Raw genomic sequence first — 55,976 nt, forward strand, 5'->3', positions numbered from 1 at the left:
AACATGATGGCCGCGTGCGCGTCTATCGCTTCCTACCTCGCGATTGCCGAGGACGAGGTGATCCTCAATGTCCTACCCCTCGCCTTCGACTACGGACTGTACCAGATGATCATGGCTTTTCGTACCGGCGCCCGGCTGGTGCTCGAACGCTCGTTCGCTTTCCCGGCACAGATCCTCGGGTTGATCAGGCAGGAGGGGGTTACGGGCTTTCCCGGCGTGCCCACAATCTTTGCCGCACTCTCCGAACTCAGGTCCCTCAAAGACCAGGATTTCTCGAGCATCCGCTACGTCACAAACACTGCGGCAGCCCTACCCCTCAAGCATATTTTCATGCTTCGCGAGCTGTTTTCGGGTGCACGCATCTATTCGATGTACGGTCTCACCGAATGCAAACGTTGCACCTATTTGCCGCCAGAGGACCTCGAGCGAAAGCCATTGAGCGTAGGGATCGCAATCCCGAATACGGAGATGTGGATCGTTGACGAGCATGACAGGCGGATAGGCCCCGGCGTTGTCGGCCAACTCGTCATTCGCGGCGCAACGGTGATGAAGGGATATTGGGGCAAGCCCGAGGCAACGGCCAGGAAACTCAAACCCGGCCCGCTGCCCGGCGAGCAGGTCCTATACACCGGCGACTACTGCCGGATGGATACGGAGGGTTACCTCTACTTCGTCGGCCGTGGGGATGAGATCATAAAGTCGCGAGGCGAGAAGGTGGCGCCAAGGGAAGTGGAAAACGTACTCATGGACATTCCAGGAGTCCGAGAAGCGGCTGTCATCGGTGTTCCCGACGAGCTCCTCGGGCAAGCGGTGAAAGCTTTTGTGGTGATGGAGCATGGAAGAGCCATTGGCGAAAGGGAATTGCAGAAGGAGTGCCAGAAGCGTCTGGAAAACTTCATGGTCCCGAAATCCATCGTCGTTGTGGCGAACCTGCCGATGACGGACACGGGAAAACTCAAGAAAACGGCGCTGTCATGATGCGGGGCCAGAACCAAGTCGCTGATTTAATAGTGACGCCACGGAGGACGAATTCATGTTGACCATCAAGGAACGCACCGGAATCTACAGCGAGCAGATTCGTAGTTTCTTGGTTTCAAATTTCTACGTCAGCGACGTCAAGGCATTGCTGGATGACGCATCCTTGCTCGATCAAGGCATTGTCGACTCGACGGGTGTGCTTGAGATTATCGGCTTCATCGAGGAGACCTTTGGCATTACCGTCGAGGATAGCGAGCTTCTGCCTGAAAACCTCGATTCCATCCAGGGGATCGAGCAATACATCATCCGCAAAATGAACTGATGGGTAAGCGTAACGCCCAGAGCAGCCCCGTATTTGGTCTGATTGTCGCAGGATTCATGCCTGCGTCTTGACTTGCCCCAGAACCACCCGGCCCTCGCCCGCTTCGTTCGAGACCGAACGGATGTTCTCGAATGCCTTGCTGCGTTCCAGCAGACCCGCTACCTGTCGGTCTTGGCCAAGCCCGACCTCGAAGAGCAGGATGCCGCCACGCCGCAGGTATCGCGGTGCGTCTTTCAGTACGCGCATATGAATGCTCAGGCCGTAAGGGCCGGCTGCGAACGCCTCGCGCGGCTCAAGCTCGATCAGATGGGCGCGGTCGCCCTCGAGCCGCTTTTCAGAAATGTAAGGCGGATTGCAGACGATTACGTCGATAGTTCCGTCTAACCCAAGGCCGATGAGAGAGTCGAACAAGTCGCCCTGAAGCACCGAAAGACGCTCAGCCATGCCGTGATGTGAGGTGTTGCGGCGTGCCGTTTCGACGCATTCATCGGTGAGATCGCTTGCCCAGACAAGGGCGCTGGGCACATGGTAGGCGATCGCGCACGCCAGATTCCCAGTGCCGCAGCACATATCAACTATGCGCGGAGCCGGCAGGTTCATCTGATGCAACACACCAAGCGCGGTCTTGCCGAGCAACTCGGTCTCAGGCCTGGGGACGAGCGCACCGGGCGAAACCAGCAGTTCAAGTCCCATGAAGATGGCGCGGCCGGCGCCATAGGCATCAGCTACACTGAACTCTTTGCTCATGGCCGACCCCATCGCTTGATCTCCCCAGTATAGATCTGCGGCGCTCATGCGCCAGCCAAACCTGCTCCGAAATCATGAATTCTCAAGCCTTTCCTTCGAAAAACTGCAGGCACAAACTCGGTGCATCGCACTTCTGACGCTCATTGACCGACCGCAATCTCAGGTCGCCCAAGATGGAGAGAGAGAGAGAGAGAGAGAGAGAGAGAGAGAGAGAGAGGTGCTGCTGATGCTTTGAAGAGCCAATGGCGTGGTACGGAGGCTTTTAGATTTTGCGGATCGTGGAGAGGGTAAACGCCTATCCACCTCTGATGGAGCGGAGGCGCGGACCGCAGCTCCATTGACGCGCTAATCTTCGGCTCCAGTAATTCAGCAAGTGGTCGGTGGAAGCGCCTGCGCTCCAGAATCAGCCTCACCTTGCTGCATGGAGAGGTTACCTATAGGTTTGCGGACATGTCGAAACAACTGTCCGAAGGTCTCGGATCGACATCTCATTTCCGGTCAATCGCAGAGAGGGGCCGTGAGCGAAAGCGTGAGTGTTCTGATTGTTGAGGATCAATGGCTAGTCGCGCAGGACACTGCCGCGCGGCTGCGTCGCGCCGGTTATCAGGTGGTCGGACCTGTGCCGTCGGTATCCGCCGCTCTGCGTCTTGTCGAATCGGACAAGATTGACGTGGCGTTGCTAGACATCCAGCTGAACGGTGAAACGGGTCTGCCGGTGGCGAGGATATTGCAGGCGCGAGGCATCCCCTTTGCCTTCTTGTCGGGATTTGGCCCCGCCGACGTTCCCGCGGCTTTCCGCGACTGCAGATTCCTGCCGAAGCCGGCAACCGATGCTGTCATCCTTGCTGCTGTCAGCGAGTTGGCGTCCCTGCGCACAGCTTCGCGCTGACATTCGCTCCGACCGTATTATTGCCGGAGTTGCGCCCTGGCGACCTGGTAGGCCGGGCGAGGTCAGTTTCACAAAAGGCAACATTGGCGCTTTGGCCACGAGGACGGCGGACTACGACCGGCGAGGACGGGGTTCCACTTCTCGGCCTGTTGGCGGCGATTTGGACTTAGGTCCGATCCCGGTCGCCAGAGGTCGGATTGCGGAACATCTGCCAAGGACCCACGTTCGGGGTTTGAGCACGGAGGTGCCGGCCGATCTCGAAGCGCAAGTTTCACGGGCAACTGTTGGGGAGTGTCGTGTAGTGCCGATTTCAAACGATATGGGGGACGAGTACCTGGAACTGGAATGTCCAAACTGTTCTCATGTCATCATAAAAAAGGGATCGTGGTTGAAGGTGATATCCAACTTCAACTGCACCCAATGCCATGCAAAAATCAGAATTGGTTATATGACCAAGCTCGCGCTTTTCGAGAAAAAAAGGCAAAGCATGAACCCGGCTGCCCGGTGAGAGTCCTGGCGGCCCGACAGTCGTTTGGGGTGGTGCGTTGAACCGTCGGGCCTGACCGGCCCGATGGCGGGGGAGCCAGGCCGGCTGGGTGAATCGTATACATTAGATCGTGCTTATCAAGCCCAAATACGCGGCGCGACATCGCCTGGTGGGCAACGGTGAAACCCGCGCCCGTATACGCGCTAGCAGGAACGTCGGCGGTCAACATGCCGCTCATTCGTAGAGAGTGCGAACAGCTTCATCAAACAGCTCCACCTCGGCTTCAACCTTTTCAGCCGCTTTATCGACCTTGTCGAAACGCTTCAGCATTCGGTTGTGGAGCATGGACAAGCGTGCGGCATGGTAGACCACACTGCGCTTGTAACCTTCAGAGTCGAGTGGTTCGAACAACATTGTCATGGCAGCAATCCTCAATGTTTTCCGTCCTGCAATCCTTCCCTAGTAAATCGTCAATTAACTCTTTCGTTCCGCTGGTGATGCGAAGGCGCCCGAATGAATAACTCGTTGCGCTGTCTCCAGACTGCACGAGCGTGATTCGTCTGTCCGAGGTTGGGCCTCAAGGCTTGCGCTTGCCTCGCCTGTTCGGCTCGTGCTGCGTCAGTCACGATGGACGGCCAGCTTCAGTTTTCAATCGCGTTGGGCGTGAGTTGAATACCGGCGCTGCCAAGAAATTGCCGATGATCAACCTGCTCTGTGGGACCGATCAACCCGTCAGGAGCGACGAACCGAGCCGGCTTGGATGATCGGCCCGCCGCTGGGACGCGAGCGGATCGAAGATCACGTCGGCAGGTGCTCTGCCCTCTCTAGGACGCCGGCGCCGCGCGCACTTACTGAAAAAACCCAAACAGAATAAGAGCGAGAAAGGCAAACAGCAGCGCTGCAGCCGCTAGCAACACACCTTTGTTGGAGCCCCGCCGAGGTTGAGGGTCAGGCACGAGTTTTTTCCGGTTTGGGAGTTCATTCATTGGACATTAATTTGCGGCTGCAAATTAGGTTCCGCTCATGCTTGGATGCCTACAATGCCGCCCCACAGCGCCCTACAGGCGCACGACCTTCGCTAGCCCTAGGCGTATCCGCTGGCCTTCTGCAAAGGATAACGCGAACGATTCCTGATTGAATGACCGGGCAATTTCCTGATCTTTCTCAACCACGCGGACGAACCATTCGCCCCAGGTTTCTGTCACTTCGACGCAAGGGACGGCCTTGCGGAATGGAGCCGCGTTATCCATCACAGCAGACCTACGAGCAATGGCAACGTCAGTTTTATAAGGCCACCGAATTCGGGATTTCAATGCAAAAGTCGATACGTGATCATGTAATTTACGGGATCAAGTAATTAGTGAGCAGCGGATCGCATTTGAAGTGCGCTAACGATCACCTATGTGCTCACCGAAGCATTGGGGTTCGGCCGACACGGTGATTTTGAACGCCTACGGCAATTCCTTCTCTGAGAAAGTCGCTGACCGGCATGATGGCGCACTGAACCAAGATGGCGGGCATGGGGCCCGGCTGCAAGCTGCATGGACTTCGGAAGACGCTGGGGAAGTACCTGGCCAAGGAGGGCGCGACCTCGAAACAATCGGCAGGCATTCTCGGCCACGACGTCCTGGACCACGTAGAGCTTTACAGCAAGGACGGAGCAGGAGCGGCTCGCCGTGGATGGCATGGCGAAGCTTCTGAAGCGGTTTGTCTAACCCACTGTCTAACCAGGTTGTCTACCCTCGACGCAAAGCCTTGTGCATGAAGGCGACTGGTGGCCCGGAGGGTGTCTAAAAATCCTTGATTTTGTTAGTTTTTTCTTGGGCCAAAATCAGAAATCTTCCCGTATCGTTCCGTATGTTTCCCGTGACGCTATGAAGTCCACTCCAGCTAACCTCGTTTGAGAACGTTCTGAGGCATGCTCTAGAACGGCCGCAGTGGTGCGGGAAGCATTACGAGGTTTTGGACGTACCTGCTGATGCCGTTGCTGCGTTCAAAGTTGCCTTTGCCAAGGGCGTCTATTTTAACAGCCACATCCGCAATGGCGGATCGGGTGATGACATCCTCAATGGCGGTAGCGGTTTCGATACTGTTCTCGGCGGATCAGGGACGGACACGCTGATCTATAAGGCCTATGAAAATCAGTACCGCCTTGGCAGCACATTCACAAGTTCCACCCAGACGGTGACAGGCGGGACGCTGTATTCTGGAACAGACCAGACCACCAATGGCATCGTGCCTACTCAAACGTTGCTGGGCGGGACCACTTTTTCGGGTTATGATTCGTATGACGGCGGAAACGGCGCGGCGCAGCTCGGTAAGACTGGATCCACACCCGACGTCGACACTATGCAGATTTGGCTGAGCGCAGCTCAGTTCAGCGACTCGGCCATTGCGGCAGAGATCGCTTACGTCAAAAACGTTTGGCTTCCCGCACACATCAGCGCGCAAACTGGCCAGGCTGATAGCTCTGTCTACACATTCAAGACGCTCGATCTTAAAATCACCGGTATTGAGCAGATTGTAGTTCTCAACGAGCAAGGAACAACAAATCACGCACCCTCGACGCCGACTGACAGCGACGGTGCCGTCGGCGGCAGTGTTTCGGAAGGCGCTGCCAATGGCACCACGGTCGGGATCACGGCGATTGCAACCGATGCTGACGGCGACACGGTCACCTACAGCCTAACCGACAATGCCGGCGGCCGGTTTGGGATCAATGCCACCACCGGCGTGGTGACGGTGGCCAACGCCTCGCTACTCAACTACGAGACGGCGACCAGCCATACGATTACGGTACAGGCGAACGATGGCCACGGCGGGATAACTACCCAGAGCTTCACCATTGCGGTGACCGACGTGGCACCCTCGACGCCGACGGACGGCAACGCCGGGGCCAACACCGTTGCAGAGGGTGCGACCGCAGGCACGCTGGTCGGGGTGACGGCCTCGTCAAGCGACGTCCATGGCGGCACGGTGACGTACTCGCTGAGCGACGATGCCGGCGGGCGGTTCCAAATCAACTCGACCACCGGCGTGGTGAGCGTGAGCGCCGCGGGCGCCGGCACGATCGATTTCGAGAGCAGTGGCGGCAGTTACACAATCAAGGCGGTTGCCAGTGACGGGACCCTGACCAGCTCGCAGACCTTCACCATCAATGTGACCGACGTTGCGCCGACGCAGCCGACCGACGGCAATGGCGCGGCCAACACGGTTTCGGAAGGCGTCGCCAACGGGGCGACGGTCGGCATCACGGCGACCTCGACCGACGTCAACGGCGGCACGGTCACGTACTCGCTGACCGGCGACACGTCGGGTGGCGGCTTCACGATCGACAGCGGCACCGGCATCGTGACGGTGGCGGACGCCACCAAGATCGACTTCGAGAGCGCCGCTGGACACGCCTATGACGTCACGGTTCAGGCTTCTGACGGGACCCTGACCAGCTCGCAGACCTTCACCATCAATGTGACCGACGTTGCGCCGACGCAGCCGACCGACGGCAATGGCGCGGCCAACACGGTTTCGGAAGGCGTCGCCAACGGGGCGACGGTCGGCATCACGGCGACCTCGACCGACGTCAACGGCGGCACGGTCACGTACTCGCTGACCGGCGACACGTCGGGTGGCGGCTTCACGATCGACAGCGGCACCGGCATCGTGACGGTGGCGGACGCCACCAAGATCGACTTCGAGAGCGCCGCTGGACACGCCTATGACGTCACGGTTCAGGCTTCTGACGGGACCCTGACCAGCTCGCAGACCTTCACCATCAATGTGACCGACGTTGCGCCGACGCAGCCGACCGACGGCAATGGCGCGGCCAACACGGTTTCGGAAGGCGTCGCCAACGGGGCGACGGTCGGCATCACGGCGACCTCGACCGACGTCAACGGCGGCACGGTCACGTACTCGCTGACCGGCGACACGTCGGGTGGCGGCTTCACGATCGACAGCGGCACCGGCATCGTGACGGTGGCGGACGCCACCAAGATCGACTTCGAGAGCGCCGCTGGACACGCCTATGACGTCACGGTTCAGGCTTCTGACGGGACCCTGACCAGCTCGCAGACCTTCACCATCAATGTGACCGACGTTGCGCCGACGCAGCCGACCGACGGCAATGGCGCGGCCAACACGGTTTCGGAAGGCGTCGCCAACGGGGCGACGGTCGGCATCACGGCGACCTCGACCGACGTCAACGGCGGCACGGTCACGTACTCGCTGACCGGCGACACGTCGGGTGGCGGCTTCACGATCGACAGCGGCACCGGCATCGTGACGGTGGCGGACGCCACCAAGATCGACTTCGAGAGCGCCGCTGGACACGCCTATGACGTCACGGTTCAGGCTTCTGACGGGACCCTGACCAGCTCGCAGACCTTCACCATCAATGTGACCGACGTTGCGCCGACGCAGCCGACCGACGGCAATGGCGCGGCCAACACGGTTTCGGAAGGCGTCGCCAACGGGGCGACGGTCGGCATCACGGCGACCTCGACCGACGTCAACGGCGGCACGGTCACGTACTCGCTGACCGGCGACACGTCGGGTGGCGGCTTCACGATCGACAGCGGCACCGGCATCGTGACGGTGGCGGACGCCACCAAGATCGACTTCGAGAGCGCCGCTGGACACGCCTATGACGTCACGGTTCAGGCTTCTGACGGGACCCTGACCAGCTCGCAGACCTTCACCATCAATGTGACCGACGTTGCGCCGACGCAGCCGACCGACGGCAATGGCGCGGCCAACACGGTTTCGGAAGGCGTCGCCAACGGGGCGACGGTCGGCATCACGGCGACCTCGACCGACGTCAACGGCGGCACGGTCACGTACTCGCTGACCGGCGACACGTCGGGTGGCGGCTTCACGATCGACAGCGGCACCGGCATCGTGACGGTGGCGGACGCCACCAAGATCGACTTCGAGAGCGCCGCTGGACACGCCTATGACGTCACGGTTCAGGCTTCTGACGGGACCCTGACCAGCTCGCAGACCTTCACCATCAATGTGACCGACGTTGCGCCGACGCAGCCGACCGACGGCAATGGCGCGGCCAACACGGTTTCGGAAGGCGTCGCCAACGGGGCGACGGTCGGCATCACGGCGACCTCGACCGACGTCAACGGCGGCACGGTCACGTACTCGCTGACCGGCGACACGTCGGGTGGCGGCTTCACGATCGACAGCGGCACCGGCATCGTGACGGTGGCGGACGCCACCAAGATCGACTTCGAGAGCGCCGCTGGACACGCCTATGACGTCACGGTTCAGGCTTCTGACGGGACCCTGACCAGCTCGCAGACCTTCACCATCAATGTGACCGACGTTGACGAGGCGCCGACGGTGACCTCGGGTGCGACGGCGAGCGTGGCGGAGAACGCGCCGGCCAGCACGGTGGTGTATACCGCGACGGCGACCGATCCAGACACCACGGCGCCGAACAATACCAAGACCTGGAGCTTGACCGGCACCGATGCATCGCTGTTGAGCATCAATTCCAGTGGCCAAGTCACACTCAATGCCTCGGCCAACTTCGAGGCCAAGACTTCCTACAGCTTCAATGTCGTGGACACCGACGGCGGCGGGCTGACCGCCAGCAAGGCCGTGGTCCTGAGCATCACCGACGTCAACGAGGCGCCGACGGTGACCTCGGGTGCGACGGCGAGCGTGGCGGAGAACGCGCCGGCCAGCACGGTGGTGTATACCGCGACGGCGACTGATCCAGACACCACGGCGCCGAACAATATCAAGACCTGGAGCTTGACCGGCACCGATGCATCGCTGTTGAGCATCAATTCCAGTGGCCAAGTCACACTCAATGCCTCGGCCAACTTCGAGGCCAAGACTTCCTACAGCTTCAATGTGGTGGACACCGACGGCGGCGGCCTGATCGCCAGCAAGGCCGTGGTGCTGAGCATCACCAACGTCAACGAGGCGCCGACGGCGCCTACCGATACCAACAGCGCGAACAATTTCGTTGCCGCGAACGCCGCGAATGGCACGCTTATCGGGGTCACGGCAAATTCGACCGATCCCGACGCCGGAGACACGGTTACCTATAGCTTTACGAGCAATCCCAACAATCTGTTCGCTATCAACTCGGCGACCGGCGTAGTGACCGTCGCCGACAGCTCGAGTCTCAATGCGGGCTCCTACACGATCGGAGTTCAGGCCACTGACAATCATGCGCTGTCCGGTCCGAGCTCGAACTTCACTGTCGCGGTGGCAGGCCTCGCGGTGACCTTGACTTCAGCGCAAATCAGTAATCTTGAATCCGGAAATCAGCTCAACAAGAACACTGACCTTGGAATTTTCAATGTCATCGGGAACCCTAACGCGAACACCTATACCTTCTCGCTCCCCAGCAACGTAGGCGACAACAACAGCTTCGCTATCAACTCGACTACAGGCCTGCTGTCGACCGGGACATCTAACGTAGGCTCAAACGCGACTTACCATCTCACTGTGACAGTTACGTTTGGGGCCAATACCTTATCGGTGCCAGTCAATGTTATAGCTGGAGGAACCGGTAACGACTCGCTATCGGCCACAACCGGAATTAATTTGTTCTACGGTCTAAATGGAACTGACACCATCGCGGGGGGCTCCGGCTTCGACGGAATTATCGCTGGTGCTGGGACCGACACCCTTATTGGAAATGGCGGAGGCGATTTTCTGGCGGGGGGCGGGCAAAGCGATACGTTCAAGTACAATGCCATCACCGACTCCCAGTCCGGCATTGTCAACAACGTTGCCAATTATGACACGATCGCCGATTTCACTTCGGGGACGGACAAGATCGATTTGACGAGCTTTATCGCTTCGGCTTTCACGGCGTTTAAAATGAGCGACGTGGGGGTCGCAAATGTCGCGGCGCATACTATCGCCTGGCATTTTGACAGCGCCACCAATCAGACGATTGTCTACGCCAACCAGACCGCCGGTGCCCTGGCGCAAGGCAACTCTGGGCTGCTCGAAATCCATCTAGCAGGCACCCCGTCGGTGGCGGTAGGCGATTTCCTGGATACTGGTGGCCTGGCAGTAGCGCCCGCCGGCATCGCCGGAGAGCCGATCAATCTTGCCCTGACCGCACCGTCGGCGAATCTTGTCCCCGTCTTAGTCACAATCGCCGGCGTTCCTTCGGGGTGGACTTTGAATGAAGGCACTAACAACGGCGACGGCACGTGGACGGTTAACACGAACGACGTGCAATCGCTGACCGTCACCACGCCTTCCGAATTCACCGGCGCAGCCGTGCTCGACGTCCAGATGACCTGGACCAACGCAGACGGCACGACCGGCAGCGCGTTGATCGTCGACAATGTCGAGGCCTACGCGGCAGGCTCGCCGATCTTCGCCTGGTCGGGCGACGACGTGCTGACCGGCTCGAGCGGCAACGATCTCTTTGTCTTCTCGCAGCCAATCGGCGACGACACAGTGCACAGTTTCGATGCGGCCGCGGACAAGATCGACCTGATCGGCTATTCCGGCTTTGCGAGCTTCGCCGATGTCCAGGCGCATATGGCCGACGATGCCAATGGCAATGCGGTGATCACGCTTGGCGACGGCCAGTCGATTATGCTTGATAGCGTGCATTCGAGCGCGCTCACGGACGGCAATTTCGTCTTCGACCAGACGCCGGTGGTCAACAATTCAGGCACCATGACGATCGGCGACGGCGCTCTGCTGCCACTGAGCGGCACGATCAACAACAGCGGCCTCATCTCGCTCGACTCGGTCGGCGGCGATACGCTGCTGCAGATCATCCAGCATGGCGTGACCCTGCAGGGTGGCGGGCAGATCCTGCTCTCCGACAGCGCCGCCAACGTCATCTCCGGCACAGGGCCGGACGTCACTCTGGTCAATGTCGACAACACGATCTCGGGCGCCGGCCAGCTGGGCGGCGGGATGCTCAGCCTCGATAACAGGGGCACCATCATCGCCACCGGCTCGAATGCGCTGGTCATCGATACCGGAGGCAGCGTCGTTGTCAATTCGGGAACGCTTGAGGCAACGGGCTCCGGCGGCCTTACTATCACCGGCGGCCTGGCGAATTCCGGCATGATCTGGGCCAATGGCGGCAACATTGCCATCAACGGCCAGGTCACTGGCGACGGCGATGCCACGATCGGCGATCTGTCGAAGCTCGAGTTCGGTGCGGCCTCTTCAACCGACGTCACGTTCGCGGCGGATGCCGCCGGCACATTGCAGCTGGACGATTCCTTCGATTTCAGCGGAAGCATCGCCGGCATCACCAATGACGACAAGGTGAACCTCGAAGACATCCTGTTCGGCACCGGAACGTCCGCTGCCTATCAGGCGGACCTCGACGGCACCGGAGGAACGTTGACCGTCTCGGACGGCACGCACAACGCCACGCTCCACCTGCTCGGCGTCTACGATGCCCACAGCTTCACACTTGCCGACGACGGCACCGGCAGGACGGTGGTGCAAGTGAGCGACTTTGTGATGTGAACCAAAAGGAGAGCCGCGCGGACAGGCGCGGCTCTCCTCATGCTGCCGGTTCCTGATTCAGCTTACGAATTGAGGTTTACGGCAGGAATAGAAAGGGAACCACGTGGCCGGTTGGACGATCAGGAGTAGTATCGGTTCCGGGCGTGGACAGGGGGGCGGTTTTCCGCTGGGTATTTGAGTCTCGACAACAAATCCAAGATCGTGAGGGACGCCCTTCGGGCATGCCGCCGCTATTTCCTGGTTGCGGCGGCATTCAGCCTGGCGATCAATCTGCTCTACCTCGCGTCCCCCCTATACATGCTGCAGATCTACGACCGGGTCGTCACAAGCGGCAGCGAAACCACGTTGGTGATGCTCACCCTGGTGTTGCTGGCGGCCTTCCTTTCGTTGGCCGGCCTCGACCTGGTGCGCGCCTCCATCCTGACGCGCGCCAGCGCGCGGCTCGACCGGTTGCTCTCGGCAAAAGTCCTCGCCGCGTCGGTCGAGACCCCATCGCCGGGCTCCTCACAAAGCCAGCCGATCCGCGATTTCGACACGTTCAGGCAGGTGATCACCGGCAGCGGCATCCATGCCCTGTTCGACCTGCCATGGTCACCCATCTACATCGGCATCATCTTCCTGCTGCATCCGTGGCTCGGCTTCTTCGCACTGGGCTGCTCCCTGCTCCTGATCGCAATGGCCGTGCTCAACGAGTATCTCGTGCGTTCGCCGCTGAAGCAGGCCAACGATCTGGCGACGACCAACTATAACTTTACCGAGATGAGCCTCAGAAACTCGGAAGTCGTTCGCGCCATGGGGATGATCGACGGTCTCATCCGCCGCTGGGGGCGCGACCGTAACCTGGCGCTGCGGCGCCAAGCGGAGGCAAGCGACCGCGCCGCCCTGATGTCCGGCCTGATCCGGTTCCTGCGGCTCACCATGCAGTCGCTGATCCTCGGCCTCGGCGCCTATCTGGTGATCGAGCGGCAGATCACCGGCGGCACCATGTTTGCGGCGAGCCTCTTGCTGGGCCGGGGGCTACAGCCGGTCGAGCAGACCGTCGGCCTTTGGCGCAGCCTGATCCTGGCCCGGGCGGCGTTGGCAAGGGTCGAGAAGCTGGTCGACGGGGGCGCGCTGAACGAAAGATCGTTCAACCTGCCGAAGCCCACCGGCAAGATTTCGGTCGAGCAGGTCAGCTTTGCAATTGCCAGCCAGCAGAAAGTGCTTCTCCGCGACGTATCATTCCGGCTGGACGCAGGCGAGGCGTTGGGAATCGTCGGCCCTTCCGGCGCCGGCAAGTCGACGCTGGCGCGTCATCTCGCGGGCGTCATGCAACCCAGCCGCGGCACCGTCAGGCTGGACGGCGCCGACCTGTCGCAGTGGGGGCACGACGCGCTCGGCGACCACATCGGCTACCTGCCGCAGGATATCGAACTCTTCGCCGATACGGTCGCCGCCAACATCGGCCGCTTCAAGACCAATGTCGACCAGGAGGTGATAGCCGCCGCGCGGCTCGCCGGCGTGCACGAAATGATCATCCGTCTGCCGCAGGGCTACGAGACCCAGATCGGCGAAGGCGGCGCAGTGCTGTCGGGAGGATATCGGCAGCGGATTGCTCTTGCTCGTGCGGTATTCGGAACGCCGAACCTGATCATTCTCGACGAGCCGAGCTCCAATCTCGACGCCGATGGCGACCGCGCGCTGAGCGAGTGCGCGATCGAGCTCAAGCGCCGCGGCAGCACAGTGATCATCGTCTCGCACCGGCCTTCGACCTTGGCCAATGTCGACAAGATCCTTCTGTTGCGCGATGGCGCTGTCGAGGCCTTCGGCATGAGAAACGAGATCGTGGCGCTGCTCAACCAGCGCGCGGCTCCAATGGCGGTGGCAACCCAATGAGCTGTGGCCGGAGAGATCGATGAGCGACGGCGCCCTCACCTACCGGAGCCTGTCCGGCGAAACCGGTATCCTGGCCCCGGATTCGATCCGGGTGCCGGCCTGTGTCGGCCTGCTGATCATCATTGCCTTCTTCGGCATCTTCGGCGGCTGGGCGGCTTTTGCCCCGCTGAACGGCGCCGTGCTCGCCGACGCCATCGTCAAGGTGGAAGGCAATCGAAAGAGCGTACAGCATTTCGACGGCGGCACGGTGAAGGAGATCCGCGTCAAGGATGGCGACATCGTCAAGGCAGGCGATGTGCTGGTGGTGCTCGACGACACGCACGCCCGTTCCGAATTCAACCTCTATTCGCAGCAATATGCGTTGTTGCGCGCTACCGATGCCCGCATTCGTGCGGAGCTCGACGGCCATGAGGCAGTCGCCTTTCCGAAGGACATCACCGCTGAGCACCAGGCCTATCTGCAGGACGCGATGGCCAACCAAATTGCCGACCTTGGGAGCCAGCGCGCCTCGATGGCCGGTGCCAAGCAGATCCTGCAGAAACGGATAGCCGAACTCGACGAGCAGATCGATGGAAAGCAGGCGCGCGTCGAATCTTTTCGTGCGCAGCTCAAGTCGACAATTGACGAAAAGGCAGGCCTCAACAAGTTGCTGAAGGCCGGCCTGACAACGCGCACGCGTGTCCTGGAGCTCGACCGCTCCGCCTCCGACCTGCAGGGCCTGATCGACCAGGCTCTCGGCGATATAGCCGGAAACCGCCAGAGTAAGGCCGAGCTTGAAAGCCAGATTGCGCAGCTCACCAACGAGCGCCGCGCAAAACTCTCAACCATGCTGATCGACGCTCAGTCCAACCTCGCCGACCTGGTACCGAAAATGTTCGCCGCGCAGGCCACGGTCGACCGCGCCGAAGTGCGGGCGCCCTATGACGGCCAGGTGATGAATCTCACCGTTTTCTCGACCGGCGCGATCGTCGCCCCCGGCCAGACCATCCTCGACATCGTGCCGACTAGGAATTCGTTGATCGTTCAGGCGCAGGTGAAGGTCGAGGACATATCCAGCCTGCGCGCCGACATGACGGCCGAGGTCCGCTTCACGTCCTACAAGCAGCGTTCGATACCGGTCATTCATGGACGGGTCACCCGCATTTCGGCGGATCGCGTCACCGACAGCAAGACCGGGCTTCCCTACTATCTTGCCGACGTAGCGGTCGATCCCGCGGAATTGGCCGGGGCCCCACAGATTGCGCTTTATCCGGGCATGCCGGCGTCAGTCATGATCGTCACCGAGGAACGCACCGCACTGGACTACATTTTAGGCCCCCTGGTTGTGTCGTTCCACTCCGCGTTTCGCCAGAAGTAACGAGCTTCGCGCCCAACATATTCGCGTTTTTTCAATTTGCGGACGCGGTCCAAGGTAGGTGGCGAGACCCATCTTATTCGATGGTCTGCGCCATCTCCAAGGCGGCCCAACCCGTCCGGGAGCTTATTTCGATTTCCGGCGATAACGGTTGGGCTAGTTCCATGTTGCACGAACTTTCCGGCTCTCTGTCGCTTAAATCCTTTCTTTCCGGGCATGTCTCGGCCCATTCCTTGCTGTGCCTGCAACATGGCTGCAACACAAATCGATATGTTTGTTCGTGTATGTTCGTCCGATCGGCCTCCTCGTCAAGGCAGGCATCCTTGATCTGACCAACTACGATCGCGCTGCCAACTACGGCGCGATGCTCTGGATGACCGCGAAGGTCCAGAGCCCCGAAGGCGAGCAAGCCCAACGATTATGGACTGAGAAGGGTAGCCAGGCGTTCGATGCTGAAGGGCGTGACGAGCGGATGGGACGGCGAACTTACCCACAGTTGGCGCGAGCAGCGGCCGGCACGAAGCCCGAACAGCAGACTTCTCCGGTGCGCCAGCGCCGACGCCGCAGTCAAACGCCCGCGCAGGAAGCTTTCGTCGCTACCGCGCGCACGTTCGTAGAACCAGCGTGACTGACGTTGCATACCGCCCGCCGGGCGCGCCCAGATCGACCCGAAAGCTCCTGCATCCGTCGGTGGAAGGATGATTGGACGAGAAGTCGGCCATGTCGACCTTGTTCTGATTGTTGGCCGACTGGGAGATGCGCGGCGCGATCTCCTCGATGTCACCATCGTCCAGAATCTCGATAATCTTGAGCGGCACTTGGAGGCGGCTCGCGTCCACATCGTCCTTGCGCCACGCGCGGAAGATCGAACCGGTCGTCTGCCGCGATGACTGCTAAGGCACTGAAGCGCAAAAATCGCGATCGTGGTTACCCGGTGGGCAGGCCATTGGAACCAGCTCGCGAATTCAGCGTTTCGAGCGGATGATCAGAAGTTTCGCTTACGCCCTTATCCTCGTCCAGGTATCCATGGCGACCGCGCTGGCTACACAGGTGTTCCTGTCGACCGCCGAGGAAGCCCGTAGCTCAGAACTCTCGCTGGCGCCGGCGCCAGGCGAAGAGGGATGCGCCAAGGCGATGTGGCCCAATATTCCGGAACGATGTCTGCAACGAGTCGAGCCGAAGGTGGTGACGCTCGTGCTCACCCAAAACAACTAATGGCGCATGGCGCTTTCTGATATGCAGCTGGCTTGCGCCGCTGGCTGCGCTGCCGCGGGACCACCAACGCTCCGTTAAGCCTCGCTCAATCTCTGCAAGCTATCTTGTCGCCAGTTTGTCGAGGGTGACATGAAGCGCAAGTCGGTAATGCTCTTTGCCTTCCCAGCTCTGATCCTGCTGATCTTGGCAGGGGAGCGCATGGCGACTTTCTTGCTGGGAGCATATCCGGCCAGTCCCGCAATGTGGCGGATCTGGCTTGAACTAAGGCCGCTGTCGACGATGTTCTGGCAACAGGTCGATCTTTATCTCGGGTCGTCGATGGTCCTTGATGCCTTGATGCTGGCCGCCGCGTCGATGGTTTGCTGGATGGCGTGCCGCACAAGAAGGTCGGCCGCGTTCTTCTTCCTTGCCAACCACGTCGCCCTGCTTTTCGCCGGGTTGATGATCGCTGTCACCAGCCATTCCGAAACAGCCAGTACGATCGCCTCTTTCACGGTACCCGGCGGCCTTCCGTTCCAACTAACGGTCGATTTCACCTTGAAGAACAGTCTTGTGCTGTTTCTGGGCGTGACGGCATGCGCCTACTGCCATGTCATCTTCCTCAGCGAAACCCGACAGCGGTCCGAAGCGCTGGCCGCTAGGCTCGTTGCTCTGCAGCGAGATCTCTAGGATAGCCCCACCTTTTTCCGGCGTTAGTTGATCTTCCGGTAGTAAACCTTGCCGTCGGCCTGCTCTATGCGCTGGTAGTCGGGGCTTGGGGCAGGCGCTGCAGCTGCAATCCTCCTTTTGGGCGGACGCGGTGTATCGACGACGCTGGGCTCGGTCGCGTCTTCACCATCGAGAACAGCAGGCGCCTCCGCCATGCTGCTGGTCGTGTCGACGGAAGGTTCCGCTGCGCTCGACGTGATTTCGTCATGGACAATAGGCTGGTTCTGTTCCAGCCGGGCTATGCTCCGGTTGATTTCGCCAAAGCTGCTCTGCAGTTGAGTGTCCAGTTTTTCAAATCGGCTCTGAAAACCGTTGTTGACCGTGTCCAGCCGGCCCCCGATTCGTTGTTCAAACGTCCCGAGTTGTTCCAGGCGCCCTTCCAGAAAGCGCATATCGCTGATGCCGCGGTAGAGATAGACTGCGGCTATTATGTTCACCAAGGTGAGCAGGGACGTGCCGATGATGACGGCGCCGACAATGCTTCTGTCGCTCGGTTTCACAACGGCAGCTTGCTCTCCAATGTGGGTTGCTGTCCCAATCTCGATTGCCGGCATGTCCGGTTCGCTGATCATCGTCATTGAACCACCACCTTTGCGCCGATCGCGACGCGCCTGAAGAGATCGATCACATCGGTGTTGGTAAGGCGAAAACACCCCGATGTTCCATCGAAGCCAACACCCTTGGGATCGTTGGTTCCGTGTATCCGATAGAGCGTGTCACGCCCGTTCCGAAGCAGATAGAGCGCCCTGGCGCCAAGCGGATTGTAAGGACCGGCAGGCACCATTTGCGGCAGGTCCGGCTGGCGGGCGCGCATCTCGCGGGGTGGGCGCCATTCCGGCCATTCGGTCTTCGCCCCCACCTCGACCACTCCGGTCCAGCCAAATCCGTCGCGTCCGACGCTGATCTGATAGCGAAGCGCCTGGCCTTGTCGGGTCACCAGGTAAAGCGCTTTCTCGTCCTTGCGGATAACGATTGTTCCGGGCTGTTCTGTCGTCTCGAAGGCAACTGTCTTGCGCAGGCTGGGGCCCATTGCCGGCAGCGGCGGCCGATCCGAAAGTGCCGATCGTGCGCTGGCAAAATCCTGGACCGACATCGCCAGCGCCATGCCCATGGCGCAGACCAACCCAAGGACGATCCGATACCTATTTGGCAGCAGCGTCATCGAGCCGCTCTTTGAACATCCGCTTCAGGTCCTTGTTGAAGCGCGCACGCCCATCCACCTCGGCAGGCAGGATAGCACGGTTCAACGCATCGGTGAGGAGCGCATTGTCCAGCGCGACCGACTTGATGTGCGGCGCCTTGAAGATCTTTTCGAGCTCGCTGCGCGAAAAGTGGTTGCCGAACCATTTGCGCTTGTGCTTGTTGGCGACCAGCGTGATGCTGACAGCATTGCCACGCAACTCACGGATCTTCTTGTAGAGCCGTTTGCCTTGCCGTAGCGAGGCGACGTTGAGTTCGAAGACGATGAAGATCTCATCGCTCGTCGACAGCACGGAATTGTGCCAAGGCGTCTCGATGTTCGGAAGGTCGATAACGATGTCGTCGAACCGGTAGGCCACAAGGTCCAGCAGCCGAAAGACAAAATCACTGCCCTGCGGTTCGAAAGGCAATTGCGGCCTCTCGAAGGAATAGAGCGTCAGCCCAGACGGGCGCGAGAGCTTGATGACATCCATCAGTTCGACGTCGAGCCTCTCCGGCTGGCCGATGATGCCGCCGAGGTCGAACTGGTTGAACTGGTTGAGATAGGCACCGCAATTGGCGCTCTGGAAATCGAGGTCGACCAGACAGGTGGAAGCCGCCCGCTCTTTCGACTTCGATGCCAGGAACTCGGCCGCCGAGAGAGCGAGCGTCGTCGCGCCGGCGCCGCCGCTCGCACTGATGAAGGTGATGATGCGGCTTTTGGTTCCCTGGTTGCCGGTGTCGTGGAAGGTCACCGCGTTCAGCAATTCCTTGCCGTCGAGCGGCTTGTGCAGCCAGTCCGAAGCGTTCATGCGCACCAGCACACGCGTCTGCTCCGACGACAGTTCGTCGGAGACGGCGATCAGCGGCACGGTCGCCCACAGCGCGCGCGCTTCGATGATGCCCGGCCTGCCGAGCAACTCGCCATTGCCGAGGTCGAGGATGACGATACCGGGGCGCGTATCAGCGGGCGGACCCCTAAGGAAGTCGCCGGTCTCGGAAACCCTGACGTCGTAGATCGCCAGCGCATCGAGGCGCGTCGCCACATCGCGCTTGAAATTCGCATCCGACGAGAACAGCGCCACCTGCTTTCGCTTGGTCGGCGTAACCTTGGTGTTGATGGCATTCATGACGCGGTACTCTTCAAGTCTTCGCCCGTAACCGTGCTCAGCATGGAGGGCATGTTGATGTCGGCGAAACCCATCAGTCCCTTCAGAAAGAAGAACTGGAAGGTCCTGTTCTGCAAATTGACGGTGATTGTCGGCACTGGTCCGCCCAGCCGCGTCTGGAAGCCGAGGCCGGTGGCGGAATAGGTGATGACAACGTTGCTGCGCAGCAGGCCCGGAAAGAAATGACACATCCCTGGCCGCTGGTTGGCGGCCAGCACGGGACAGACGTCGTCATTGGTGACAGCCGTGTCACCCCGGAAAACTCGGCTGAAATTGGCAGCGCTGAAGATGCCGCTGTTGGTGCAGGCACCGGTGGTTCCGGTATACGAGCATGCAAACGGACCATACACGCCTGAGACGACCGGAGCACCGGGCGTTGTGGTCGGTGCGGCGGCCGTCAGGTTGGTCGCAACCGGATCGGAAATTGAAGCCAACCGTGCACCGACCTGGACTGCCTTGGTTGCAGCGTTCCATTGATAAAACGCATAGCCGAAATCGACGAAGCCCAGGACAAGCGAGAACAGCAAGGTAGATACGATGGTCATTTCCACCATCGCCGCGCCGTCTTCCGATCTTGTGAAACGCCTAATCATGTTCAAAACCGGAGCAATCGCTCGTCGTGATAGCCGCGAAGCGTAATCGGCCCGATGCCGATAAACGAGAGCATCCCGACATCAGGGTACAGGTAGGTGCCGGATACACGGACGGTGCAGACCTGTGCCGTGGTCGAACGATATTTGGTAATGCCGGATTGTACGGCGTCGTAGCAGGTCGTGCTGGTCACCGTCACATTCGACGCCTGCCAATTGGCGATTCGCGGAACATCCGTCTGTGTTGCCGTCGGCTTGCCGAACACTGCTATGTTGGCCGCGATCGCGGCGCAGTCGATCGCGGCAAGCCCGGCGTCGGTATACATCTGGCTGTTGCAGCGCGCTGCATAGCGAGCCCCGTCCGAAAGCCCGGCCTCCATCAACAACTTGTCATGGATCAGATTGCCGAATTCGAACACGCCGGCCGACAAGATCAGCATCAGCGGCGTGATCAGCGTCATCTCGACGAGCACCGCGCCGCGGTGGTCGCGCCGAAATCGGTCGAGATGGCGGAGCAGCGTTTTCAGCATGGCCATCACCGGTAAAGCTGCGCTTCATCGCGGAGGAAGTTATCGAGCGTTCCCCGTCCGCCTTTGCCTGTGATATCGATCAGTTCGACGTAGATATCCTTGCTATCTTTGATAGGCTCGGTGATAAAGAAGCTCCCAAAGGCGCGCACGGGGATATTGTTGGCGCGACCGTTGAATCCGCTTATCGCGTTGCAGTCTATGATGGCCCCGAAGAGGATGCGCCGGTCCACCGTCGTGACGGGTGTCTGGCCGCAGGACGGATTACCGGTTTCTCCGCTTATCGCTGCATCCCCAGCGATGCTGTCATTGGTCGCGGGGTTCCCGTCGGGGTTAAGCTCGTAGCGATACATTTCGTAGCGGGTGGCACCTACCAGCGATGAAGGCAAAGCGCCGCGTGTCGGATGATTGACAGTCCAATAGCGGCTGGCATTCCAATCGCCGACGCCCATACGACCGCCCATCAGGCTGCATGTGCCGGTGATCTGGCAGGAGTCCCGTTCAAGCCCCACACCCTTTGTTGGATCGGTCTCAAAGTCAGTTTGGCCGTTGTTGCAGTTGATGTTTTTGAGCCCCATGCGGACATTGGCCGCTGGACCGGTGGACGTTCCAATGTAACTTTTGCTGATACCGAAGCGGGCATTCAGCCCGTCTTGCACGGGGCCGGTGCTCTGTCCCGGTTCGGTGTCAACGCCATCTTGAGCATAGCAGCCCACCGGCTTCACGCGGGCGAGCGACGCTTCCAAGGCGTTCGCGCCGTTGCCCTCCGGCGAAGCAAGAAAGGCGAAGTTACCAGGTTGGTAGTAGCCATTATCTCGCAGAAGGATCTGGCGACGGCGATACTGCTGTGAGTTTGCCGCCTGTTCAAGCGTTACGCCGCCTGTGAGGCTCGTATCCTCGTACGGATTACACATAAAGACCGGGGTATAGTCGCAGACGCTTGACTTGAAGCCGGCCACTGCCACCGCGCCAACATTGAAGGAATTGCTCGCGGAGTTGCCTGTCAAGAACGATGCCGGGAAGATCGCGGCAAAGCCGACTGGGGTCACCGTCACCTCGACAAAGCGGGCATTTTTCGCATCGGTCACCTCGTCGGTGATTACATTCGCAGCGACGATCGGCAGATTGTCGGTGGCCGGCAGGGATCGGAGATATCGTCGCGTCACGCCGGCAGCTGCTAGATCCTGGGGACCTGGCGTGGTCGTGAAATTGTACTGGTTGCGAACCAGTGTCGCCAGTGCGTAATCACCTCGCGTGATTGCGTCGGACGTGCCGTCGAGTTCTGCAGCTGTTGCGAGAGCGAATGCGTCCGCCCCCTTCTGCAAATCATTGTGCAGATTGTTGACCCGGCTCATATCGATCGCCAGCAGGGAAAAGCCGATAATGGCCGGCAGCATGACGCTGACGAGTATCAGCGCTATTCCCCTTTGATCGTGCCAGAACGCGCGAATGGTTCGCAGCATGGCTTTACTCTTTGCTCCCCTGACGCCAGGTTTCCTCGTCGTGCCTGGCGCACTGAAACCGCATCGTTCTGTTCATTCCACCGTGTTGGTTGCCGGCGTGCCGACATTGACCGTGATGGCCGGCGGGGGGGGCGGCGGCGGCGGAAATTTGTAGTTGTTTGCTATAGCGGCGGCACGCACGCCGTCACCCTCGATCCTGGTGTTTTTGGAGGCCGGATTGAGTGGATCGACCGTCTGCAGCAGCGAATTGAACTTCTGCGTATCGCCAGCGGCCAGCGTCACCGAATCGTAGTGATTCAGATAATCCGCGGCGCAGCCCGACAGCGCGCCGGCGCAGAGAATGAGGATCAAGGCGCTATTTCTTGACATAGAGCATCTTGTCCTTCGATTTGAAGTCCAGCATGTGGCCATAAGGGCCGGTCACGCCTTCGCCCGTTTCATATTGTCGGATCATGTCCTTGTTCACCTCGAGCTGACCGAGCACGAAGAATTCCGGATCGTTGGCCGGCCGCGTCTTGTCGAAGGGCGTCGCCAGCTGTTCGCCGGGCTTCACCGGCCGCACGAGGTGCGGCGTGACGATGACCACCAGCTCGGTCTCTTCCTTCTGGTTGCTCGAATTGCGGAAAAGCGTCCCGATAACCGGCACCTGGCCGAGCCACGGCACCTGGTTCTGTAGCTTGGTGGTCTTGCTGGACAGAAGTCCGCCTACCGCGAAGCTCTGGCCGTCGCGCAACTCCACAACGGTCGATAGTTTGCGGTTGGTAAAGATCGGGTCGCCGGCGGTGGTGAAGCCGGTCAGATCGCTGACTTCCGGTGCCAGCCTCATATGAATCTTGTCGTCTTCAAGCACAACAGGTGTGAACTTTAGATTCACGCCGAATTGCTTAAAGTCGATCTGAATCTGGCCATCCTTGTCGAGGCTGCGGATGGGAACCTCACCGCCGGCATTGAAGCTGGCTTCCTCACCGGAAAGCGTGGTGAGATTGGGATTCGCGAGCGTGCGTACCACGCCCTTGGCCTCGAGCGCTTCAATGTACAAGTCGACTTTGATGTTGCTGTCGATGACGCGTGTGAGCAACGCTCCAAAGGGCGTCGAGTTGGACAGGAGGTTGCTGAGAAAACCTCCGGCGCCAAGCACCACGTCATCTTTGTCGACGGCGGTGATGCCGGTTCCGACTTTGGTGGTGCCACTGCTGTTGTTGCCCCTGATCGACACACCGAGATCGCGACCGGCGTTGCGCTTGGCTTCCAGCACCCGCACTTCGAGATTGACCTGCTGGCTGTCGTCGACAGTGACGGAATTGATGATGTCGTCGGGACCATATTGCTTTGCCACCTCCAGGATGGCCGCCAGAGTGGCGCCGTCCTTGACGTGGCCGCCAAGCCTGACCCTCCCATTGACCGACCCGACTTCGATGCGCGACCTTGGCGCCACCTGGCGGATCGCCTGCGCCATGTCGCTGACGTCGACGCCGACCTCGATCTGAAGGGCGCCGAGCGAACGCTTGTCGGTGGAGAACAGATTGACCGTGGTGGTGCCGGCGCCCTTGCCGATGACATAGAGCGTGCGGTCGGTCATCGGCTGGGCATCGGCGATCTTCTCATCGCCGACGACGATATCGCCCAGATTGGCGCTCACCTGGATCGTTACCGATTGCGATACCGGCAGGAAAATACGGTGCACGCGAGGGGTCGACACGTCGATGAAACGGTCGGCCGCAAGGGCCGCCAGGCTAGACAGAAGCAGCGCGGCCAGACAGGGCAACGCGGCCGCCGCCATCCTTAACCAAGACCCTTGCATCCCGTATCCCCAATCGCTGCCGGTGGCAGCCCCGTTCCGTTTCGCCGCAGCTTATCACGGTTGTCGCGGAACGTCATATGTCTCGAGCTTGACACCCCGGAAAACACCAACCGTCGCCCGCGCTGGCGGCTCCGGCTCCACATACTTGATCACTTCCTTGACGACCTGCTCCGGCGCGGGTGCCGCCACAACGACCGGAGCCGGCTTGACCTTGCTCAACTGGTCGATCTGGCTTCCAACCCGGTCCACCGCCCGGGCCAAACCGGCGATCTTGTCGTCCGCGCGCTGGCGCTCGGCTGCGGCCGCGGCGTCGGCTGCCGCCTGCTTGGCGAGGTCGGCTTGCCTCTTGGCGACATCGTCGGGCGTCTCGCCGGTCAAATCGGACAGCGTGACTCGTTCGGTCATCTCGCCCTTGCTGGCCGCTGCCTGGCGAAGCGCCAGTGACAATTGGCCGGCGCCTGCGGCCAAGGTCAGCTTCTGCGCATCCTTGGTGCTGACCTCGAGCGTCACCGACTTCACAACTGTCGGGCTGTCCTTGCTCTCGTCGGCGACCTGGTCGACGGCGAGCACCTTCATGCTCTGAAGCAGCACGTCGACAAAACTCTGATCCCCGCCTTCGGCATTGCGAACGGTGCGCGTCAAAAGCACGTCAACCCGATCGCCGGGATAGACAAATCCGGCAACGCCGAGCACGTCATTGACCCTGATGGAAACGGCTTTCATGCCTTCGCCGAGCACCGCCGAAAGCGTAGCGCGCTGGCCGGGGCCGGTAATTTTGGTGGCAAGGACAGGTTCGTTGACGCCGATCGACTGCAACGCCTGCTTGGTGCCGCCGCCGGCCGGAAGGTCTTTCGTGAGAAGGTCTTGTGTCGTCTTGTAAGCGCCGGCCGGGACGGCGCCCGACGGCCATTGGACTTCGCGCAATTTGTCGGCGGAAAGCGTGTCGCCGAACTTAAGAGCCACCGCCGCGACCACGACCGTATCGCGCTGGACGTCGTCCGTACGTGCCATGGCGCTCCGCTGCCCGGCCAGCCAGATATTGGCAAGCACCACCGCGAGCACGCCGAACACGCCGGCGAGAACGATCATGATGACAGTGTTGGCGCGCATTTGCCCCCCAGATTGCTAGGCAAATCGACGTCGGGGAAAGCCCCGGCGTCGACAACTAGGTGTCGGCGATCAAGGCAGCGTCGATGCCAAGGATGACCACCTGCCGCTGACCCAGCCGCCTACCGTAATGACGGATGCGATCACCGCGATAGTGATGATCCCGAGCAGGATCGTATATTCGACCATAGCAGCGCCGTTCTCGTCGTCGCGGAACTGCCGGGCCATCGTCGTTAGCTTCTTCACGCCAATCTCTCCCTTTGGAGTTGAACCCAGCGAGGCGAGCCAAGGTTGAAATCCATACCCAAGCATCCCCCGCCATCTTCCAGTCGAATGCCTTACCAAACATCGACGCCGAGGATGCCCGGCGTCGATGAGAAAGATGCCGGTTATGCAGCCGGCAAGGTCGATGCTAAGGATGACCACCTGCCGCTGACCCAGCCGCCGACCGTAATGACGGATGCGATCACCGCGATAGTGATGATCCCGAGCAGGATCGTATATTCGACCATAGCAGCGCCGTTTTCGTCGTCGCGGAACTGCCGGGTCATCGTCATGAGCTTCTTCATGCCAATTTCTCCCCTTGGAGTTTTGAACCCGACGAGACAGAGCCAAGGATGAACCCCATACCCAAGCATCCCCCGTCATCTCAATCCTAGGTCGCGCCAAAAAGCAGAGTCAAACGGATTAACAGATCCTTAACCTTCCAATACCTGATCGGAAGGCATTTAAATTTACACAAGAGCTTGATTCCACTAATTTTTCGAGCGTCTTAACCATTCGTTAACATTTGTGCGGCTGAGCTCATTAAGCGCTCCCTAATTTAGGCAGATAGCATATCCTTTTATATCTAAGGGTTTATAGCCAATTGTGGAGAACGTTCCTCGTCTCGGCACCCACAAGGGGCACCGGTCCCGTAAGCTTAATGCTTCAGTCATGTGAGGGAGTGCGAACGCAGGAAATAAAAACGAGATTTTTCGGGCGAACTCTTTAACTATGTTGAAAGTATCGGACGTACGTGGTGCCTTTGGCGCTTGTGCGCCGCTTGGTTAACGTTTAGTTTCCGCTGATATGGGCTAAAGGGGTATAAGGGGCTATGCTAGGTCGGTTTATCAAGGGACCAAGCGAGCAGCAGGCCGCGACAACGGTCGAGCCGCAGACTGTGCTCCCTGCTGCTCCGGCCCTTTCGCCGGCCGCTGATATTGAATCGCACCGCGACGATTTTCTGACACTCAAGGTCGAACTTCACCGGCACCTCATTGATCGGTTCAATCTGACCGCTCTTGAAAATGCCACCAAGGACGAGATTCTGAATGAGATCCGCCCGATCGTGCGCGAGTTCGTTCGAAATCGAGCCGTGCCCCTGAACGCGCGCGAGCTCGATCAGCTGACCAGCGACACCGCCGACGAGATGCTGGGGCTTGGTCCGATCGAGCCACTGCTCAAGGATGACTCGATTTCCGACATTCTGATCAACACGCACAATCGCGTTTTCATAGAACGGCGCGGTGTGATCGAGGAGACGGCAATTCGATTCCGCGACGAGGCACACCTGCTGCGCATCATCAACAAGATCGTCTCGGCGATCGGTCGCCGCGTTGATGAATCGGCGCCCATGGTCGACGCTCGACTAGCAGACGGCTCGCGCGTCAACATCGCGGTGCGTCCGATTTCCGTGGATGGTCCGCTGGTGTCGATCCGCAAGTTTTCGAAACATCCCTACTCGCTCGAGCGCTTGATGGCCTTCAATTCGATCCGCCAGCCGATGGTCGATTTGCTCCGGATCGCCGTGCAGGCGCGCAAATCGATCCTGGTTTCAGGCGGCACCGGCAGCGGCAAGACGACCTTGCTCAACGCTTTGTCCAGCTACATTCCGTCCAAGGAGCGCTTGGTGACGATCGAGGATGCGGCGGAGCTGCAATTGCAGCAGCCGCATGTCGGCCGTCTCGAAACGCGCCCGCCCAATGTCGAAGGCAAGGGCGAGGTGCGTCAGCGCGAATTGCTGAAGAATGCGCTTCGCATGCGGCCAGACCGCATCATCGTCGGCGAGGTTCGCGGCGAGGAAGCTTTCGACATGCTGCAGGCCATGAACACCGGCCATGAGGGTTCGATGACCACCATCCATGCCAACACGCCGCGCGACGCGATCTCGCGGCTGGAGCAGATGGTCGGCATGGCGGGCATGCCGATGACCAATGATTCCATCCGCGCGCAGATCGCTTCCGCCATAAACATCATCGTCCAGACGCAGCGCCTTTCGGACGGTGGGCGGCGAGTCGTTTCCATATCCGAACTGACAGGCATGGAAGGCAATGTGGTCCAGCTTCAGGAACTTTACCACTTCGTGCGGCGTGAAGTGACGGCGGACGGCCAGATCGTCGGAGAATTTCGCGCCACCGGCATTCGTCCACGCTTTGCCCAGGAAGCCGCGACGCTTGGCTTTCTGTTCGGCAAGGACGCATTCAATCCGCAGGTTCCGCTCTGATGCCGACTGGCCAGACTTTGCTTTACTTCATCTATGTGCTGGCGGCGGCGTCGGCGATCCTTGCGATCGAGGCTCTCTTTGTCACCTATTCCAAACGCCGCTCGCGGGTCAGCGCGATAAATCGTCGGCTGAAAAGGCTGGCTGATGAAGCTCCTGCAGAACAGACTTTGCAAGGATTGCTGCGCGAGCGTGGGCTTACCAATTCTGGCGATTTTCTTTTCAGCATGGTCGGGCTGAACAGACTGTACACCCAGTCTGGAATTACCGGGAATCCGCTGTCGTTTGTCGCGATGTTCTTTCTCGCGGGATTGGCGCTGGCGCTGGTCTTTGCGTTTCTGCTGCATTTTTCCGCCATATTCGCGCTCTTCGTGTTTTTGTTGATCGCCTTTATCCTGCCGCTTCTGGTTCTTCGCCGCGCCCGAGCTAAACGTATCCAGAAATTCGCCAAGCAGCTGCCGGACGCACTCGACATGATCGTTCGGTCGTTGCGTGCCGGTCATCCGACTTCTGTGGCGATCGGGCTCGTCGCCCGGGAAATGCCCGATCCGCTGGGCACCGAATTCGGTATCGTCTCCGACGAAATCACTTTTGGTCTCAGCCTCGAAAACGCGGTACGAAAACTCTCCCAGCGCGTTGGTTTCGAAGGCCTTCAACTGCTGTCGGTGTCGCTGTCGATTCAAGCAAAGACGGGCGGTAATCTGACCGAAATTCTGTCCAACCTTTCAGCGGTGCTGCGTGAAAGGCAAAAGCTCAGGCTGAAGATAAAGGCACTTTCCGCCGAGGGTCGAATGTCCGGATGGATCATTTCCCTGTTTCCGCTGTTCATGCTGGTTATCCTCATGACCATCACTCCAAGCTACTATGGCGATATATGGAACGACCCACTGGTCATGCCTGTGTTTACGGTCTTCGGGGTATGGGCTCTGCTTGGCGATTTCATCATGTATCGCATGGTCAATTTCGATTTCTGACTGGGAGCGAACCATAAATCTCTTTTCGAATACTCACGATATGAGCCTCCTGATCTCCATTGCCGTTTTCCTGGCAGCGGTGGCCATTTTTCTGTTGGCTGCACTCATATTCCTGCCGGCGCTGCAGACGCGGAAGCTGGTTGCGCAAACCTTGATGGCAGAGGGCACTCCGAACCGCCGCTCGCTTGTTGGGCAGGAGGAGTTGGCAAGAATCTCTGCGCAGCAACCTGTCCAAGCATATTTTCGATCAATCGAGAAGGAACGCGACGAACCCAGTGCCCTGGACGCGAAACTCTTTCGCGCAGGCTTCTATCAGCCAAGCGCGCCGCTGATCTATACAGTATCGCGTCTGGCGGCGGTCTGTGTCGGCTTTGCTGTGACCTACGGACTCCTCTCGCGCATCTTGCCACCACAATTGCCCGGTCTTTTCGTCTTTGGAGGCTCAGCCTTGCTTGGCTTGGCATGCATTGTCATTCCAAGCATAGCGCTCGATCGCTTCGAAAACGGGCAAAAGCAGATCTATCGGCGTGGCTTTCCCGATTTCATGGATATGATGATTACCTGTGCCGACGCCGGCATGAGCCTGGAGGCGGCGGTCGAGCGTGTTGGCGCCGAACTGGCCGGCACACATAAATGGCTCGGCATCCAGCTTTCGATCATGAATCTGCAATTGCGCGCCGGCAAGCCGCTGCGGGAAGCTTTGCGCGAACTCGCCGATCGAATCGGGCTCGAGGAGGCGCGCGCTTTGGCCGTGCTGTTCCGGCAATCAGAGGAACTTGGGACGAGTCTGACGGACGCCCTGCGCGTGTATAGCGACGAAATGCGGGGACAAAGAATCTTTCGTGCCGAAGAGCGTGCCAACACTCTTCCGGTCAAGATGATGATCCCATTGGGACTTTGCATCTTTCCAGTCGTGATGATGGTGGTCATGCTGCCCGTGATAATCCGCATGAAAGGCATTTTCTTCTGAACGGTCATATGCTTTGGTTCTAAAATAGGGTCGGGGACCCTTGGGGAGACAAGATGAGAAGGCCAATGCGCCTCGCAGCCGCTGCCAGTTTGCTGGCCGTGCTGCTTGCCGGCTGCCAGACCAGCGGGGCTGACAACACCGATGGGATCGTTCGCACCAACGAACCATCGAAAGGCGACGTGACGGCCTTTGGCGATGCTTTTGATGGTCTGAAGACGGTCGGCGATGTCGAATTCTATGCCTCCGACCAAGCGGTGGCCGAAGCCACGAACCAGTTCCGTGCGGAAAACTATGGCAATGCCGGCGCGCTGTTCTACAAAGCGACGCAACTGGCTCCCAATGATGGTGGCGCCTGGATGGGCCTGGCCGCCTGCAGCGACCGCATCCACCGCTTCGACCTCGCCGACAGGGCTTACGCCCGGGCCTTCAAGCTAGTTGGCGCGTCGCCCGAATATTACAACAATGTCGGCTACTCTTACCTGCTGCGCGGCAAGCTGCAGGATGCACGCGCGAACTTCCTCAAGGCCTACGAACTGGCGCCCAACGATCCGACCGTGGTCAACAATCTGAAGCTTCTGTCATCCAGTGTGCAGAACGTCGAGCGTCAGTAGTCATGCTGCTTGCCGCATCGCTGCTGCTGAAGGTATTTGCTGTCCCTTTGCTCGCAAGGATAGCCTGGCTCGACTTCACCACCCAAAAAATATCCAACCGTGATGTGCTTCTGCTGCTGTGCCTCGGGTTGGGATCACTGCAGGCTGTATCAATTCTGGTGGGATCATGGTGGGACATGGGCCTGAGCGCGATTGCAGGCATCGTGCTGTTTCTTGCGCTCTTCCCGTTCTGGGCTCTGCGCAAGGTCGGTGCCGGCGATGTCAAGCTGATGGCAGTAATGCCATTCCTGACCGGCGGAAGCAGTCTGGCGGTGTTTTCCCTGCTGCTGCTGGTTTTTGCTCTTACCACGGCGCTGATCGTGAAAAATCCCTTCATGCTCCCTGAAGGCGCCTTCCGCCTTTATGTTCAGCATCTGGATCGCAAGGGGGTTGTTCCGTTCGGCGTGCCGATATCGATCGCGGCGATCTGCACGCTGGCGTTTCAGATCTACGCCAGCTTGATGGTTTCTGGCGGGCTATCGATCTGATGGTCGCGGGCCCAAAACAACAACGGCATGGCGAAGGTGAGTGGGTGGGCTCGGAGGTGCGGAGGGGTTTCACAAACCGAGAGATCTGGCCTAAGCATCAGGCGTCTGCTTGACCGCGCCGATCTCGGCATTCCCCCGTTCTTTGGGTTTGGGCATAAACGGATATCCGAACTGGCCGAGGTAGCTTGCCGGAATCGGCTCATCGACTCCGTATTTCTCGGGCATTGCCGAACCTGGAACGTGAAAAGTGCCGAACAGCAGATCGATGATCGATAGTTGACTGGCGAAGTTCTTGTCATAGGCATCGCGATGATCGGCGTGGTGCCAATGATGGAATTGCGGGCTCGCGATCAGCCATTTCAAGGGCCCAAAATTGATCCTGACGTTGGCGTGCAGCAGTAGCGCGTGCCCGGTATAAACAAGGAAATAGATGGCGATCGCCTCTGTCGAAAAGCCAAGAAAGAACACTGGCATGAGGGAGACCGCCTTGGTGATGATCTGATCGACCGGGTGCGCTCTGAACGAGGCCACCCAGTCCAACTCTTCTATACCGTGATGAATCGAGTGAAATCGCCACAGCGCCGGAACCGCATGAAACGCGCGGTGTGCGGCGTACACCCCGAGATCGGCTAATATGATGATTTCGATTACCTGGAGCCATGTGGGCTGGCCGCCGATGGTATCCGATACGCGCTCGGGCACCAGCAATGCGGCCACGCTCATGACAATCGCTGCCATCGAGAAAATGCAAGCTCTTACAAGCGTGCCATTCAAGATTGCGTAGATGGCATCAATAGCGAGACCCTTGCGAAGAATCTTTTGAGGCGGCCGCAGGGTCAGGATTCGCTCCAGCGGGACGAAGATCAGGGCACAAATGAGCAGAGATTTCAGACCAAAGAGGTCCATTGGCCTATCCAAAAGTGGCAGTTATGGGAGGAGTGAACCACTTGCTGACCTATCAGACAAGACGATCGTTTCCGAACAGGTGGAGTAGAAGTTAACTCTTCGGAAACCATTTTCTTGCCGAGGCGCGAATGCAGTGCTTCAATGCTCCCCGAAGCGGGGAACTACAATGCTAACTGAGGATTTCCTTGGCCGAATTGCGATCGTCCTTGTTCTGACGGTCTTGGCGACGTTTGGCGTGATTTCAATTTTCGGCCATTTCAATCAGGACACTTCGGCGAGTTCGCTGGCGGTCATCACTCAGGCGGCCGCGACTGTGTTGTTGCTATTGCAGGTCGTTATGACAGTCAGCCGTCTTCCGGCTAAGGGAACGGCCCGAGGAATTGAGCCAAGGATTACCGCGTTAGCCGGATCTTTCCTTATGTTGGTGGCGATGTTTCTGACCCCGGCACTGGAAAGCGAAGCTGCGCAAATAGCGGCTCTTTGCTCAATATTCGTCGGCACCGTCACTTCTATTTTTTGCCTGTATTGGCTTGGCCGTTCCTTTTCCATCATGGCCACGGCTCGGCAACTTGTTGCCTCAGGGCCATATTCGCTTGTCCGTCATCCGCTGTACGTTTGTGAGGCAGTATTCGTCCTCGGGATGATCCTCTCACATTTTTCGGTATTGATGGTGATCTTCGGTGCGTTTCAGTTTCTTTTGCAGTATCGACGCGCGAGGAATGAGGAAGCCATCTTGCGGCAAACCTTTCCCGAGTATGATGAATATGCTCGGCGCGTCCCTATGTTCATACCGCGAATTTTTAGGGCAGCTGTACCGGCGGTAGACAAGCCATAGCCGGTAGCCGTTCTTGTACACTGGGCCATCGGCGGCATTCTGTTCCGCGCTGAGCCGATACCCGATACCGCGCACCGTCTGCAGCCAGACCGGATCGGACGGATTCCGCTCGATTTGGACGCGCAGCCGGTTGATCTGGACGTCGATGGTGTTCGCCGACTTCGGAATAATCACCGACGAGTTCATGGCTCGGAAGGGTTTCGCCGGCCCGCGTCGAAGAACGCTCCTGTTCGCGGCCGCGCGCCCGCCGCCCCGCCTCAGTTCGCGCCTGGCCAGCGTGCCATGCGTTCCCCTGCGCTCCTACGTCATTGGCAGGATCATCGAAAGTCGCTTCAATGGCAGGTTCCAGATCGAAAAAAGGAAGAGAAGAAGAATCTGTGCGCTCTCTGCACACAGTCTCCCAAATTATCTGCTTTTGCAGGAGGCGCCTGGTGGTGATCTGCCTCGGGAGCCGGCGATCCGCGCGGAGGCTACCATTCCTGGCAAAAATTTCCGGCTTCGCATGACCTTCCGCCGCAATCGACGCATCCGCGTAGGCTACGTGCAGTTTCCTGCAGGGGTAAGGGAGTGGTCCCGATGCTTGTGAAACTTCCTATGCTTGTGAATCTTCCTCTTGTCGCCGTTGCTCCCCTTGCCGATTGGGTGGGTCATCGAGCCGAGCAGAAGGCGCTGTTGAAGGCAACGGACGGGTTGAGCGAGTCACCAGACGACGTGCTCGGCGACATCGGGATTTCCCGTGACGACATCACGACGTTTGCGTTCCGCAGCCCGGCGTCGAGACGTAGGGGCTGAGCAATAAAAAGCCCGCCACCGTGAGGCAGCGGGTTCTCTTTCGGAAATGATGAGCTGCCTTTTACGGCCGGCCTTCATGGGGCGGGGTTGCGGATGCCTCTGGCCGGACATTCGACGTCATTGAAGCGAGGCACTCCTCCAGACGTTCCAGCCGCGCCTTCTGGCATCGCAGTGTGTGCGCGACGTCATGCAGCCTGGATTTACCCTGAGAGTTGGCGGCAGCGATCAAGTCTATTTGGAGCCGACTGATCTCGCTCCGCAGATCGCGAGCGTCAGCTTCCATCAGACCCCTGATCCATCCAGCCCCGCGCATTCCAGCACACCATCCACCGAGCCCTGCGTCGCACGATAGCAGCGAGTTTGCTAACAACCATGCCATGAACCTTCTCGAATTTTATGCATTGCTAATATATAAAAGGCCCGCCACCGTCAGGCGTCCGGGCAGTTTTTGCCCCGTCGGATCGGACTGTGAGGTTTGTCACGGACGCATCGACGTATCGGCGTAGGCTACGTGCAGTTTCCTGCAGCGGTAAAGGGAGTGGTCCGATGCTTGTGAACCTTCCTATGCTAGTGAATCTTCCTCTTGTCGCAGTTGGTCCCCTTGCCGATTGGGTCCGTCATCGAGCCGAGCAGAAGGCGCTGTTGAAGGCAACGGACGAGTTGAGCGAATCACCAGACGACATGCTCAGCGACATCGGGATTTCCCGTGACGACATCACGACGTTTGCGTTCCGCAGCCTGGCGTCGAGACGTTGGGGCTGAGCAACAAAAAAGCCCGCCACCGTGAGGCAGCGAGCCACATTAATCGAGAATTAAACTTGGATCGTTCCAGGTTCTGTATCGCGGGAAGCGCCGCCGGTCGCCGAACACCCGGCCGAGGATGCGAATGCAAGAAGATGGCCCTCGTCCGCACACCATGGAATCAAGAAGGAACGTCTCCTCCAGACTTCCCTTTGGCGGCAAAGCGGCCCCCATAGCCTCGCCCGTGATTGTTGCGCCAGGTCATGGTTTGCGGATGACCGCCTCCAAACATGGCGACCACAACGCACCCGTCCTCCAGTTCCGCGTCTCGATCAATGATAAGGCTTTCAGCCCGAAGCTCGGGGTAGGTGTCTGTCACCGAAAACACGTTGTAGGCCCACTTGCTGGCGGCACTGCGAGGCAAAACTGCTGCCCCAGGGCCACGTGACCGTGCCGAGACGGACGCGGGCTATCAGATGCCGTCGAGGTTCTCTTGAGCCGCGACCGAAATTCGACTAGTCGAGTCAGCCGCTTCCGATGATCGCCAGTATATCAAGCAAACGACCAGCCCGGCGTACCCGACTTGCAGAACGATCAGCGCAAGGACCGCACAGCCGAGCGCGGTCCAAATTGAACCGGCTTCGATGTAGGTCCAGATCGCCACAATGATCGCAGTGGCAGACATGCCGACCAGAAACTGTGGAAAATACATTCCTCACGCATTTCATTAATTTAGCGATTGCGCAATTAGCTGATTCTAAAATATCGCTGCAGCATGATGTCGCATCGGTTAGCGCTACCCATCCATAGAAATGGCCGCTGCAGTCTTTGGTGTGGGGGCCGCACCGGCCACCGCGCGGGAAGATTCAGCCCCCGCGCTGCCTAAGATATAATCATATTAGCGATCACGCAATTAACCATGTAGGCGCTCCCAAGCCGAAACTCAGGGAATCCCTCTTGAAGGCTCAAACGAGAGGACAAGCTAATACCGTTGAGAGGCGCGGGCATGGACGACGGTATGGGCGAGCATCTTGGGGTTTTCGACCTTGACGCTTTGCGCAAGGCTTTCCTCGAGTTCGTAGAAGAGCATAAAACCACGGATCATCCTGAGTGGGGCGAACTCGCCAAGCTGTTCCTCGACAAACAACGAGAGCGGGACCAAGAACCGGACCCTACCCAGCCGGAGGGGTGAACGCACCAGCGCTGTGTGACCGGACCGGCGCAGAAGCCATGACCAGAACAAACCGGGGATTCACGGATTCGCGGTTTCGATCTACATTTGCTCTGAGATGGCATTGGCGTGGCGCTGGCCGGTTAGGTAAGCGAGCCCCCTTGTCAGGCAGTCCGGCATGTAGGACATGACTGGCACGTCGGGGAAGCCTCAGGCTAAGTCCACCCTTTCGGCGCCACGACGATTCACTTCGATAATCAATTCGAAGACGCTTTCAAGCTCGCCGTTGATCTCGTCGGCAGGAATGCCGGCCTTCTCGGCAGCTGTCATCAACTGGTCTTTCAAGTCGCCAACCGAGATGGGGTCTCCACAATGGGCAGTTGTTCGGCTACCCACTTATCGAGAAACTTCAGGCCACGGACGCTCATTTGTTAGCAACTCTCCGCACCCGCCCGCGGCCGAGTGACACCCGATCGCGCGTGACGATTCCCTCCTATGACTTCCGCATTCGGTTGTCGATTCGACTTCGAAGGCCGTGATCGGCCAGCATATGGAATCAGTCGGCCCGGTCACGCGCATCGACGGCGACACGGTAACCGTCAGCCTCCGGCCACTGGTGACTGTCGACGCCGAGCACGTGCGCGTTGTTGAGAGCCATGTGGAGGTCGCCACTGCGAAAAAAGCCGATTGTTGACAAAGCCTAACGGCGACTGCTTCAGGAGATCAAAGGCCTCGTCGCAGGGGCAGCCGCCGGAAAGAATGGGATTCGGGCCGCTCTGATAATTATGCGGTTCCCGAGCCAGCACGGCGACAAGCACCGAGCAGTCGAGTTCCTCGTTGAATGAAAAGTGCGGGTCGGCCTCTGGCAAGATCTGAGCCAAGCGGAGCGATTTCAACCTGGCTGTCTTGGCGGCACGTTCTGTGCATTCAACCTCATTGATCCCTTTCGCGGACCGCACTGCACCTCGACGTTCTCCCAGCCAACACATTTCCTGGTAGCCTCATTCTCACCTCCCCCCAACGCAAATTTCCACATTCGGATGAACCATGTCGCCCTTCATTCTGATGAAGCCCAAGCTCAAACAGGGTAGTGTGCTGAGAGTTCTGCAAATTCGCTGAGAGGGGGCGGTCATGGCAGGCTGGTGATTGTTCACGTCACCTGATTCCCGCGAAGGAACGCCACCATGACCAAGACTGAAGTTAAGACCGCCAGCGCTGCCGTCAAAGACATTTTGCTTTCGAACCCGGATGGATTGCACGAAGTGCTCCGTGCGGTGATGCAGGAGGTGCTTGAGGCCGAGATGGACGAGGCGCTGGGTGCCTCGAAGAGCGAGCGTACGCCCGAACGGCTTGGCTATCGCTCGGGCTATTACGGCCGCACCCTGGTCACCCGGGTGGGCAAGCTCGAGCTGCGGGTTCCACAGGACCGGGCCGGGCGCTTCTCCACCGAGCTGTTCGAGCGCTACCAGCGTTCCGAGCGGGCCTTGGTGGCGACACTGGCGGAGATGTATGTGCAGGGCGTGTCGACCCGCAAGGTCAAGGCGATCACGGAAGAACTGTGCGGCCATGCCTTCTCGGCCTCGTCGATCTCGGCCATCAACAAGCGGCTGGACGAGAGCCTCGCTGCCTTTGCCAGGCGCCCCCTTCAAGAGCCGTTTCCTTACCTCATCCTCGAGGCGCGCTACGAGAAGGTGCGTGAAGCCGGTGTTGTCATGAGCCAGGCGGTGCTGATCGCGGTCGGTATCGACTGGGACGGAAGGCGCCAGATCCTGGCCGTGGAGATGGCCAATCGCGGGAGCCGCTCGGCCTGGAGGGACTTCCTCGTCGGCCTCAAGGCGCGCGGCCTCAAGGGCGTCGAGTTGGTCGTGTCCGACGATCACGCCGGCCTGGTGGCAGCGATCGGCGAGGTGATCCCCGAAGCCGCCTGGCAACGCTGCTACGTCCACTTCCTCAGGAACGCGCTCGATCATCTGCCCAGGAAGCACGGCGACGACTGCCTGCAGGAATTGCGCTGGCTCTACGACCGGCGCGATCTCGCAGAGGCCAGGGCTGATCTTGCCGCATGGCTTGCCAAATGGTCGGCACGCTATCCGCGCCTGACAGGCTGGGCCGAGGATGCCATCGAACAAACCCTGACCTTCTTCAGGCTGCCGAGACAGCACCACAAGCATCTCAAATCCACCAACATGCTGGAGCGGCTCAACGAGGAAATCCGCCGGCGCACCTATGTCGTGCGCATCTTCCCCAACACCGAAAGCTGCCTGCGCCTGGTCAGGGCCTTGGCCGTCGAGACCAACGCAAACTGGATGGAGGCCAACCGATACATCAACATGGACGACCTGCGCGAGCACAAGAAGCTCGCTCTGCGCCAAGCCGCATGACCAGCATCATGGCTGCCCCATTTTGCAGAACTTGACGCACACAACCAATGGTTGCCGATAGCCGCATGCCGAGGCCTAAGCTCATCAACAGTCGCACGATTTGGGATCGTGTCACCCTCGATATCGCTTTCTCCTCCCTGCCAGACAAAGATAACGGCCTCCAAGAACTGTTAGATCGGAGTAAGCAGAAGGCGGCAACAAGATAGGAAGCTACGCGCATTGCGTATACGCTGTGGGCGTAGTACCATTATCCTCCGAGTGGAATGATGACGTGAACGAGAATGACAAGCTTGCGCGAGATGTGAAAGCCTGGCGTTCGAAGGGAGGTTTCACTGCTGAGAGTGCAGCGAAGGTGTTGGGAATACCGAAACGCACATACGAGGGCATCGAGCAAGGTCGAGGTTTCCCGTACCCGAAACTCCTACGCGTTGCCCTCGAAAGCAAAAACCTTTCGCTTGAAGCGATGATAGAGGTCTCTCCGCATGTGAAAAAGCGGCGGTAGAGGACTGGAAGGAGGCCTAATCGCCCGGCCATTCAAGGATGACACTTTCCCCGGCGTTTCGTCGCGCCTCAAAAATGGAAAGACAGTCTATCGCTATCGTGCAGAGGGAATGCCTGAAATCCGCCTCCCCGGCCAGCCCGGTGATCCGGAATTCGAGGCTGCCTACAAAGGGCGACCCAGAGCCAGGGCCTAAAGGCAATTATTATCGACCTACCCGGTCGGGCGTTGCCAAAGACGTTCGGTCATGCAGCGCGGCGACTTGAAGGGACTATGGAATGGCTGGACGAAGCAACGCAGCGGAAGAATGCCAGGCTGATTGAACGCTTCCTTCGGAGCAGGTCGAACCTGCCTACCCGCTGACTTGGCGCGATACGCCAGTAGAACATCTCGACGCCGACCATCTGCGTGCGATTGTCGAAAGCGCCTTTGCCGCCAACCGGACGGTTGCCAAGCACCTGCTGGTCGCAATCAAGAAGCTCCTGTGGGTGGGGATCGAAGTTGAGAAATGGATCAAACCGCAGAACAATCCCTCACTGTCGATCCGCGTCCGCATTCCTAAATCCACCACCAATCCCGCGTGGCCGGTCCCCATTCGTGAAAAGTTCGAGGCGCGCCATCCGATCGGCTCCCCGCCGCGCACCTGTTACGCGCTCGCCTTTTGGCTCGGCAACCGACGAGGCGATATCGCCTCGTTGCAATGGGACGATTTGGTTTTCGAGGAGATCGAACTGTTCGATGGCTCCCTAGGGGTGATCGAAGCCTTCGATTTCCGGCAGAAGAAGAACCGCAACCGTCACGGCGGTCGCGAGATGTTTATCCCCATCCTCGACAAGCTGGCGCAAGCCTTGGCGCCGCTCGACCGTTCGAAAGGCGGAACGGTACTGAAGAATGCCTATGGGCGTCCATTCGCGGAAAAGAGCCTCACCGGCATGATGGCACATTGGAACAAGCAGGCCGGCATTCCGGAGAGCTACACTCTCCACGGGCTACGCCGCACCTTCGGCACGTATCTCGCCGAATGCAACATCCAATCGCGTGCCATCATGGAGGCGATGGGGCATTCTTCCATGACGGTGACGGACGAATATGTCCGGGAGGCTAACAAGAAGCGAATGGCCGTCGACATAGCCCGCGCCATCAACGAGCGCGAGGCCAAACGATGCGATGAAGCACCGAGCGGCCCTGCGCCTCGTCAAGTAAGTGAAATCAACCGACCATGAGCAGGGTCCCATATCGGGTGCCCTTTTCTTCGGGCCCATAATGGGCCCAAAACGTTTTGGGCCGAGGCATATCTTTAATAATGAAATCAATGGTTATGGTGGGCCCGGAGGGACTCGAACCCCCAACCAAGCGGTTATGAGCCGCCGGCTCTAACCATTGAGCTACAGGCCCCACGCGCGCTGGATTAGTGTTTTTCCTTGCGCGGCACAAGGCTTTCCGGACGGGCTGGCCGAGATCGCCCAAATCAGCCCATATTCGCGCCCTAGTCGACAGGCGCGACTGGATCGCACACCGAGGAGATTTTCATGACCAGACATATTTTGCCGCTCGCACTTGCCGCCGCGATCGCTTTTCCGGCGATGGCAAGCGCTGCCGATTCGCTGCCCCCGCCCCGCATCATCGTGTCGGGTGAAGGCCAGTCGACCGTGGCGCCTGACCTGGCGCTGCTGACGCTCAGCGTCATGCGCGAGGCCAACACCGCACGCGCGGCACTCGACGCCAACAACGACGCCATGGCCGCCGTGATCGCGGCAATGAAGTCGGCAGGGATCAAGGACCGCGACCTGCAGACCGCCGGCATCCAGATCAACCCGCGTTACAACTACACCAACAAACCGGACGGCAGCCAGGAAGCCGAGCTTGTAGCCTACCAGGTGACCAACACACTCTCGGTGCGCATCCGCGACATCGACAAGACAGGTGAGATTCTCGACAAGGCTGTGTCGCTCGGCGTCAACCAGGGCGGCGGCATTTCGTTCTCCAACGAAGACCCGAAAGCTGCCGTCACCGAAGCCCGCAAGAAGGCGGTCGCCGATGCCATGGCCAAGGCCAAGACGCTGGCCGAAGCCGCCGGCGTCAGCATAGGCCGGGTGCTGGAAATCACCGACCAGAACGTTGCGCCGGCGCCGATGCCGATCAATGCCAAGGCCTTCGATGCGGCAGGCGCCGCGGTTCCCGTGCAGGCCGGCGAGAATGCCTACGCCGTGCAGGTAACAGTGACATTCGAGCTTAAGTAGCAGGCCGCCGGGCCGGGCGCGGTTCTGCTGAACCCGTCGGCCGGAACCGCAGATTTCCGACATGAAAAACCCCGGAGGACTGGCCTCCGGGGTTTTTTCGAGCCGCACCTTTCCGCGGAGGGAAAGGGGCTCCTGGCTGACCCTAGAAGGGTCATGCCGCTACTCCAGGCTGATCCTCGCGGAGGATCATGCCTCCGGATCGACCTTCGCAGAAGGTCGTATCCCAGACTGATCTTCGCAGAAGATCAGTCTGGTTCTCTTAGCGATAGATAACCGGGCAGCCGCGCTCATTGGCGAACACGACCACCACGCGATCGCCATACTGGCGGCCGGCGACCTTCACCACGCGGCGATTGACATCGACGATGCGGACGCGGTGCAGGCCCATGCGCTCGGCCTTGTCGAGAGCGCGGTCCGGCGAGCAGCGGCGCCAATTGCGGTCACGGCGAAAGCCGTCCTCATCGTCGCCGGTGTAGACGCCGACGCGGCGGTCATGGTTGTTGCCGAAGCCGAGATAGATCGAGTCCGCCTGAGCGGGCACTGCGGCAAGGGTGCCGAGAGCTACGAGACCCGAAAGGGCTGCCGTCTTGAATGAGTTGAACATTGTCTTCTCTCCTTGTTGAGGGCTTGCGCCCGTCTTGGTCGAACCGATGGGGGGAGAATGCTCCTTGCAATCTGAACTCTTCGCGAACCGGCCGTTCATTTTCGGTTAATCTAACCGACAGGTTGAAAGCAACCGCCCCTTCCACCGCTGCAAACGATCCTGACCGTCAAAAACGTCCAATGGCGCAGAACGCCCTATGGCAACGTCCGTTCCAGAATGCTCAGGGCTCGTCGTCGAGCATATAGTCGAAATAATCGTCCGGCTCGGCCAGATCGGTCTCACTGGCGCGGACGCGGCCGCGCATGGAGATGCCGGCATCATGAACGGTCTCGGCACTTCCCGACACCAGCCTGTGCCACCAGTAGAGGTCGTGCCCCTCGGCAACCAGCCGGTAGGCGCAGGTTTTCGGCAGCCAGGTGATGGTGCGCACATTCTGCGGCGTCAGCCCGACACAGTCGGGCACGCGCGCCAGCCGGTTGGCATAGTCCGAACAGCGGCAGCTTTGCCCATCGAACAGCCGGCAGCCGACTGATGTCCAGTAGATCTCGCCGGTATCCTCGTCCTCGAGTTTAGACAGGCAGCATTTGCCGCAGCCGTCGCACAGCGATTCCCACTCGGTGGGCGTCATCGCTTCCAGCGTCTTGATCTTCCAGAACGGCGTTTCCATTATGGGCTGAGATGTGGCCTCCGCATGCGGCAAGGTCAAGCTGTTGTGTGACTTCAAATTCCGGCCGCACCATAGGAAAAACATGAAGTTGCCTTCAAAACGCCGGTCAATCGTCCTTGGGTGCGGGTAATGCCTGCAAACCGGAACCAATCCGGTCAAGGACAGTTTGGGCAGGGATGGGACCCCACAAGGAGAATTTAAGATGAAACGCCAACCACGGGTACTGGCAGGTACGGCACTTGGCCTGCTTATGGCATCCGCGCCGTTGGGCGCATCCCCGTTGCAGGGCAACGCCGTTTTCGGCCCCTTGCAGCACACGGCCGCGCCACTGATCCTGGTCCAGGACGACCCTGCTGCAGATGGTCAGCAGACCGACCAGGAACTGCCGCGCAAAAAGAAACGCCAGCAGGCCGAACAGGCAGCGCCGGCCGCCGAGCAGCCTGCACCGGCTGCAGAGCAACCCGCCCCTGCCGCCGAGGAACAACAGCCGCGCAGGAAGAAGCGAGATCAGCAGCAGACCGAGCAGGCCCCGGCCGAACAGGCCGCACCTGCCGCCGAGGAACAGCAGCCGCGCAAAAAGAAGCGCAATCAACAGCAGCAGATCGAGGCGGCGCCTGCGGATGAGGGCGGCGCCCAGGCAGCGCCGGCGACCGATGAGCAGCCGCTCAAGCCACGCAAGAAGAAGCGTGACCAGCAGCAGATCGAGGCAGCACCGGCTGAACAACCGGCCGAACAGGTAGCTCCGGCAAATGAAGAACAGCCGCTAAAGCCACGCAAGAAGAAGCGCGACCAACAGCAGATCGAAGCGGCGCCCGCTGAACAGCCGGCCCAGCAGCCTGCCGAGCAGGCAGCGCCCACCGAACAGGTGGCGCCGGCAAACGACAACAAGTCGGGCAAGAAAAAGCGCAAGCAGGATCAGCAGATTGAGGCCGCGCCTGCCGACAAAGCGCCAGACGTCAAAGTTGCGCCTGCCGGAGAGCCCGCGCCGCAGGCCGAGCCGATTCAGCCCCCGGCCGATCAGCAAGCGGCTCCCGCCGAAGGTGAACAGCCGAAGGATCAGGCGAAAAAGCACGGCAAAAAAACTGTCAGCGAACAGCCGGTGACGGGCGAACAGCAGCCTGCGACCGGTGAACAACAGCCTGCGGAGCAACCGGCCAATGCCGAGCAGCCCGCGCAAGGTGAGACGCCGGCGCAGGGCGAAGCCACGGCCAACCCCGACGAAGCACCCATTCTGGACAGCCAGAAGGATGCCAGGCGCAAGCACCGCAAGGACCAGGGCGGCAACAGCCAGAATGGCGACGGCCAAAATGGGAACGGCCAGAATGCTGGGGGGCAGACGGGCGAGCAGCCCGCGCAGGGCGGCACCGAGGCGCAAGCCCCGAAGCCGGCTCCGGTCGACCAGGGACCGCCGCCCACCGACGACAAGTCGGCTCAGCAGGCAATTCAGCCAGAAAAGATCGCCCCGGTGACGGAGGAAAAAGGCAAACGCGTAGAGCGTGCACCCGATGAGAACGTCCGCGACCGCCGGCGTCCGAAAGGCGTCGACGTCGTCAAGGAACTCGGCGACCGCGTCATCCTGCAGTTCAACAACCAGACGATCGTGGAAAGCAATGACGCTCCGCGCATGCACCGCGGCGCCAGGAATGTTTACTATGAGGAACTGTCGGGCGATCGCTCTCGGGAAATCGTCGAGCGCGACAATGGCATCCAGATCGTCACCATCCGCAACCGCAATGGCGACGTCATCAGGCGATCGCGCATCACGCCGGATGGGCACGAATATGTGCTGAGCTATGTCGACGAGCGCAGCTATGACGACGACAATGACTGGCGCGATCCCGGTGACGACCTGCCGCCGATGCGGCTCACCATCCCGCGCCGCGAGTACATCCTCGATTCGGAAGATGTCGAAAGCCCGGACGATTATTACGAGTTCCTCGAACAACCGCCGGTGGAGAAGGTCCAGCGCCTCTATTCCATCGACGAAGTGAAGCGTTCGGCGCGCGTGCGCGACATTGCCCGTCGCGTCGACCTCGATACATTGAACTTCGAGTTCGGCTCGGCCTCGATATCCGACACCGAAGTGCAGAAACTGGAAGGCGTCGCCACGGCCATGGAGAAACTGTTGAAGAAGAACCCGGCCGAAACCTTCCTGATCGAAGGCCACACCGATGCGGTTGGCACGCCGGAAGCAAACCTTGCTCTGTCCGACCGGCGCGCTGAGTCTGTCGCCGAAGCGCTGACCAATGCCTTCGGGATCCCGCCGGAAAACCTGACCACTCAGGGCTATGGCGAGGAATACCTGAAGGTCAACACCACGGCGCCCAACCGCGAGAACCGCCGTGTCGGCATCCGTCGCATCACCTCGCTGGTGGCACCGGTGGCGAGTAACAATTGATCTGCTTTCCAATGGCTTGAGCAGCTTTCTGGAATCAGATCGACAACAAGGACCCATCCCGGCAGATCGGGATGGGTCGAGCTGCGGACAGCAATCCCGGTTCAGCAAGAATTGTACTGGTATTAGAACCGGCTCATTGAATAGAGCGGCCGCCCTCCCCAGATCAAGCCTGGGCGTTCCCTGCCCCGTCCCGACTCCAGCGGGATGCATTGAACCCCGCCGGCCCTCCCGGCGGGGTTTTTTTGCGTCGCAATTTGCATTGCAAACTGCGGCAAGCTGATCGAAATACCCCAGTCGACCTCAGAAAGCTGACCGGAACCGCTGCATGAAACGTCTCGAACTCGCCATCGAATCGATCATCCTCGCCTCACGCTGGCTGCTGGTGGTTTTCTACATCGGGCTGGCCCTAGCGCTCGCCGTCTATGCGCTGTCCTTCGGCAAAAAACTCTACGAGTTCGTCATGGTCGCCTTCACACTCGACGACACCGACACCATCCTGAAGATGCTCGGCCTCATCGACGCCGCACTTGTCGCCTCGCTGGTGGTGATGGTGATCATCTCCGGCTACGAGAATTTCGTCAGCCGCTTCGACGACCAGGATGGCGGTGTGCACTGGCTGGGTACGATCGATGTCGGTTCGCTGAAGGTCAAGGTCGCCTCGACCATCGTCGCTATTTCCTCGATCCACCTGTTGCAGGTGTTCCTGAATTCGTCTTCCTATACGATCGACCAGCTGATGTGGCTGACCATCATCCACCTCGCTTTCGTCGTCTCGGCGCTGATGCTGGCCTATATCGACCGGCTGATGGGACTGAGCAAAGGCAAGAAGGGCGAGGAGTGATGAGCCCCTTTCTCGGGGAGGTGAGGCTGGTCCGCACAGCGGGCGAAAAGCCAATTGCTTGGTTTTTCGAAAAACGCCGGCAGGTGGATGAGGAAGCAGCGCCGTCGGCCCGTGATTTCCGTCAGTAGATGCTTTTGACGTTCGTCGGCGAATTGGCAAATACCGCGTCCGGCACGAAAAAGTCGCCGGCCAGCGGCCCGGTCGCGCCCGGCGCATAGACCGCGAAATCGGTCACGCCCTCGGCCCGCAGCACCTCTTCATCGATGTAGAAATTGCCTGATGTCTCGCGCGATGAGCGCAGGAAGATGGCGTGTGCGGCATCGGCCATGATGTCGGGCAAGCGGCTCATCGCCGCCACCGTCGCGCCGCCGAGCAGATTGCGCACCGCAGCCGTGTCGATGGTCGAGATCGGCCACAGCGAATTTACCGCGATGCCGTCCTTGGCAAACTCGGCGCTCATCCCCAGCGTGCACATCGACATGCCGAACTTGGCCATGGTGTAGGCGACGTGGTTCTTGAACCATTTGGCCTTCATATCGAGCGGCGGTGCCAGATTCAGAATATGAGGATTCTCAGCCAACTTCAGGTGGGGAACGCACATTTTCGACACCAGGAAGGTGCCGCGCGTGTTGATCTGGTGCATCAGATCGTAGCGCTTCATGTCCGTCTCCAGCGTGCCGGTGAGCTGGATGGCGCTGGCATTGTTGACGCAGATATCGATGCCGCCGAACTTTTCGACGGTCTTGGCAACCGCCTCGGCCACCTGCGCCTCCTCGCGGATGTCGCACAAAACAGGCAGCGCCTTGCCGCCGGCCTGCTCGATCTCCTCAGCTGCCGAGTAGATCGTGCCCGGCAGCTTCGGATGCGGCTCGGCGGTCTTGGCCGCGATCGTCACATTGGCGCCGTCGCGCGCAGCTCGCAGCGCGATCGAAAGACCGATGCCGCGCGACCCGCCGGAGATGAACAGCGTCTTTCCCTTGAGCGACATGTCTTGGCACCTCCCTTGCTACATCACTGACGCGAACCATTGCGCGGCGGCAATGCACTGCGCAAGGCCTCGGCAGCCTGCAACGGGTTACGCAACGTAGGCTCAAATGGATAAGGGGGTTAGACCAGCACCAGGCCCTGCCGCATCGCGATCGCGATGGCATCCGTGCGGTTCGCAGCACCCAGCTTGATCAGGATCGCGGCGACGTGGAACTTTGCCGTGTGCACGGAGATGTTCAGCCGCCGCGCGATCACCTTGTTGGGCGCGCCTTCGGCCAGCAGCGCCAGCACTTCGGCCTCGCGCGGCGACAGCGCCGGACGGGCGGTAGCGCCATCGTCCAACGGCTCCTCGCCGAACAGCCCGCTATGGCTTCCGCCGTTGGCGGCGCCATCGAAATCGTCGTGGCGAGCGGGCGTCGAACGCCCATCCCTGGACACCCGGTAGCCGGCCGCCGCCAGTCTGACGGCAGCCGCGATCAGATTCGCATCCGACGCCAAAGGCAGCACGGCAAGCACCCGGTTTTCCGGCCGGCCAGCGCTCGCGGATAGCAGCACCCGTGGGATTGCGCTGTTGCCACCATCGGCCCGATCGAGCCAGGCCGCACTGTTCGCAACAGCGTCATCGACGACAGCGACGTCGGCAATCCCGCTGCCGGCCACGACCGGAAGCAGATCGTCCGCCATGGCAAGCGAAGCTGACAGGCGCTCGGCACGCGCGGCATCGTGCAGCGCGATCAGCACCACGAGCTGGCGTCCGCCGCCCGCCACCTCCGGCCCACCCACCTCCGGCCCACCCGCCTCCGGCCCACCCGCCTCCGGCCTTGTCAGCGTGTCGCTTTCCATCGGCCCTCTCAGCTCAGCGGTTTTTCACCGACGGGCAGCGCGACGTCGCGCTGCTCGCCGCCGCGCACCACGCCGAGCGTCACCGCGGCGCCCGCGCTATCCGGCCCAAGCTTTCGGATCAGTTCGCGCGGGCCGTGCACGGCCTCGCCATTCCACGCCACGATGATGTCGCCCAGCGCAAGGCCGGCGGCCTTGGCCGGACCATTTTCGTCGAGGCTCATGACCATGGCGCCGCGCGCCGCGCCGTCACGGATCGGGTGCAGGCCGGCGCCGAGATAGCCGCGCGCGACATGGCCCTTTTCACGCAGCGTCGCCACGGCCCGCTCGATCGTCTCATAAGGCATGACCAGCGCACGACCACGTGGCCCAAACAGCAGCATGCCGATCAGCGCGCCCTTGGCGTCAAGCACCGGCCCGCCCTCGAAACGGCCGCCGGCATTGACGGCGAGATTGATGCGCCGATCGATGGTGCCGCCGCGCATCGAGCGCCAGGCGGGGCCGACCTCGCCGACCGAGCCCGAGACAGCCAGCGCCGAGCCCTGACTGCTGCCGACAGCGATGGCGACGTTGCCCGGCCGCACCCCATCCGCCTTGGCGAGCGCAGACGCCGCGGCCGCGCCGGCCGGCTTCAGAAGCGCTACGCCGGTCGACGGATCGCGACCGACCAGTTCGGCCTTCACCGCTTCGCCCGAAGCCAATGTCAATTCGATCTCCTCACCGGCCTCGACAGCTTCCTCGGCGGTGACGAAATAGCCGTCACGCCAGTGGAAGGCGCTGGCGGTGCGATGGTGATGGGTGGTGAAACTTGCCGTTGCCGGCGCAGCCTTGGCGGCGAGATCGGCGATGGCCTCGGAAAATGCATTAAGGTTGAAGTCACTCATGATGATCTCCTGGGTTTTCTCATGCCCCAGATATCGCTCGGCAGTGCGCCCGGAGGTACTCGTCTGACGGCTAGTTACTGGTGTGACTGGCCATCTGGTCAGGTCGCGGCAGTTCGAGCCGCTCCGCACATATAGTCATCATCGCGCCTGAAAACACGGAGTCCCGCCAATGGCCCTCGCCGCCCACAAATTCGAAACCGACGACACACTGCTCGACGCCTATTCGACGACAGTCGCCGACGCCGTCGACCGCATCGGCCCAGCCGTCTGCCGCATCGAGCGCGTCGGTGGCCAAGGTGGCCATGGCTCCGGCTTCGTCATCGCGCCGGACGGGCTGGTCGTTACCAATTTCCATGTCGTTGGCGATGCCAAAACGGTGCGCGTCTCTATGCCCGACGGCGCCTCCAGCGAAGGCCGCGTGCTAGGCCGCGACCCTGACACCGACATCGCGCTGGTGCGCGCCGATGGCAGCTTCACCGAAGTCGCGCCGCTCGGCGATTCCAAGCGGCTGCGGCGCGGCCAGATCGCCATTGCCATCGGCAATCCGCTCGGCTTCGAATGGACCGTAACGTCAGGCGTGGTCTCCGCACTTGGCCGTTCGATGCGCGCCTCGACCGGGCGGCTGATCGACGATGTCGTCCAGACCGATGCCGCGCTCAATCCCGGCAATTCCGGCGGACCGCTGGTGTCGTCGCCAGGCGAAGTCATCGGCGTCAACACCGCCATGATCCACGGCGCGCAAGGCATCGCCTTCGCGGTCGCTTCCAACACCGCCAACTTCGTCATTTCGGAGATCATCCGCTTCGGCCGCGTGCGGCGCGCCTTCATCGGCATCTCGGCCGACACCACCAGTTTGCCGCGCCGCGCAGCGCTCCTGTCGCAGGTGACCACCAGTACTGCGGTGCGGCTGCGCAGCGTCGAGAAAGACGGACCCGCGGCGAAGGCCGGCCTCAGGGAAGGCGACATCATCGCGGCGATAGACGGTCGCCCGGTCACCGGCGTCGACGACCTCGTGCGCATGCTCGACGCCGAACGCATCGGCCGCGAGACGCTATGCACAGTGGTGCGCCGCACCGGCGTCAGCCAGGTGACGGTGACGCCGGTAGCAAGGGCGAGCTGAGCCTTTATCGAGGCTTGAGCACCCGCCCGAGCAGCGACACCAGCAGTCGCGCAAGGTCACCGGTCGGGTCGAGGTCGGGATCGTAGATCGTCATGTCCAAGCCGGTGCAGCGCTGGTCCGCTGCCAGCGCCGACAGAATGGCAACGAGTTCATCGGGGTCGATGCCGGGGCTGCCGGGCGAATCCACCGCCGGCATCACCGTCTGGTCGAGCACATCGACATTGAGATGCAGCCAGTAGGGACAGCCGGCGCGCGCCAGCGTCGCTCTTGTCTTTTGCAACACTCCAGCCGCGCCGAGTTCCTGCGCGGCAAAGACGTCGATGCGCGTTACGGCGGTCGCATTGATGTCGGGCCAGGCAAAATCGGCATCGCGGCTCTCGCGTTCGCCGATCTGAACCACCGCCTCGTCGGCGACGAGCGGACCGACAACACCTGGCCATTGCGCCAGCAAAGCCTCGCCGCGTCCGGTGGCAAGTGCCAGATCCATGCCGGCAACCGAGCCGAGTGAGGCATTGACATCGTAGTTGCCGGGATGGCGGAAATCGCTGTGGCCATCGAAATGGATCAGGGCGACTGCGCCCGAGCGCCGCGCGGCGACCAGTGCGCCAAGCAGGATCGAGCAGTCGCCGCCGATGATCAGCGGGAACTCGCCTTGCCCAAGCGCACGGGTGACGATCTCGGCAAGATCGAGGTTGAAGCGGCGGATCGCCGGACCATTACGCAGCCTAGTGCCCGGTTGCGGTTCGGTACTGTAGGCGGGTCTGTCGAGATCGACCACCCGCCCCGGCGCCAGCGACTCGATCAAACCAGCTTCGCTCAGCGCCTGCGGCGCACGCCAGGTGCCGGGCACATGGCCCGGCTCCAAGGGCCGAAGGCCGAGATTGGATGGCGCACGAACAAGGCAGATGTCACGCATGCGGCAGGCCCAGCTTCAACATCACCAACATAGACCGCATGGTGCGGGTCCGGCCACAGCGGCCGGAGCCGCTGCCGACATTTGCTGCCATTGTTCAGGCGCCCGCCGCGCCCGCCGCGAATTGCGCCTGAAATTCCGGGCTGAGCGGGATCGGCTTGATGACGTCGATCAGCACGCCATTGGGATCCCTGGTGATGAAATGGCGCTGGCCGAAGGGTTCGTCGCGCAGCGGGCACAGGATCGGCAGGCCGGCCGCAACGATCCGTTCATAGACAGCATCAGGATCCCTCACCTCGAAATTGATCAGCAGCCCCGATGTGCGGCCGCGCCCCCCCTCGGGGATCGTCTCGTGGTCGCCCTGGACGATACCGAGATTGACCCGGCGATCCTCGGCAGACTGCAGATGCACATACCAGTTGCTCGCAAACAGCGGCTTGAAGCGGAAGTGATTGATATAGAAGGCTTTTGTGCCGGCTACGTCGCCCGTCATCAGCACCGGATAATAGCTCGTCGTCTTCATCTTTCTTTCTCCCGTTAGCCAACATACAGTTTGCATGTAATTCGAAATAACATACAGGCTGCATGTATGCAACGAGAAACCCCGCGCCGCTCCAACCGCGACCGCACCGAAGCGACGCGCGCCGACCTGATCGCTGCGGCGCGCAAACTGTTCATCGAAAAGTCCTATGCCGAGACCGGCACGCCGGAGATCGTTGCGGCCGCCGGCGTCACCCGCGGCGCGCTCTATCACCACTTTGCCGACAAGCAGGCGCTGTTTGCCGCCGTGGTCGAGCAGGAGGCGGCGGCGGTGGCGCAAGAGATCGAGCGCGCCTCGCCGCCTTCTTTGTTTGCCCGCAATGCGCTGATTGCCGGCTCGGACGCCTATCTCGCCGCCATGCGCGCGCCCGGCCGCACGCGGCTTTTGCTGCTCGACGGGCCGGCCGTGCTTGGCCGCGCCGCCATGGATGCGATCGACAATCGCCACGGCAACCGGTCGCTGCGCGAAGGCCTGGTTGCGGCAATGCGCGAACAGTCGATGACCAGACTGCCGGCCGATGCGCTGACCGCTTTGCTCGCCGCTGCCTTCGACCGCGCAGCACTTGCCGTCGAGGCCGGCGCCTCGGCCGAAGACTATCGCGCCGTGCTCATGGCTCTGATCGATGGGCTGTCTCCGGCTCATCCTCAGGCAGGTCGTCCGGGTCGAACTCGTTGAAGCAGCCGAGCTGGCGTTTGAACTGGTCGATCAGCCAGGCCGCCGCCGGTTTCGGGCTGCGGTCGGCGCGGTGCATGGCATAGAGCGATGAGCGCACCTCGCTAAAGGGTTCAAGGTCGAGTTCGACCAGCCTGCCGCTGGCCAAATCGTCCGCGATCAGCCAGCGCGGCAACCCGCCCCAGCCCAGCCCCTCGCGCATCAACGTATGCTTGATACGCACATCTGTCAGCCGCCATGTACGATAGGCAAAGACGCCGAAGTCGCGTCCCTTGGTGCGTTCCGACTGGTCGCTGACAACCAGCTGGGTGTGCTCTCGCGCATCCTCGAGCGCCACCGGTTTCGGCAGCAGTGCCAGAGGGTGGGTGGGGGCGGCAGCCAGCACGATCGACATGAAGCCGATGCGCACGAGATGCACGTCGACCTCGCCCAGCAAGCCACCGATGCCAAGATCCGACTGTCCGCTGACGACATGGTCGGGGATCAGACCGAGCGTGCCGATATGCAGTCGCATCATCACGGTCGGGAACTGCGCCTCGAACGCCTTCAGCACCCGCACCAGCACCGGCGAGGGCAGCGCCGCGTCAACCGATAGCGCAACTTCAGCCTCCAGCCCCTGATGGTGACCGTCGGCACGCGAACGGATGCGCTGCAGCACGCCGACCATGCGCCGGGCGTCCTCCAGCATCGCCCGGCCGATTTCGGTCAGCTGCGGCTCGCGCGTGCCCTCGCGCTCGAACAGTTTCAGGCCAAGCTGCGCTTCAAGATTGGCGATGCCGTAGCTGATGACGGACTGCGCGCGGTTAAGCTTGCGGCCGGCGGCTGAGAAGCTGCCGGTGTCGGCGACCGCAACCAGGATCTGCAATTGGTCGAGCGTCGGATTGGGTTGCACGGCATACCTACTTTATGGATGGATCGTATAGAAAATATACCAGTTTTTTGAATGGGTCGGTAGGCTCATATCAGGCGGGAGAAATCAATTCCCACTGGAGAGAACCGCTATGTCTATCCTGCTTGTAACCTCGAGCCCGCGCGGCGCTGCCTCGCACTCGACCCGTATCGCTACCGAATTCGCTGAAAAGCTCGTCGCCGCCGACCCGTCGAATACGCTCGTCGTACGCGACCTCGTGGCCAACCCGCTGCCGCACATCGACACCGATTATGCGACCGGCATCTACACCCCCGTTGAAGCCCGCACGCCGCGCCAGGCCGAAGTCGTCGGCGTCTCCGACATCGTGCTTGACGAACTGTTCGCAGCCGACACCGTGATCCTGGCCACCGGCTTCATCAACTTCAACATCTCCTCAACCCTGAAGTCCTGGGTCGATCACATCTCCCGCTCCGGCAAGAGCTTCTCTTATGGCGAGGGTGGTCCCAAGGGCCTCGTCACCGGCAAGAAGGTCTATATCGTACTCGCCTCGGGCGGCATCTATTGCGAAGGTGCGGCCGTGCAGTTCGATCACGCCATCCCCTATCTGCGCGGCGTGCTCGGCTTTCTCGGCATGACCGATGTCGACGTCATCCGCATCGAAGGCGTCGGCATGGGCCCTGATGCCGTCACCGCCGCACTTGCCAAGGCGACCGCCAAGGTCGATGCCGTGGTGGCCAAGACCGCGAGCGCGCAAATCGCCGCGTAAGCACACCCCGTCATTCGCATTGAAAAGGCGGGCGCTTCGGCGCCTGCCTTCTTGCTTTCCGGGGCCGAGAGCAGGGTCCACCGGCAGATGGCGTGGTGTTCGTGGCGGGGTTTTCGATGGCTGCCAACTATTCTTGCCCGTTCATCAGCTGGCCCTCATAGGCTTGGAGCCCCCGGCATCGCCATCGGATTTGCCGTTGGTCCACGGCCAATCTGTTTTTGCACCGACGGATCGGGCTAAACTCGTGCAACCCTGTCAAAACAGAGAGGCAACTTATGGCCGAATGTCCGAGTGGAGGAGAGAACAACGGAATTGTCGCAAGCGCTGTTGCCGACGATGATCCGCGTCTCGCGTTCATCTATCAGGAGGCGGTGAGAGGTCTCACTCAACAGCAGACGCTTGTGGAGAACATGAGCACCCGCGCCGGCAGCCTTGTCTTTGCCATCGCATTTGCCAACTCGCTACTCGGCGGTGCGGCGCTTTCCAACGGGCTTGGGCTTTGGGATTGGACCGCAGTGGCCCTGTTGTTCGGCATCGGCGGGCTGATCGTCTTCATGCTTTGGCCCTATCACCAATATACATTCCGCTTCGATCCGGAAGATCTGCTTGATCAATATGTCGACGGCGACAGGCCGACGACAATGTCGGCCATGCGCCGCGCGCTTGCCCTTCGGATCAAGGCGGACATGGCCGGCAACTGGCGAATTATCCAGCGGCTCCGGCTGGCGTTGCAGATTGCGCTGGTTTTTCTGCTGCTCGACATCCTGGCTTGGCTTTTGGCAATTGCGGGCATCTGATCACGTCTCAAGGTGCACCGGCGTCGGTCGCGCATCATACCTGCGTCCTAGGAAATGGACAGGATCTCAAGTTCGCGCGGCCCTAGCTGGACAAAGTCGCCAACGGTTTTTCCGGTCAGCGCGATGGCAACCGGCGAACCATGCGATATGGAAGCTTCAGACGGGTTGGCCTCATCCTCTCCGACGATGCGGAAGGTCTGAGTGCGGCCATCATCACGTTTGAAGGTAACGGTGTGCCCGAAGGCGATCACCTCATTAGAGGTGGGCACCGGCATAAGCTGTGCCGTACGGACGCGCTCGGCATAGTAACGCATATCTCGAACCGGAACCGCTGACTGGCGTCGCCGCTCATTGACATCTTCCAGCACGCTAGCGGCCTCGAGAGCTTGCTGGGCGCGAGTCAATTCAACCTGCAGCGTCTTGAGGCCCGCTTCCGTGACAAGGTTGACCCGATCGGAGACAGGGCGAGCCGGCAGGATGGTTTCCGATGCTGCCTCGGCGCTTTCCTCCTTGGCAAACGCTACGCTCAATTGTCGATACTTTCTGCTTGCGGCCCACTGCCATTATTCGAGATTCTGGCGACGGATGACCGGCGCAAAACCTATGTTCGGCGCCTCGACCAGTTCGGCCCTTACCCGAACATCCTCTCGCCTTGCTCGTCGACCAGTTGCATGCCCTTCTTGATCGAGATGTCGACGGCGTCGTCCAGTCCGGCAAAGCGATCGGCGCGGATGAATTTGTGTTCCTTCATCACGCCGTCGACTTCCTTCGAAACCACGCCGCAAGTTTGGTACTGGCCGCCCTCCGCCTTGTAGGGCGTGGCGCTGATCAAAAATCCCTTGTGCTCAACCTGCTTTGCCGGTGCTGCGCTCTTGGGCTCGCCCCCCTCACCGCCACCACCGAAAAGACGCTTCAGAAAAGACATGGGGCTTCCTCCAACGGCAATCATCCTGCACCACGTCTCGCGGTGCAGGATGATTTTCAGTACCGTTCCTCAGTCGAACGGGCAAGCGTTCTCGCCAGGGGTCAACCGCGCGATAGCGCTTCCAGGGCTTCAGCGGCGGCTTCCAGGACTGCAATCGCCTCGGCCTGCTTTTCAGCCGGCGCGTCGACGAGATCGCCGAGCGCGGCACGCAGCCGGTGGCGCACGGCGCGGAACTCGTCGCGGGCTTCCGAGCGACCCCGTCCACCACGCCGTCCGCCTTCCTCGCCGTCGTCGTTCCAGCCGAACCAGTCCCGCGCTTTGGCCATCTTGCGGCCGAAGCGCTCGAGATGCTCGAGCACGCCGTCGATCATCTCGCGGTTCTCGGCGAGATGCGCCTGGCCCGCCTCGGTGATCGAAAACACCTTCTTGTTGCCGTCGGCGGCTGAAGCCGCATAGCCGGCCTCTTCCAGGAAGGTCAGCGTCGGATAGACGACGCCCGGGCTCGGGCTGTAGATGCCGCTGGTGCGCTCTTCCAGCGCCTTGATGATGTCGTAGCCGTGGCGAGGCGCCTCGGCCAGCAGCGACAGCGTGATCAGCTTGAGATCGCCGTCGGCCAGCATGCGCCCGGCGCGAAACATGTCGCCCGGGCCGCCGCGTCCACCGCCACGTCCGCCGTGGCCGAACGGACCAAAGCCGCTGCCCCCTCTTCCACCAAATTTGCCTGCCATGTGCAGGAATGCGCGCTCGGCGCGCTCGCCAAAGGGATGATGTCTGTGCATGAATTGCTCCTTGAGTTATATCTTACGATACATCTTAATTAGGCTTGCCCCGCCGACGAGTCAAGATATATCTTACGATGTATCTAAAGGCGGCGCCAGAAGGTTGATTTCGCCGCCGCCGGCAGCTAGAAAGCGCGTGAGGGCCAAAACCTCTCCGTAAGCGTCTGACGTCAAGCAACGCATCCACCCCGGTCTTTCCGGGCAGTTCCGCCGGAAACCCGGCGCAATGGATGCCAAATGCGACGGACCGGATGTTTCAGGAAAATCCAAAAATGACCACGAACCGTAAGCGCGGCAAGCTGCCGGCGCGCTATGCCGCGATCGTCAGCCCGCTGGTGCTGTCGCTGCTGATGACCTTCATCGTCTCGTTCATATCGACGCTGAAAAGCCTTGGACTGCAACCTGATTTGCCGGCTGTCTGGCTCACTGCCTGGGGCCTGTCCTGGCTGGTAGCGTTCCCAACGTTGCTCATGGTGCTGCCGGCGGTGCGCCGCATTGTCGGCTGGCTTTGCGAGCCGGCGTCCCGGTAACGCCCATGACGGTAAGGCCCGCAGATATCTTCGGGCCTTGCCTCGCTACCAGCGGCCCTTGCGCCGGTTCCAGGCATAGAGAAGATCGGCGAAGCGATTGTACGCGAACCGCGTCAGCGGCAGCGCGACCGGATTGCCGAAGAGCGTCGCCAGCCAGCCCTCGCCCGGCGTCGCCCGCCAGACGGCAACCGCGACATCGGCGCCGACCAGCAGCCTGCCTTCGGCATCGGTGGCATGCAGCCGGCGGCGTATGTCCTCCAGCGAGGCGCTGTAGCCAGAGAGCGCCGCCGGTTCGAGGTTGATGTCGCGGAATTCGATCCGCCCGGCCTTGATCGCCTCGATCAGCCGCCGTTTCTGCCGGGTGATGCCGCCATCGCAAACCGGGCAGCGTGTGTTGTACCAGACGGTCAGCGCAGGCTTGGACATGGCGCGACTATCGCCTTGACGGCACGGCCCCGCAATATGACGCCGAGCCGCACGGACCCACGCCCAGCGCTATCCAAGCGAAGTGACGATCTCGCGATAGGCAAATTCCGGGAAAGCCTTGAGCGTTCGCGTCTTGACGCTGCCACCCGTTGCCAGCATCAGGGCGAAACGAGCAAGCACAGCATCGTCGGGCGCCTCGATAATCGCCACCATGTCATATTCGCCCATAGTCAGGTAAAACGCCTTGAACGAGCCGCCCATGTCGGCCAGTTGCTTCTTGGCGGCATCGAGCCGCTTCGGCGACTCTCGGATATTTCTGGCGCCCTGTTCCGTCCAGTTCATCAGCAGGATGTAGGTTGTCATCACACACCTCCCTCCGGCGCCACGGAGCACG

59 protein-coding genes, 1 tRNA gene and 2 pseudogenes (1 of these 62 cut by a window edge) are annotated in these 55,976 nt (G+C 60.6%); 30 read left to right on the top strand and 32 right to left on the bottom strand.

The window, feature by feature from the left end; all coding sequences use genetic code 11:
- Together NKK52_RS16085 and NKK52_RS16090 are read left to right on the top strand one after the other, a co-directional pair.
- Positions 1-978: the 3' portion of a class I adenylate-forming enzyme family protein gene (locus tag NKK52_RS16085; RefSeq protein ID WP_031203603.1), read on the top strand. It extends 579 nt beyond the left edge of the window; only the last 978 of its 1,557 coding nucleotides appear in the window; its start codon lies beyond the left edge, outside the window; the stop codon is at positions 976-978.
- A 55-nt stretch (positions 979-1,033) separates the two neighbouring features.
- Positions 1,034-1,300 (top strand): acyl carrier protein, encoded by a 267-nt coding sequence (locus tag NKK52_RS16090; protein WP_023670883.1) that lies wholly within the window; start codon positions 1,034-1,036, stop codon positions 1,298-1,300.
- Between the two features lie 54 nt (positions 1,301-1,354).
- On the opposite strand, the gene NKK52_RS16095 is transcribed toward NKK52_RS16090, so the two are convergent.
- Positions 1,355-2,047: a N5-glutamine methyltransferase family protein gene (locus NKK52_RS16095; RefSeq protein WP_023681023.1), complete on the bottom strand. Its 693-nt coding sequence runs from the start codon at positions 2,045-2,047 to the stop codon at positions 1,355-1,357.
- A gap of 517 nt (positions 2,048-2,564) precedes the next feature.
- Between NKK52_RS16095 and NKK52_RS16100 the strand changes: the two genes are divergently transcribed.
- Together NKK52_RS16100 and NKK52_RS16105 are read left to right on the top strand one after the other, a co-directional pair.
- The gene (locus NKK52_RS16100) at positions 2,565-2,936 is read left to right on the top strand and encodes a response regulator (RefSeq protein ID WP_023670881.1); all 372 of its coding nucleotides are present in this window, start codon (positions 2,565-2,567) and stop codon (positions 2,934-2,936) included.
- Between the two features lie 345 nt (positions 2,937-3,281).
- Complete coding sequence (locus NKK52_RS16105; RefSeq protein ID WP_156933900.1) at positions 3,282-3,485, top strand: hypothetical protein; 204 nt, start codon at positions 3,282-3,284, stop codon at positions 3,483-3,485.
- Positions 3,486-3,657: 172 nt separating this feature from the next.
- Here the strand turns inward: NKK52_RS16105 and NKK52_RS16110 are convergent, their stop codons facing one another.
- Positions 3,658-3,843, bottom strand: a complete 186-nt coding sequence (locus NKK52_RS16110) for a hypothetical protein (RefSeq protein WP_023681021.1) — start codon at positions 3,841-3,843, stop codon at positions 3,658-3,660.
- 1,542 nt (positions 3,844-5,385) lie between these two features.
- On the opposite strand from NKK52_RS16110, the gene NKK52_RS16115 reads away from it, so the two are divergent.
- From NKK52_RS16115 to NKK52_RS16130, 4 genes are all read left to right on the top strand, one after another.
- A complete protein-coding gene (locus NKK52_RS16115; RefSeq protein ID WP_352629344.1) occupies positions 5,386-11,904 on the top strand; it encodes a cadherin domain-containing protein in 6,519 nt (2,172 codons plus the stop codon).
- 201 nt (positions 11,905-12,105) lie between these two features.
- Complete coding sequence (locus NKK52_RS16120; RefSeq protein ID WP_245259977.1) at positions 12,106-13,779, top strand: type I secretion system permease/ATPase; 1,674 nt, start codon at positions 12,106-12,108, stop codon at positions 13,777-13,779.
- A gap of 19 nt (positions 13,780-13,798) precedes the next feature.
- Positions 13,799-15,136 (top strand): HlyD family type I secretion periplasmic adaptor subunit, encoded by a 1,338-nt coding sequence (locus NKK52_RS16125; protein ID WP_023681016.1) that lies wholly within the window; start codon positions 13,799-13,801, stop codon positions 15,134-15,136.
- A 277-nt stretch (positions 15,137-15,413) separates the two neighbouring features.
- Positions 15,414-15,761 (top strand): conjugal transfer protein TraD, encoded by a 348-nt coding sequence (locus tag NKK52_RS16130; RefSeq protein WP_348524581.1) that lies wholly within the window; start codon positions 15,414-15,416, stop codon positions 15,759-15,761.
- On the opposite strand, the pseudogene NKK52_RS16135 reads toward NKK52_RS16130, so the two are convergent.
- A pseudogene (locus NKK52_RS16135) lies at positions 15,730-16,002 on the bottom strand (AIPR family protein); the annotation flags it as partial. The gene NKK52_RS16130 and the pseudogene NKK52_RS16135 sit on opposite strands and share 32 nt — an antisense overlap.
- Before the next feature lie 112 nt (positions 16,003-16,114).
- Between NKK52_RS16135 and NKK52_RS16140 the strand changes: the two are divergent.
- Positions 16,115-16,348, top strand: coding sequence for a hypothetical protein (locus tag NKK52_RS16140; protein WP_023681013.1), 234 nt, complete (start codon positions 16,115-16,117; stop codon positions 16,346-16,348).
- A 129-nt stretch (positions 16,349-16,477) separates the two neighbouring features.
- Complete coding sequence (locus NKK52_RS16145; protein ID WP_023681012.1) at positions 16,478-17,017, top strand: hypothetical protein; 540 nt, start codon at positions 16,478-16,480, stop codon at positions 17,015-17,017.
- A gap of 23 nt (positions 17,018-17,040) precedes the next feature.
- Here NKK52_RS16145 and NKK52_RS16150 read toward each other — a convergent pair whose 3' ends face one another.
- From NKK52_RS16150 to NKK52_RS16200, 11 genes are all read right to left on the bottom strand, one after another.
- A complete protein-coding gene (locus NKK52_RS16150; protein ID WP_023681011.1) occupies positions 17,041-17,634 on the bottom strand; it encodes a hypothetical protein in 594 nt (197 codons plus the stop codon).
- Positions 17,631-18,218, bottom strand: coding sequence for a L,D-transpeptidase (locus NKK52_RS16155; protein WP_023681010.1), 588 nt, complete (start codon positions 18,216-18,218; stop codon positions 17,631-17,633). The genes NKK52_RS16150 and NKK52_RS16155 overlap by 4 nt, the downstream gene beginning before the upstream one ends.
- The gene (locus NKK52_RS16160) at positions 18,199-19,365 is read right to left on the bottom strand and encodes a CpaE/TadZ family protein (RefSeq protein WP_023681009.1); all 1,167 of its coding nucleotides are present in this window, start codon (positions 19,363-19,365) and stop codon (positions 18,199-18,201) included. Before NKK52_RS16160 ends, NKK52_RS16155 begins: the two co-directional genes overlap by 20 nt.
- On the bottom strand, positions 19,362-19,958 hold the full coding sequence (locus NKK52_RS16165) for a TadE family protein (protein WP_245263020.1): 597 nt from the start codon (positions 19,956-19,958) through the stop codon (positions 19,362-19,364). The genes NKK52_RS16160 and NKK52_RS16165 overlap by 4 nt, the downstream gene beginning before the upstream one ends.
- Positions 19,959-19,999: 41 nt before the next feature.
- Positions 20,000-20,524: a TadE/TadG family type IV pilus assembly protein gene (locus tag NKK52_RS16170; RefSeq protein WP_245260226.1), complete on the bottom strand. Its 525-nt coding sequence runs from the start codon at positions 20,522-20,524 to the stop codon at positions 20,000-20,002.
- A 5-nt stretch (positions 20,525-20,529) separates the two neighbouring features.
- Positions 20,530-21,984, bottom strand: a complete 1,455-nt coding sequence (locus NKK52_RS16175; protein WP_023681006.1) for a pilus assembly protein TadG-related protein — start codon at positions 21,982-21,984, stop codon at positions 20,530-20,532.
- Positions 21,985-22,056: 72 nt separating this feature from the next.
- On the bottom strand, positions 22,057-22,335 hold the full coding sequence (locus NKK52_RS16180; RefSeq protein WP_023714725.1) for a hypothetical protein: 279 nt from the start codon (positions 22,333-22,335) through the stop codon (positions 22,057-22,059).
- Positions 22,336-22,339: 4 nt separating this feature from the next.
- On the bottom strand, positions 22,340-23,785 hold the full coding sequence (locus NKK52_RS16185) for a type II and III secretion system protein family protein (RefSeq protein ID WP_023681004.1): 1,446 nt from the start codon (positions 23,783-23,785) through the stop codon (positions 22,340-22,342).
- 54 nt (positions 23,786-23,839) lie between these two features.
- Entirely contained in the window at positions 23,840-24,895 is a 1,056-nt protein-coding gene (gene cpaB, locus NKK52_RS16190; RefSeq protein ID WP_023681003.1) for a Flp pilus assembly protein CpaB, read from the bottom strand.
- A 69-nt stretch (positions 24,896-24,964) separates the two neighbouring features.
- Complete coding sequence (locus tag NKK52_RS16195; RefSeq protein ID WP_031202918.1) at positions 24,965-25,138, bottom strand: Flp family type IVb pilin; 174 nt, start codon at positions 25,136-25,138, stop codon at positions 24,965-24,967.
- A gap of 143 nt (positions 25,139-25,281) precedes the next feature.
- Positions 25,282-25,461, bottom strand: a complete 180-nt coding sequence (locus NKK52_RS16200) for a Flp family type IVb pilin (RefSeq protein WP_023689311.1) — start codon at positions 25,459-25,461, stop codon at positions 25,282-25,284.
- A gap of 527 nt (positions 25,462-25,988) precedes the next feature.
- On the opposite strand from NKK52_RS16200, the gene NKK52_RS16205 reads away from it, so the two are divergent.
- The 5 genes from NKK52_RS16205 to NKK52_RS16225 are packed head-to-tail and all read left to right on the top strand — an operon-like array spanning position 25,989 to position 30,456.
- A complete protein-coding gene (locus NKK52_RS16205; RefSeq protein WP_023681002.1) occupies positions 25,989-27,377 on the top strand; it encodes a TadA family conjugal transfer-associated ATPase in 1,389 nt (462 codons plus the stop codon).
- Entirely contained in the window at positions 27,377-28,348 is a 972-nt protein-coding gene (locus NKK52_RS16210; protein WP_023681001.1) for a type II secretion system F family protein, read from the top strand. Before NKK52_RS16205 ends, NKK52_RS16210 begins: the two co-directional genes overlap by 1 nt.
- Positions 28,349-28,388: 40 nt before the next feature.
- On the top strand, positions 28,389-29,318 hold the full coding sequence (locus NKK52_RS16215) for a type II secretion system F family protein (protein ID WP_023681000.1): 930 nt from the start codon (positions 28,389-28,391) through the stop codon (positions 29,316-29,318).
- A gap of 53 nt (positions 29,319-29,371) precedes the next feature.
- Positions 29,372-29,929, top strand: coding sequence for a tetratricopeptide repeat protein (locus NKK52_RS16220; protein ID WP_023680999.1), 558 nt, complete (start codon positions 29,372-29,374; stop codon positions 29,927-29,929).
- A gap of 2 nt (positions 29,930-29,931) precedes the next feature.
- A complete protein-coding gene (locus tag NKK52_RS16225) occupies positions 29,932-30,456 on the top strand; it encodes a prepilin peptidase (RefSeq protein ID WP_023680998.1) in 525 nt (174 codons plus the stop codon).
- Between the two features lie 90 nt (positions 30,457-30,546).
- Here NKK52_RS16225 and NKK52_RS16230 read toward each other — a convergent pair whose 3' ends face one another.
- Positions 30,547-31,362 carry a sterol desaturase family protein gene (locus NKK52_RS16230; protein ID WP_023714731.1) on the bottom strand — a complete coding sequence of 272 codons (816 nt, stop codon included), beginning with the start codon at positions 31,360-31,362 and terminating at the stop codon, positions 30,547-30,549.
- A gap of 166 nt (positions 31,363-31,528) precedes the next feature.
- Between NKK52_RS16230 and NKK52_RS16235 the strand changes: the two genes are divergently transcribed.
- Complete coding sequence (locus NKK52_RS16235) at positions 31,529-32,197, top strand: methyltransferase family protein (protein ID WP_023680996.1); 669 nt, start codon at positions 31,529-31,531, stop codon at positions 32,195-32,197.
- 42 nt (positions 32,198-32,239) lie between these two features.
- Here NKK52_RS16235 and NKK52_RS32245 read toward each other — a convergent pair.
- Positions 32,240-32,363: pseudogene (locus NKK52_RS32245) on the bottom strand (winged helix-turn-helix domain-containing protein); the annotation flags it as partial.
- A 410-nt stretch (positions 32,364-32,773) separates the two neighbouring features.
- On the opposite strand from NKK52_RS32245, the gene NKK52_RS16245 reads away from it, so the two are divergent.
- Both NKK52_RS16245 and NKK52_RS16250 read left to right on the top strand, forming a co-directional pair.
- Positions 32,774-32,989, top strand: coding sequence for a hypothetical protein (locus NKK52_RS16245; protein WP_023680994.1), 216 nt, complete (start codon positions 32,774-32,776; stop codon positions 32,987-32,989).
- Positions 32,990-33,535: 546 nt separating this feature from the next.
- Positions 33,536-33,751 carry a hypothetical protein gene (locus NKK52_RS16250; RefSeq protein ID WP_023680992.1) on the top strand — a complete coding sequence of 72 codons (216 nt, stop codon included), beginning with the start codon at positions 33,536-33,538 and terminating at the stop codon, positions 33,749-33,751.
- Between the two features lie 451 nt (positions 33,752-34,202).
- Here the strand turns inward: NKK52_RS16250 and NKK52_RS16255 are convergent, their stop codons facing one another.
- Positions 34,203-34,442 carry an exopolysaccharide production repressor protein gene (locus NKK52_RS16255; protein WP_023680991.1) on the bottom strand — a complete coding sequence of 80 codons (240 nt, stop codon included), beginning with the start codon at positions 34,440-34,442 and terminating at the stop codon, positions 34,203-34,205.
- 294 nt (positions 34,443-34,736) lie between these two features.
- Between NKK52_RS16255 and NKK52_RS16260 the strand changes: the two genes are divergently transcribed.
- Positions 34,737-34,922: a hypothetical protein gene (locus NKK52_RS16260; RefSeq protein WP_023680990.1), complete on the top strand. Its 186-nt coding sequence runs from the start codon at positions 34,737-34,739 to the stop codon at positions 34,920-34,922.
- A 189-nt stretch (positions 34,923-35,111) separates the two neighbouring features.
- Here NKK52_RS16260 and NKK52_RS16265 read toward each other — a convergent pair whose 3' ends face one another.
- Positions 35,112-35,246 carry a DUF768 domain-containing protein gene (locus tag NKK52_RS16265; RefSeq protein WP_023680989.1) on the bottom strand — a complete coding sequence of 45 codons (135 nt, stop codon included), beginning with the start codon at positions 35,244-35,246 and terminating at the stop codon, positions 35,112-35,114.
- Positions 35,247-36,085: 839 nt separating this feature from the next.
- On the opposite strand from NKK52_RS16265, the gene NKK52_RS16270 reads away from it, so the two are divergent.
- The 3 genes from NKK52_RS16270 to NKK52_RS16280 all read left to right on the top strand — a co-directional run bounded on the left by NKK52_RS16270 (position 36,086) and on the right by NKK52_RS16280 (position 39,004).
- A complete protein-coding gene (locus NKK52_RS16270; RefSeq protein ID WP_352519630.1) occupies positions 36,086-37,282 on the top strand; it encodes an IS256 family transposase in 1,197 nt (398 codons plus the stop codon).
- 271 nt (positions 37,283-37,553) lie between these two features.
- Positions 37,554-37,784, top strand: coding sequence for a helix-turn-helix domain-containing protein (locus tag NKK52_RS16275; protein ID WP_084566247.1), 231 nt, complete (start codon positions 37,554-37,556; stop codon positions 37,782-37,784).
- 485 nt (positions 37,785-38,269) lie between these two features.
- Positions 38,270-39,004 carry a tyrosine-type recombinase/integrase gene (locus NKK52_RS16280; RefSeq protein ID WP_245263184.1) on the top strand — a complete coding sequence of 245 codons (735 nt, stop codon included), beginning with the start codon at positions 38,270-38,272 and terminating at the stop codon, positions 39,002-39,004.
- 96 nt (positions 39,005-39,100) lie between these two features.
- Here the strand turns inward: NKK52_RS16280 and NKK52_RS16285 are convergent.
- Positions 39,101-39,176, bottom strand: a tRNA-Ile gene (locus NKK52_RS16285).
- Positions 39,177-39,310: 134 nt separating this feature from the next.
- Between NKK52_RS16285 and NKK52_RS16290 the strand changes: the two genes are divergently transcribed.
- Complete coding sequence (locus tag NKK52_RS16290) at positions 39,311-40,021, top strand: SIMPL domain-containing protein (protein WP_023686087.1); 711 nt, start codon at positions 39,311-39,313, stop codon at positions 40,019-40,021.
- A 259-nt stretch (positions 40,022-40,280) separates the two neighbouring features.
- Here the strand turns inward: NKK52_RS16290 and NKK52_RS16295 are convergent, their stop codons facing one another.
- Together NKK52_RS16295 and NKK52_RS16300 are read right to left on the bottom strand one after the other, a co-directional pair.
- Positions 40,281-40,625 (bottom strand): hypothetical protein, encoded by a 345-nt coding sequence (locus NKK52_RS16295; RefSeq protein ID WP_023672466.1) that lies wholly within the window; start codon positions 40,623-40,625, stop codon positions 40,281-40,283.
- Between the two features lie 220 nt (positions 40,626-40,845).
- Positions 40,846-41,292, bottom strand: a complete 447-nt coding sequence (locus NKK52_RS16300; RefSeq protein WP_023686086.1) for a YcgN family cysteine cluster protein — start codon at positions 41,290-41,292, stop codon at positions 40,846-40,848.
- A gap of 202 nt (positions 41,293-41,494) precedes the next feature.
- Between NKK52_RS16300 and NKK52_RS16305 the strand changes: the two genes are divergently transcribed.
- Positions 41,495-43,690, top strand: a complete 2,196-nt coding sequence (locus NKK52_RS16305; protein WP_023686085.1) for an OmpA family protein — start codon at positions 41,495-41,497, stop codon at positions 43,688-43,690.
- A gap of 325 nt (positions 43,691-44,015) precedes the next feature.
- Positions 44,016-44,531: a TIGR00645 family protein gene (locus NKK52_RS16310; RefSeq protein WP_023672463.1), complete on the top strand. Its 516-nt coding sequence runs from the start codon at positions 44,016-44,018 to the stop codon at positions 44,529-44,531.
- 121 nt (positions 44,532-44,652) lie between these two features.
- Here the strand turns inward: NKK52_RS16310 and NKK52_RS16315 are convergent, their stop codons facing one another.
- The 3 genes from NKK52_RS16315 to NKK52_RS16325 form a co-directional block, all read right to left on the bottom strand.
- The gene (locus NKK52_RS16315; protein WP_023686084.1) at positions 44,653-45,519 is read right to left on the bottom strand and encodes an SDR family oxidoreductase; all 867 of its coding nucleotides are present in this window, start codon (positions 45,517-45,519) and stop codon (positions 44,653-44,655) included.
- 119 nt (positions 45,520-45,638) lie between these two features.
- On the bottom strand, positions 45,639-46,361 hold the full coding sequence (locus NKK52_RS16320; RefSeq protein ID WP_156939328.1) for a helix-turn-helix transcriptional regulator: 723 nt from the start codon (positions 46,359-46,361) through the stop codon (positions 45,639-45,641).
- An 8-nt stretch (positions 46,362-46,369) separates the two neighbouring features.
- A complete protein-coding gene (locus NKK52_RS16325; protein WP_352629367.1) occupies positions 46,370-47,242 on the bottom strand; it encodes a S1C family serine protease in 873 nt (290 codons plus the stop codon).
- 169 nt (positions 47,243-47,411) lie between these two features.
- On the opposite strand from NKK52_RS16325, the gene NKK52_RS16330 reads away from it, so the two are divergent.
- Positions 47,412-48,362, top strand: coding sequence for a S1C family serine protease (locus NKK52_RS16330; protein WP_023683805.1), 951 nt, complete (start codon positions 47,412-47,414; stop codon positions 48,360-48,362).
- Between the two features lie 4 nt (positions 48,363-48,366).
- On the opposite strand, the gene NKK52_RS16335 is transcribed toward NKK52_RS16330, so the two are convergent.
- Together NKK52_RS16335 and NKK52_RS16340 are read right to left on the bottom strand one after the other, a co-directional pair.
- Positions 48,367-49,278 (bottom strand): arginase family protein, encoded by a 912-nt coding sequence (locus tag NKK52_RS16335; protein ID WP_023683804.1) that lies wholly within the window; start codon positions 49,276-49,278, stop codon positions 48,367-48,369.
- A 94-nt stretch (positions 49,279-49,372) separates the two neighbouring features.
- Entirely contained in the window at positions 49,373-49,798 is a 426-nt protein-coding gene (locus NKK52_RS16340) for a VOC family protein (protein ID WP_023672457.1), read from the bottom strand.
- A gap of 66 nt (positions 49,799-49,864) precedes the next feature.
- Here NKK52_RS16340 and NKK52_RS16345 point away from each other — a divergent pair, with 66 nt between their 5' ends.
- On the top strand, positions 49,865-50,491 hold the full coding sequence (locus tag NKK52_RS16345) for a TetR/AcrR family transcriptional regulator (protein ID WP_023672456.1): 627 nt from the start codon (positions 49,865-49,867) through the stop codon (positions 50,489-50,491).
- On the opposite strand, the gene NKK52_RS16350 is transcribed toward NKK52_RS16345, so the two are convergent.
- On the bottom strand, positions 50,424-51,380 hold the full coding sequence (locus NKK52_RS16350) for a LysR family transcriptional regulator (RefSeq protein WP_023683802.1): 957 nt from the start codon (positions 51,378-51,380) through the stop codon (positions 50,424-50,426). The genes NKK52_RS16345 and NKK52_RS16350 overlap by 68 nt on opposite strands.
- A gap of 109 nt (positions 51,381-51,489) precedes the next feature.
- Between NKK52_RS16350 and NKK52_RS16355 the strand changes: the two genes are divergently transcribed.
- Both NKK52_RS16355 and NKK52_RS16360 read left to right on the top strand, forming a co-directional pair.
- Positions 51,490-52,125: an FMN-dependent NADH-azoreductase gene (locus NKK52_RS16355; protein WP_023683801.1), complete on the top strand. Its 636-nt coding sequence runs from the start codon at positions 51,490-51,492 to the stop codon at positions 52,123-52,125.
- A gap of 218 nt (positions 52,126-52,343) precedes the next feature.
- Positions 52,344-52,922, top strand: coding sequence for a hypothetical protein (locus NKK52_RS16360; RefSeq protein WP_245260622.1), 579 nt, complete (start codon positions 52,344-52,346; stop codon positions 52,920-52,922).
- 47 nt (positions 52,923-52,969) lie between these two features.
- Here NKK52_RS16360 and greA read toward each other — a convergent pair whose 3' ends face one another.
- The 3 genes from greA to NKK52_RS16375 all read right to left on the bottom strand — a co-directional run bounded on the left by greA (position 52,970) and on the right by NKK52_RS16375 (position 54,626).
- Positions 52,970-53,452: a transcription elongation factor GreA gene (gene greA, locus NKK52_RS16365; RefSeq protein WP_023683799.1), complete on the bottom strand. Its 483-nt coding sequence runs from the start codon at positions 53,450-53,452 to the stop codon at positions 52,970-52,972.
- 101 nt (positions 53,453-53,553) lie between these two features.
- Positions 53,554-53,847 (bottom strand): HlyU family transcriptional regulator, encoded by a 294-nt coding sequence (locus tag NKK52_RS16370; protein WP_023672451.1) that lies wholly within the window; start codon positions 53,845-53,847, stop codon positions 53,554-53,556.
- A 101-nt stretch (positions 53,848-53,948) separates the two neighbouring features.
- The gene (locus NKK52_RS16375) at positions 53,949-54,626 is read right to left on the bottom strand and encodes a PadR family transcriptional regulator (RefSeq protein ID WP_023683798.1); all 678 of its coding nucleotides are present in this window, start codon (positions 54,624-54,626) and stop codon (positions 53,949-53,951) included.
- A 272-nt stretch (positions 54,627-54,898) separates the two neighbouring features.
- On the opposite strand from NKK52_RS16375, the gene NKK52_RS16380 reads away from it, so the two are divergent.
- Positions 54,899-55,156 (top strand): DUF2798 domain-containing protein, encoded by a 258-nt coding sequence (locus NKK52_RS16380; protein WP_023683797.1) that lies wholly within the window; start codon positions 54,899-54,901, stop codon positions 55,154-55,156.
- A 45-nt stretch (positions 55,157-55,201) separates the two neighbouring features.
- Here the strand turns inward: NKK52_RS16380 and NKK52_RS16385 are convergent, their stop codons facing one another.
- On the bottom strand, positions 55,202-55,582 hold the full coding sequence (locus NKK52_RS16385) for a thiol-disulfide oxidoreductase DCC family protein (protein ID WP_023683796.1): 381 nt from the start codon (positions 55,580-55,582) through the stop codon (positions 55,202-55,204).
- A gap of 69 nt (positions 55,583-55,651) precedes the next feature.
- Complete coding sequence (locus NKK52_RS16390) at positions 55,652-55,945, bottom strand: GYD domain-containing protein (RefSeq protein WP_023672447.1); 294 nt, start codon at positions 55,943-55,945, stop codon at positions 55,652-55,654.
- Positions 55,946-55,976: the final 31 nt, after the last annotated feature.

Source organism: Mesorhizobium sp. C277A (assembly GCF_040324395.1).
GTDB lineage: Bacteria > Pseudomonadota > Alphaproteobacteria > Rhizobiales > Rhizobiaceae > Mesorhizobium.

Coding starts and splice junctions, on each gene's coding strand:
- NKK52_RS16090 (WP_023670883.1), top strand. CDS start 1,034: ATGTTGACCATCAAGGAACGCACCGGAATCTACAGCGAGCAGATTCGT.
- NKK52_RS16095 (WP_023681023.1), bottom strand. CDS start 2,047: ATGAGCAAAGAGTTCAGTGTAGCTGATGCCTATGGCGCCGGCCGCGCC.
- NKK52_RS16105 (WP_156933900.1), top strand. CDS start 3,282: ATGTCCAAACTGTTCTCATGTCATCATAAAAAAGGGATCGTGGTTGAA.
- NKK52_RS16110 (WP_023681021.1), bottom strand. CDS start 3,843: ATGACAATGTTGTTCGAACCACTCGACTCTGAAGGTTACAAGCGCAGT.
- NKK52_RS16125 (WP_023681016.1), top strand. CDS start 13,799: ATGAGCGACGGCGCCCTCACCTACCGGAGCCTGTCCGGCGAAACCGGT.
- NKK52_RS16140 (WP_023681013.1), top strand. CDS start 16,115: ATGATCAGAAGTTTCGCTTACGCCCTTATCCTCGTCCAGGTATCCATG.
- NKK52_RS16145 (WP_023681012.1), top strand. CDS start 16,478: ATGAAGCGCAAGTCGGTAATGCTCTTTGCCTTCCCAGCTCTGATCCTG.
- NKK52_RS16150 (WP_023681011.1), bottom strand. CDS start 17,634: ATGACGATGATCAGCGAACCGGACATGCCGGCAATCGAGATTGGGACA.
- NKK52_RS16155 (WP_023681010.1), bottom strand. CDS start 18,218: ATGACGCTGCTGCCAAATAGGTATCGGATCGTCCTTGGGTTGGTCTGC.
- NKK52_RS16160 (WP_023681009.1), bottom strand. CDS start 19,365: ATGAATGCCATCAACACCAAGGTTACGCCGACCAAGCGAAAGCAGGTG.
- NKK52_RS16165 (WP_245263020.1), bottom strand. CDS start 19,958: ATGGTGGAAATGACCATCGTATCTACCTTGCTGTTCTCGCTTGTCCTG.
- NKK52_RS16170 (WP_245260226.1), bottom strand. CDS start 20,524: ATGCTGAAAACGCTGCTCCGCCATCTCGACCGATTTCGGCGCGACCAC.
- NKK52_RS16175 (WP_023681006.1), bottom strand. CDS start 21,984: ATGCTGCGAACCATTCGCGCGTTCTGGCACGATCAAAGGGGAATAGCG.
- NKK52_RS16185 (WP_023681004.1), bottom strand. CDS start 23,785: ATGCAAGGGTCTTGGTTAAGGATGGCGGCGGCCGCGTTGCCCTGTCTG.
- cpaB (WP_023681003.1), bottom strand. CDS start 24,895: ATGCGCGCCAACACTGTCATCATGATCGTTCTCGCCGGCGTGTTCGGC.
- NKK52_RS16200 (WP_023689311.1), bottom strand. CDS start 25,461: ATGAAGAAGCTCATGACGATGACCCGGCAGTTCCGCGACGACGAAAAC.
- NKK52_RS16205 (WP_023681002.1), top strand. CDS start 25,989: ATGCTAGGTCGGTTTATCAAGGGACCAAGCGAGCAGCAGGCCGCGACA.
- NKK52_RS16210 (WP_023681001.1), top strand. CDS start 27,377: ATGCCGACTGGCCAGACTTTGCTTTACTTCATCTATGTGCTGGCGGCG.
- NKK52_RS16215 (WP_023681000.1), top strand. CDS start 28,389: ATGAGCCTCCTGATCTCCATTGCCGTTTTCCTGGCAGCGGTGGCCATT.
- NKK52_RS16220 (WP_023680999.1), top strand. CDS start 29,372: ATGAGAAGGCCAATGCGCCTCGCAGCCGCTGCCAGTTTGCTGGCCGTG.
- NKK52_RS16225 (WP_023680998.1), top strand. CDS start 29,932: ATGCTGCTTGCCGCATCGCTGCTGCTGAAGGTATTTGCTGTCCCTTTG.
- NKK52_RS16230 (WP_023714731.1), bottom strand. CDS start 31,362: ATGGACCTCTTTGGTCTGAAATCTCTGCTCATTTGTGCCCTGATCTTC.
- NKK52_RS16235 (WP_023680996.1), top strand. CDS start 31,529: ATGCTAACTGAGGATTTCCTTGGCCGAATTGCGATCGTCCTTGTTCTG.
- NKK52_RS16245 (WP_023680994.1), top strand. CDS start 32,774: ATGCTTGTGAAACTTCCTATGCTTGTGAATCTTCCTCTTGTCGCCGTT.
- NKK52_RS16250 (WP_023680992.1), top strand. CDS start 33,536: ATGCTTGTGAACCTTCCTATGCTAGTGAATCTTCCTCTTGTCGCAGTT.
- NKK52_RS16255 (WP_023680991.1), bottom strand. CDS start 34,442: ATGTATTTTCCACAGTTTCTGGTCGGCATGTCTGCCACTGCGATCATT.
- NKK52_RS16260 (WP_023680990.1), top strand. CDS start 34,737: ATGGACGACGGTATGGGCGAGCATCTTGGGGTTTTCGACCTTGACGCT.
- NKK52_RS16270 (WP_352519630.1), top strand. CDS start 36,086: ATGACCAAGACTGAAGTTAAGACCGCCAGCGCTGCCGTCAAAGACATT.
- NKK52_RS16290 (WP_023686087.1), top strand. CDS start 39,311: ATGACCAGACATATTTTGCCGCTCGCACTTGCCGCCGCGATCGCTTTT.
- NKK52_RS16295 (WP_023672466.1), bottom strand. CDS start 40,625: ATGTTCAACTCATTCAAGACGGCAGCCCTTTCGGGTCTCGTAGCTCTC.
- NKK52_RS16300 (WP_023686086.1), bottom strand. CDS start 41,292: ATGGAAACGCCGTTCTGGAAGATCAAGACGCTGGAAGCGATGACGCCC.
- NKK52_RS16305 (WP_023686085.1), top strand. CDS start 41,495: ATGAAACGCCAACCACGGGTACTGGCAGGTACGGCACTTGGCCTGCTT.
- NKK52_RS16310 (WP_023672463.1), top strand. CDS start 44,016: ATGAAACGTCTCGAACTCGCCATCGAATCGATCATCCTCGCCTCACGC.
- NKK52_RS16315 (WP_023686084.1), bottom strand. CDS start 45,519: ATGTCGCTCAAGGGAAAGACGCTGTTCATCTCCGGCGGGTCGCGCGGC.
- NKK52_RS16320 (WP_156939328.1), bottom strand. CDS start 46,361: ATGGAAAGCGACACGCTGACAAGGCCGGAGGCGGGTGGGCCGGAGGCG.
- NKK52_RS16325 (WP_352629367.1), bottom strand. CDS start 47,242: ATGAGTGACTTCAACCTTAATGCATTTTCCGAGGCCATCGCCGATCTC.
- NKK52_RS16330 (WP_023683805.1), top strand. CDS start 47,412: ATGGCCCTCGCCGCCCACAAATTCGAAACCGACGACACACTGCTCGAC.
- NKK52_RS16335 (WP_023683804.1), bottom strand. CDS start 49,278: ATGCGTGACATCTGCCTTGTTCGTGCGCCATCCAATCTCGGCCTTCGG.
- NKK52_RS16340 (WP_023672457.1), bottom strand. CDS start 49,798: ATGAAGACGACGAGCTATTATCCGGTGCTGATGACGGGCGACGTAGCC.
- NKK52_RS16345 (WP_023672456.1), top strand. CDS start 49,865: ATGCAACGAGAAACCCCGCGCCGCTCCAACCGCGACCGCACCGAAGCG.
- NKK52_RS16355 (WP_023683801.1), top strand. CDS start 51,490: ATGTCTATCCTGCTTGTAACCTCGAGCCCGCGCGGCGCTGCCTCGCAC.
- NKK52_RS16370 (WP_023672451.1), bottom strand. CDS start 53,847: ATGTCTTTTCTGAAGCGTCTTTTCGGTGGTGGCGGTGAGGGGGGCGAG.
- NKK52_RS16375 (WP_023683798.1), bottom strand. CDS start 54,626: ATGCACAGACATCATCCCTTTGGCGAGCGCGCCGAGCGCGCATTCCTG.
- NKK52_RS16380 (WP_023683797.1), top strand. CDS start 54,899: ATGACCACGAACCGTAAGCGCGGCAAGCTGCCGGCGCGCTATGCCGCG.
- NKK52_RS16385 (WP_023683796.1), bottom strand. CDS start 55,582: ATGTCCAAGCCTGCGCTGACCGTCTGGTACAACACACGCTGCCCGGTT.
- NKK52_RS16390 (WP_023672447.1), bottom strand. CDS start 55,945: ATGACAACCTACATCCTGCTGATGAACTGGACGGAACAGGGCGCCAGA.